Annotated in this window: 47 protein-coding genes and 1 pseudogene (1 of these 48 running past the window's edge); 18 read left to right on the top strand and 30 right to left on the bottom strand. The window is 57.6% G+C overall.

From position 1 onward, the window contains the following. The 4 genes in view from traA to HJB89_RS21240 are tightly spaced (at most 16 nt apart) and all read left to right on the top strand, a layout consistent with a single transcriptional unit that may run on beyond the window. Nucleotides 1-1,121, top strand: the end of a protein-coding gene (traA, locus tag HJB89_RS21255) for a Ti-type conjugative transfer relaxase TraA (protein ID WP_018516732.1). Its footprint begins 2,206 nt before the window's first position; only the last 1,121 of its 3,327 coding nucleotides appear in the window; the start codon falls outside the window, past its left edge; it ends in the stop codon at nucleotides 1,119-1,121. After that, nucleotides 1,118-1,681, top strand: a complete 564-nt coding sequence (traF, locus tag HJB89_RS21250) for a conjugative transfer signal peptidase TraF (protein ID WP_018516731.1) — start codon at nucleotides 1,118-1,120, stop codon at nucleotides 1,679-1,681. Before traA ends, traF begins: the two co-directional genes overlap by 4 nt. Next, on the top strand, nucleotides 1,671-2,837 hold the full coding sequence (locus HJB89_RS21245; protein WP_018516730.1) for a conjugal transfer protein TraB: 1,167 nt from the start codon (nucleotides 1,671-1,673) through the stop codon (nucleotides 2,835-2,837). Before traF ends, HJB89_RS21245 begins: the two co-directional genes overlap by 11 nt. A 16-nt stretch (nucleotides 2,838-2,853) precedes the next feature. Then, nucleotides 2,854-3,471, top strand: coding sequence for a TraH family protein (locus HJB89_RS21240; RefSeq protein WP_018516729.1), 618 nt, complete (start codon nucleotides 2,854-2,856; stop codon nucleotides 3,469-3,471). 234 nt (nucleotides 3,472-3,705) lie between these two features. Here the strand turns inward: HJB89_RS21240 and HJB89_RS21235 are convergent, their stop codons facing one another. The 4 genes and pseudogenes from HJB89_RS21235 to HJB89_RS21220 all read right to left on the bottom strand — a co-directional run bounded on the left by HJB89_RS21235 (nucleotide 3,706) and on the right by HJB89_RS21220 (nucleotide 5,980). Further along, nucleotides 3,706-4,575: a nucleotidyl transferase AbiEii/AbiGii toxin family protein gene (locus tag HJB89_RS21235; protein ID WP_018516728.1), complete on the bottom strand. Its 870-nt coding sequence runs from the start codon at nucleotides 4,573-4,575 to the stop codon at nucleotides 3,706-3,708. Then, nucleotides 4,568-5,185: a type IV toxin-antitoxin system AbiEi family antitoxin domain-containing protein gene (locus tag HJB89_RS21230; protein WP_026242323.1), complete on the bottom strand. Its 618-nt coding sequence runs from the start codon at nucleotides 5,183-5,185 to the stop codon at nucleotides 4,568-4,570. The genes HJB89_RS21235 and HJB89_RS21230 overlap by 8 nt, the downstream gene beginning before the upstream one ends. A 258-nt stretch (nucleotides 5,186-5,443) precedes the next feature. Beyond that, a pseudogene (locus tag HJB89_RS21225) lies at nucleotides 5,444-5,728 on the bottom strand (DUF433 domain-containing protein); the annotation flags it as partial. Between the two features lie 39 nt (nucleotides 5,729-5,767). Beyond that, nucleotides 5,768-5,980 carry a helix-turn-helix domain-containing protein gene (locus HJB89_RS21220; RefSeq protein WP_018482035.1) on the bottom strand — a complete coding sequence of 71 codons (213 nt, stop codon included), beginning with the start codon at nucleotides 5,978-5,980 and terminating at the stop codon, nucleotides 5,768-5,770. Between the two features lie 205 nt (nucleotides 5,981-6,185). Between HJB89_RS21220 and HJB89_RS21215 the strand changes: the two genes are divergently transcribed. Continuing rightward, nucleotides 6,186-6,509, top strand: coding sequence for a transcriptional repressor TraM (locus HJB89_RS21215; protein ID WP_018482034.1), 324 nt, complete (start codon nucleotides 6,186-6,188; stop codon nucleotides 6,507-6,509). A gap of 3 nt (nucleotides 6,510-6,512) precedes the next feature. Here the strand turns inward: HJB89_RS21215 and HJB89_RS21210 are convergent, their stop codons facing one another. From HJB89_RS21210 to HJB89_RS21150, 13 genes are all read right to left on the bottom strand, one after another. Further along, nucleotides 6,513-7,217 carry an autoinducer binding domain-containing protein gene (locus HJB89_RS21210; RefSeq protein ID WP_221150506.1) on the bottom strand — a complete coding sequence of 235 codons (705 nt, stop codon included), beginning with the start codon at nucleotides 7,215-7,217 and terminating at the stop codon, nucleotides 6,513-6,515. Nucleotides 7,218-7,528: 311 nt separating this feature from the next. Next, complete coding sequence (trbI, locus tag HJB89_RS21205) at nucleotides 7,529-8,827, bottom strand: IncP-type conjugal transfer protein TrbI (RefSeq protein WP_018516723.1); 1,299 nt, start codon at nucleotides 8,825-8,827, stop codon at nucleotides 7,529-7,531. Nucleotides 8,828-8,838: 11 nt separating this feature from the next. Further along, nucleotides 8,839-9,279: a conjugal transfer protein TrbH gene (trbH, locus tag HJB89_RS21200; RefSeq protein WP_018516722.1), complete on the bottom strand. Its 441-nt coding sequence runs from the start codon at nucleotides 9,277-9,279 to the stop codon at nucleotides 8,839-8,841. A 3-nt stretch (nucleotides 9,280-9,282) separates the two neighbouring features. Then, nucleotides 9,283-10,092 (bottom strand): P-type conjugative transfer protein TrbG, encoded by an 810-nt coding sequence (gene trbG / locus HJB89_RS21195; RefSeq protein WP_026242322.1) that lies wholly within the window; start codon nucleotides 10,090-10,092, stop codon nucleotides 9,283-9,285. 17 nt (nucleotides 10,093-10,109) lie between these two features. Beyond that, on the bottom strand, nucleotides 10,110-10,772 hold the full coding sequence (locus tag HJB89_RS21190; RefSeq protein ID WP_018516720.1) for a conjugal transfer protein TrbF: 663 nt from the start codon (nucleotides 10,770-10,772) through the stop codon (nucleotides 10,110-10,112). Nucleotides 10,773-10,792: 20 nt separating this feature from the next. Then, entirely contained in the window at nucleotides 10,793-11,971 is a 1,179-nt protein-coding gene (gene trbL / locus HJB89_RS21185; RefSeq protein ID WP_018516719.1) for a P-type conjugative transfer protein TrbL, read from the bottom strand. Nucleotides 11,972-11,984: 13 nt separating this feature from the next. Next, on the bottom strand, nucleotides 11,985-12,161 hold the full coding sequence (trbK, locus tag HJB89_RS21180; RefSeq protein ID WP_018516718.1) for an entry exclusion protein TrbK: 177 nt from the start codon (nucleotides 12,159-12,161) through the stop codon (nucleotides 11,985-11,987). Then, nucleotides 12,155-12,952, bottom strand: coding sequence for a P-type conjugative transfer protein TrbJ (trbJ, locus tag HJB89_RS21175; protein WP_026242321.1), 798 nt, complete (start codon nucleotides 12,950-12,952; stop codon nucleotides 12,155-12,157). Before trbJ ends, trbK begins: the two co-directional genes overlap by 7 nt. Next, nucleotides 12,930-15,380, bottom strand: coding sequence for a conjugal transfer protein TrbE (locus HJB89_RS21170; protein ID WP_018516716.1), 2,451 nt, complete (start codon nucleotides 15,378-15,380; stop codon nucleotides 12,930-12,932). The genes trbJ and HJB89_RS21170 overlap by 23 nt, the downstream gene beginning before the upstream one ends. Nucleotides 15,381-15,390: 10 nt before the next feature. Then, nucleotides 15,391-15,690 carry a conjugal transfer protein TrbD gene (locus HJB89_RS21165; protein ID WP_018516715.1) on the bottom strand — a complete coding sequence of 100 codons (300 nt, stop codon included), beginning with the start codon at nucleotides 15,688-15,690 and terminating at the stop codon, nucleotides 15,391-15,393. Further along, a complete protein-coding gene (locus HJB89_RS21160; RefSeq protein WP_018516714.1) occupies nucleotides 15,683-16,066 on the bottom strand; it encodes a TrbC/VirB2 family protein in 384 nt (127 codons plus the stop codon). Before HJB89_RS21160 ends, HJB89_RS21165 begins: the two co-directional genes overlap by 8 nt. Then, the gene (trbB, locus tag HJB89_RS21155) at nucleotides 16,056-17,033 is read right to left on the bottom strand and encodes a P-type conjugative transfer ATPase TrbB (RefSeq protein ID WP_018516713.1); all 978 of its coding nucleotides are present in this window, start codon (nucleotides 17,031-17,033) and stop codon (nucleotides 16,056-16,058) included. Before trbB ends, HJB89_RS21160 begins: the two co-directional genes overlap by 11 nt. Then, the gene (locus tag HJB89_RS21150; protein ID WP_018516712.1) at nucleotides 17,030-17,668 is read right to left on the bottom strand and encodes an acyl-homoserine-lactone synthase; all 639 of its coding nucleotides are present in this window, start codon (nucleotides 17,666-17,668) and stop codon (nucleotides 17,030-17,032) included. Before HJB89_RS21150 ends, trbB begins: the two co-directional genes overlap by 4 nt. Before the next feature lie 376 nt (nucleotides 17,669-18,044). On the opposite strand from HJB89_RS21150, the gene repA reads away from it, so the two are divergent. From repA to HJB89_RS21125, 5 genes are all read left to right on the top strand, one after another. Continuing rightward, nucleotides 18,045-19,268, top strand: a complete 1,224-nt coding sequence (gene repA, locus HJB89_RS21145; protein ID WP_032990281.1) for a plasmid partitioning protein RepA — start codon at nucleotides 18,045-18,047, stop codon at nucleotides 19,266-19,268. Next, nucleotides 19,265-20,302: a plasmid partitioning protein RepB gene (gene repB / locus HJB89_RS21140; protein WP_018516710.1), complete on the top strand. Its 1,038-nt coding sequence runs from the start codon at nucleotides 19,265-19,267 to the stop codon at nucleotides 20,300-20,302. The genes repA and repB overlap by 4 nt, the downstream gene beginning before the upstream one ends. A 190-nt stretch (nucleotides 20,303-20,492) precedes the next feature. After that, nucleotides 20,493-21,707 (top strand): plasmid replication protein RepC, encoded by a 1,215-nt coding sequence (gene repC, locus HJB89_RS21135; RefSeq protein WP_018516709.1) that lies wholly within the window; start codon nucleotides 20,493-20,495, stop codon nucleotides 21,705-21,707. A 230-nt stretch (nucleotides 21,708-21,937) separates the two neighbouring features. Continuing rightward, complete coding sequence (locus HJB89_RS21130) at nucleotides 21,938-22,672, top strand: NYN domain-containing protein (protein WP_018516708.1); 735 nt, start codon at nucleotides 21,938-21,940, stop codon at nucleotides 22,670-22,672. 154 nt (nucleotides 22,673-22,826) lie between these two features. After that, complete coding sequence (locus tag HJB89_RS21125; RefSeq protein ID WP_018516707.1) at nucleotides 22,827-23,033, top strand: cold-shock protein; 207 nt, start codon at nucleotides 22,827-22,829, stop codon at nucleotides 23,031-23,033. Nucleotides 23,034-23,725: 692 nt separating this feature from the next. Here HJB89_RS21125 and HJB89_RS21120 read toward each other — a convergent pair. Then, nucleotides 23,726-24,874, bottom strand: coding sequence for a site-specific integrase (locus tag HJB89_RS21120; protein ID WP_018516706.1), 1,149 nt, complete (start codon nucleotides 24,872-24,874; stop codon nucleotides 23,726-23,728). Nucleotides 24,875-25,062: 188 nt separating this feature from the next. Here HJB89_RS21120 and HJB89_RS21115 point away from each other — a divergent pair, with 188 nt between their 5' ends. Both HJB89_RS21115 and HJB89_RS21110 read left to right on the top strand, forming a co-directional pair. Continuing rightward, complete coding sequence (locus HJB89_RS21115) at nucleotides 25,063-26,214, top strand: RHE_PE00001 family protein (protein ID WP_131704936.1); 1,152 nt, start codon at nucleotides 25,063-25,065, stop codon at nucleotides 26,212-26,214. Between the two features lie 231 nt (nucleotides 26,215-26,445). Then, entirely contained in the window at nucleotides 26,446-28,923 is a 2,478-nt protein-coding gene (locus HJB89_RS21110) for a DEAD/DEAH box helicase (RefSeq protein ID WP_032990280.1), read from the top strand. 231 nt (nucleotides 28,924-29,154) lie between these two features. Here HJB89_RS21110 and HJB89_RS21105 read toward each other — a convergent pair whose 3' ends face one another. The 10 genes from HJB89_RS21105 to HJB89_RS21060 all read right to left on the bottom strand — a co-directional run bounded on the left by HJB89_RS21105 (nucleotide 29,155) and on the right by HJB89_RS21060 (nucleotide 47,199). Beyond that, on the bottom strand, nucleotides 29,155-30,642 hold the full coding sequence (locus HJB89_RS21105) for an RES family NAD+ phosphorylase (protein ID WP_104891197.1): 1,488 nt from the start codon (nucleotides 30,640-30,642) through the stop codon (nucleotides 29,155-29,157). A 74-nt stretch (nucleotides 30,643-30,716) separates the two neighbouring features. Next, nucleotides 30,717-33,461 carry a UvrD-helicase domain-containing protein gene (locus HJB89_RS21100; protein WP_018516696.1) on the bottom strand — a complete coding sequence of 915 codons (2,745 nt, stop codon included), beginning with the start codon at nucleotides 33,459-33,461 and terminating at the stop codon, nucleotides 30,717-30,719. Nucleotides 33,462-33,464: 3 nt separating this feature from the next. After that, nucleotides 33,465-34,865: a hypothetical protein gene (locus HJB89_RS33310; protein WP_026242316.1), complete on the bottom strand. Its 1,401-nt coding sequence runs from the start codon at nucleotides 34,863-34,865 to the stop codon at nucleotides 33,465-33,467. A gap of 103 nt (nucleotides 34,866-34,968) precedes the next feature. Beyond that, nucleotides 34,969-36,729: a phospholipase D-like domain-containing protein gene (locus HJB89_RS21090; protein ID WP_018516694.1), complete on the bottom strand. Its 1,761-nt coding sequence runs from the start codon at nucleotides 36,727-36,729 to the stop codon at nucleotides 34,969-34,971. Then, nucleotides 36,726-40,154, bottom strand: a complete 3,429-nt coding sequence (locus tag HJB89_RS21085) for a DEAD/DEAH box helicase (RefSeq protein ID WP_409201829.1) — start codon at nucleotides 40,152-40,154, stop codon at nucleotides 36,726-36,728. Before HJB89_RS21085 ends, HJB89_RS21090 begins: the two co-directional genes overlap by 4 nt. Before the next feature lie 195 nt (nucleotides 40,155-40,349). Further along, on the bottom strand, nucleotides 40,350-41,405 hold the full coding sequence (locus tag HJB89_RS21080; protein WP_080646132.1) for a reverse transcriptase family protein: 1,056 nt from the start codon (nucleotides 41,403-41,405) through the stop codon (nucleotides 40,350-40,352). Nucleotides 41,406-41,613: 208 nt separating this feature from the next. After that, nucleotides 41,614-41,970 carry a hypothetical protein gene (locus tag HJB89_RS21075; protein ID WP_018516690.1) on the bottom strand — a complete coding sequence of 119 codons (357 nt, stop codon included), beginning with the start codon at nucleotides 41,968-41,970 and terminating at the stop codon, nucleotides 41,614-41,616. Nucleotide 41,971: 1 nt separating this feature from the next. Continuing rightward, nucleotides 41,972-42,832: a phosphoribosyltransferase gene (locus tag HJB89_RS21070; protein WP_131704935.1), complete on the bottom strand. Its 861-nt coding sequence runs from the start codon at nucleotides 42,830-42,832 to the stop codon at nucleotides 41,972-41,974. Between the two features lie 297 nt (nucleotides 42,833-43,129). Then, a complete protein-coding gene (locus HJB89_RS21065) occupies nucleotides 43,130-45,127 on the bottom strand; it encodes a UvrD-helicase domain-containing protein (protein ID WP_131704934.1) in 1,998 nt (665 codons plus the stop codon). A 2-nt stretch (nucleotides 45,128-45,129) separates the two neighbouring features. Beyond that, a complete protein-coding gene (locus HJB89_RS21060; RefSeq protein ID WP_018516687.1) occupies nucleotides 45,130-47,199 on the bottom strand; it encodes an ATP-dependent endonuclease in 2,070 nt (689 codons plus the stop codon). 542 nt (nucleotides 47,200-47,741) lie between these two features. On the opposite strand from HJB89_RS21060, the gene HJB89_RS33625 reads away from it, so the two are divergent. From HJB89_RS33625 to HJB89_RS21035, 5 genes are all read left to right on the top strand, one after another. Further along, nucleotides 47,742-50,012 (top strand): AAA family ATPase, encoded by a 2,271-nt coding sequence (locus HJB89_RS33625; protein WP_158672596.1) that lies wholly within the window; start codon nucleotides 47,742-47,744, stop codon nucleotides 50,010-50,012. Further along, the gene (locus HJB89_RS21050) at nucleotides 50,009-50,992 is read left to right on the top strand and encodes a hypothetical protein (RefSeq protein ID WP_018516685.1); all 984 of its coding nucleotides are present in this window, start codon (nucleotides 50,009-50,011) and stop codon (nucleotides 50,990-50,992) included. Before HJB89_RS33625 ends, HJB89_RS21050 begins: the two co-directional genes overlap by 4 nt. Nucleotides 50,993-51,095: 103 nt before the next feature. Further along, nucleotides 51,096-52,286 (top strand): hypothetical protein, encoded by a 1,191-nt coding sequence (locus tag HJB89_RS21045; protein ID WP_018516684.1) that lies wholly within the window; start codon nucleotides 51,096-51,098, stop codon nucleotides 52,284-52,286. A gap of 111 nt (nucleotides 52,287-52,397) precedes the next feature. Then, nucleotides 52,398-53,885: a papain-like cysteine protease family protein gene (locus HJB89_RS21040; protein WP_080646131.1), complete on the top strand. Its 1,488-nt coding sequence runs from the start codon at nucleotides 52,398-52,400 to the stop codon at nucleotides 53,883-53,885. Nucleotides 53,886-53,899: 14 nt separating this feature from the next. Further along, a complete protein-coding gene (locus HJB89_RS21035; RefSeq protein ID WP_131704933.1) occupies nucleotides 53,900-54,490 on the top strand; it encodes a hypothetical protein in 591 nt (196 codons plus the stop codon). Between the two features lie 196 nt (nucleotides 54,491-54,686). Here HJB89_RS21035 and dinB read toward each other — a convergent pair whose 3' ends face one another. Next, entirely contained in the window at nucleotides 54,687-55,787 is a 1,101-nt protein-coding gene (dinB, locus tag HJB89_RS21030) for a DNA polymerase IV (RefSeq protein ID WP_018516683.1), read from the bottom strand. A gap of 212 nt (nucleotides 55,788-55,999) precedes the next feature. On the opposite strand from dinB, the gene xth reads away from it, so the two are divergent. Continuing rightward, nucleotides 56,000-56,770 (top strand): exodeoxyribonuclease III, encoded by a 771-nt coding sequence (xth, locus tag HJB89_RS21025; RefSeq protein ID WP_018516682.1) that lies wholly within the window; start codon nucleotides 56,000-56,002, stop codon nucleotides 56,768-56,770. Here the strand turns inward: xth and HJB89_RS21020 are convergent. Then, complete coding sequence (locus HJB89_RS21020) at nucleotides 56,767-57,555, bottom strand: SOS response-associated peptidase family protein (protein ID WP_050566325.1); 789 nt, start codon at nucleotides 57,553-57,555, stop codon at nucleotides 56,767-56,769. The genes xth and HJB89_RS21020 overlap by 4 nt on opposite strands. Nucleotides 57,556-57,671 lie beyond the last annotated feature (116 nt).

The following is a 57,671-nucleotide window of genomic DNA, read 5'->3' as shown; positions in this document are numbered from 1 at the left end:
AGGATCTCGCCGTCTATTTCGGCAGTCGCTCCTTCGCGAAATCCGGCGGCCTCATACCGATCCTGTCGCGCCGGAACGCCAAGGAAACCAGCCTCGATTACGAGAAGGCGTCGTTCTACGGCCAAGCCTTGCGCTTTGCCGAGGCGCGTGGCCTGCACCTCATGAATGTCGCCCGCACGATCGCTCGCGATCGGCTCGAATGGACCGTCCGGCAGAAACAAAAGCTCGCCGATCTCGGCGCACGTCTTGCCGCCATCGGCGCGGCGCTAGGACTGGTTCGCGGCAGCAACAAACACTCCATCCCGGACACAATCAAGGAGGCCAAGCCCATGGTATCAGGCATCACCACCTTCCCGAAATCGCTCGACCAGGCTGTCGAAGACAAGCTCGCCGCCGATCCCGGGCTCAAGAAGCAATGGGAGGACTTCTCGACCCGCTTCCAGCTTGTCTACGCGAAGCCGGAAGCTGCCTTCAAGGCGATCAATGTCGATACCATGTTGAAGGACCAGTCGGTCGCGCAGTCCACCCTGGCAAGGATTGCCGGCGAGCCGGAGAGCTTTGGCGCGCTCAAGGGCAAGACCGGTCTTCGCGCGAGCCGTGGCGACAAGCAGGACCGGGAAAAAGCGCTCGCCAATGTACCGGCGCTCGCCCGAAATCTTGAACGCTACCTTCGTGAGCGGGCCGAGGCCGAATTCAAACACGAGACGGAGGAGCGCGCGGTCCGGCTCAAGGTTTCGGTAGACATCCCGGCGCTCTCCCCATCTGCCAAGCGAACGCTCGAACGCGTGCGCGATGCGATCGATCGCAACGATCTTCCGGCTGGCCTCGAATACGCGCTCGCCGACAAAATGGTGAAGGCCGAACTCGAAGGTTTTGCCAAGGCGGTTTCCGAACGTTTCGGGGAACGGACCTTCCTGCCTCTGGCTGGGAAAGACACTGATGGCAAGACCTTCGAGACTATCACATCGGGCATGACGGCCGGCCAGAAGGCGGAGGTCCAGTCTGCGTGGAATTCCATGCGCACGGTCCAGCAACTTAGCTCTCACGAGCGTACGACCGAAGCGCTGAAGCAGGCCGAGACGCTGCGGCAAACCAAGAGCCAAGGGCTCTCGCTGAAATGACCGAGGCTGCAACCCGCCGGTCGATGACCACGCAGCAACGACGAGCCATTGTGGTTCTGTCGATGGCGGCGGTGGCCGCCATCCTGCTGGCGGTGACTGCCGTCGCCGGCGGCTACCGCATCAATCTGACACCGAGCGAGCCACTCGGCCTGTGGCGCATCATCCCGCTTCATCGACCGGCAGCAGTCGACGACCTCCTGTTCATCTGCCCGCCGGAAACGGCGGCGATGCGGGCAGCGAGGGCACGAGGCTATCTCCGTTCTGGTTCCTGCCCGGGCGGGGTCGCACCGTTGATCAAGACAGTGATCGCCGTTGCAGGACAGCATATCGAAATCGGCGTCAGCGTGAGCGTGGATGGGTGGGGAGTTTCCTCTTCCAGTCTCGCACTACGAGATGGAAAAGGCCGGCCGTTGACGCCCTTTCCGAGCGGCATCGTACCGCCAGGATATGTCTTCCTGCATTCCGCATTCCCCGGCTCCTATGACTCCCGATATTTTGGCCCGGTACCGATCTCCGGCATTCTCGGGCTGGCGCAGGAGGTGTTCACCTATGTGCCGTGATTACCTTCGGCCGGCGCTGCTGATATTCGTTTCGATCGCAATCGGCGTGGTGGGCTGGAGCGGCCATGTTTTGCTTCTACCCGTCGCGCTGGGGTTTCCGCTTCTGTGGTCGATCTCGCGAACGAGATTAGTGGCGGCACTTGTCTCCGCCGGATATTTCCTGGCCGCATCACGTGGTTTGCCGCAAGGCGTGGCCGCCTTCTATTCGTCGGACATCTGGCGGGGCCTTCTGCTCTGGCTGTGTGCGTCTTTGAGCTTCGTTGCCGTGCATACGGTCCTCTGGACGAAGAACAGCGGAGTTCGTCCGTTTCGCTATCTTCTGGCGGCCATCATCATGTCGATCCCGCCTTTCGGTGTCACGGGCTGGGCTCATCCAGTTACGGCTGCGGGTGCTCTGTTCCCGGGATTGGGATGGTGGGGCCTTGGCTTCATGACAGCTGGCATTGCGGGCCTCGTAACCCGCATTTGGCCAGCTGTCGCCATTACCTTCGCAGGCCTTTGGCTGTGGTCCGCCGCATCGTGGACCGAGCCGGGTCTACCCAATGGCTGGCGCGGTGTCGACCTCGAATTGGGCGCTTCGCTCGGTCGGGACGCCGGTCTTCACCGCCAGCGTGACCTGATCGCAACGGTGCGGAATGCGGCCAGCGATGGCGCACGCTTTGTGGTGCTGCCGGAAACTGCGCTCGGCTTTTGGACGCCGACCGTGGAGCGGCTTTGGAAAAGCGCGTCCGACGATACCGATGCGACGGTCATCGCCGGCGCAACGGTGCTCGATGCCACCGGCTACGACAATGTCCTCGTCGCGATCGACAGGAAGGGCGGAAGTAGCATCCTCTATCGCGAACGGATGCCGGTTCCCGGCTCGATGTGGCAGCCGTGGCGTTTCTTGTTCGGGGAGAGTGGCGGTGCCAGGGCGGATTTTTTTGCGAACCCGGTCGTTCCGATCGGTGCCAGCCGGGCAGCGCCGCTGATCTGCTACGAGCAACTGATCGTTTGGCCGATCCTCCAGTCCATGCTCCACGATCCGGATTTTGTCGTCGCCGTGGGAAACGGGTGGTGGACCGAAGGGACGTCGATCGTCGCCATTCAGCGCGCCGCTGCCACCGCATGGGCAAAGCTCTTCGCCAAACCGCTTGTTATTGCCTTCAACACCTGACTGTCTAGGAGACACCATGCTCGACGCCGTCCTGATAAAAGAATGCGCGGACCCTTCCCTCACGCCCGCGATCGTGGAGCAATTTGTGATGGCAGCGGGCTCGGGTGATCCCCTCGCTGTTACCGTCAAATCAGGCGGCCGGTTGATCCTTGTGCCGAAGGCGACATCGGCCGAGGAGGCGATGGCGATCGTCCGCCAATACGCTGGTCAGGCCGTCGTCCGCGTCGGCCTGACGCAGTTTCCCGCTGGCGTTGGCGTAACGGAGCCGGCGGATCTGGAACCTGACCTTGTCGATGCCTGCCAAAACCTCCGCAAAGGCACGGCGATGTTCGCCAAGGTCCTCAGGATCGTTGCGAAATGGTATGGCAACCCCACGAGCAAAGATGTCTTCCCGCAGATTTTTGATGACGCAGTCTACGCATGGAAAACCGGCGAGTTCGAGGGCGTGAGTGTGTTTCAGGCGGAGGATCCTGGAATACCCATCGAAGCGCCGCAGCAAAGCGATGAGACGCGTCCCGCCGAGTCAGTGGATGGCGAGGAAGCGACGCCGAAAGACGTACAGCCAGAGACGATGCAGGATGTTAGGCATGCGGGGATACGGATCGATCTTTCCCGCATCGGTGGTCAGCAATAGCGTTGAGTTCACCTCGCATTGGCGAGGCATGTTCCGGCCAACCCAAAGTTTAGGCGACTCCAAAGCATGAAATTACTGTGCTTCCAGATGCCTGGTCCGTGGTTGTAATGGCAGCGAGCCAGTAAGAAACCGCATACTGACGGGTTCCAGCTATGGAGTTGCCCGATAAAAAACCCGACAGGATCTGATTTCTGTTCGCTGAGCCATGAACTCGCGTGGTTGCGACCAAACCGCTCATTCGTCCAGCCTCGCAGCCGCAACCGCGTGCGGCATCAGGAATGTGGCAATCTCCGCGATGACGTCTGTCAGATCGCCAGGATTGTGTGCAACGCCTTCAACGAAAGCTCGCCATTGCCGCTGCTTTTGCTGGTCCTTGGCAAAGGCGTCCGTTAGGGCGTCGGGGAGGTCAATGGGGATCGATGTCTCGCGGCGATCAAAGGTAGCGGCTATTGCGCGCGCCAGCCGATCATCGCCGAAGTCGAAAGACCTGCTGAGGATCCAGATGTCGTAGAAATCCTTCATGCGGCTGTTTACTCGCCCCAGCATCACCATTGCCTGGAACTTCTCGGCAATGACCGTTTCTCGCGCATAGGCCCGAAGCCGCGGCATCGGAAAATCGAGCATGGAAGGATAATCCAAAACCTCCACCCCAGGCTCAAGCGCATCGCCAAAACCGATGTCGATCGTCAGGTTAATCCGGGCTCCGCTGATCGAAGCGATCACCCGCAGCCTGAGCCCACCATAATCCAATGCCTCGCGAATACGATCCACATGCAGCGTATCAGCGTCGAACGTAACGCCATCGTCGGCCTCTTGCGCCAGAATTCCCCGAAATGTCTCAAGCATCGGGTCCGGACTCGGATCACCGAAACCCAAAAGATCGAGGTCGCGCGTGCCTCGGTGCGGATTGTCGAACCAACTCATCATCAACATCGCCCCTTTTAGAACGAAGCGACCGGCGTGGGGCGACTGGCTAAGCCGGAACAATAACCGTTCAAGAGCAAAACGCGTCAGGACCAGATCGAAGCTTTGCCCGCTTGCCTTGGCGAGTTGCAACAGGCGGGCGCGCACCGAGGCGCCGACGTTTCTGATTTCTTTAGCCATTGGCGGTCAGCGCCTCGAGATACGGCCGGATCACCGATCCGACGCCACCGCGTTCGGCCTGGTTGGCGATTTCGCCAGGAGTAGCCCTTCGTTGCCGCAGCGCCTCCTGCAGCCCTTCTATCGCTACCGAAAGGCCGATCTTGTTGCGATAGCGAAAGCAATCGGCAATTGTCTTGGCAATTCCAAAGACCCTCACGGGAACGCCTTCAATGACATGGGGTTCGACGCTTTCGTTGAGAAGGCCGTCTGTGAAACGCACGATGCGCATAGCGGGGCCGTCCAGTTTCGGAGCCCAGTCCTTACGGCCTATGGCAAGCCAGATTTGTCCTGGGAGCTGATCTGTCAGGCCGTGGAACGCCAGTGCCGAAACGAGGCAGATAACGCCTTTGGGTGCGCGTTTGGCAACCTCCGCCAGGCTGTGGTTGACGTCGAGCTGCGCATCAGGAAGTTGATAAAGACCGCGGGCAAGCCGGAGCACTTCACCATCTCGTTCCATTCGGCTCATGGTGGCAGCCGTCACACCTGCGTTCCGCAGTTCCACCAAACGTGCTATTCCGCGCTCAGTTAGCACGGTGCGGGCAATTTGGCGTTGCGTGACGGGAATGGGCATTGATATAAAAGCTCGGAGAATTGGATCTATTATCCTAGGATTTGTATCACATCCCTGAGGTCGAGAAAGCCCTCGCTTTGTGAATTCTTCACCACGAATAATTGCCTCGATTGGATGAGAGCTGACAAATCCAGTGGTCGCCAAGAGTAAAGATGTAGCCTTGCCGACGGACCTAGCCAATTGACGTGAAAGCATTCGTGGCCATGATCTTGAGCCACGGCCACGAGGGATAGTGCAGGCATTCATCGACCTGGCGCTTTACGAAGCCTTCCCTGAAGGTCTTCCAGTATCGGCCTTGTCGAGAGGCAAGCGGTTTATCGACTGCACCTACAGTCCCTGCTCCGATAACTTTCGTGGCCGCCCACTGGTAGGATGAGCCGCTACCCAGATTTCTGCGAGATCTACCATGCGCGCCGTGAGAGCTGGATAGCCTTCAACGATCTCTATGGCGTCGGCGCCTTGCTTCTTCATAGCGGCAACCATTCGCACCGGAACCCGCGTCCCCTTGAAGACCGGCTCGCCGCCAATCACTGCATCTTCAGAAGGAGAGTACGATGGGCAAGCTCAGTCGAGACTTGCCGGTTATCGTGATTTCGTCACGAGCTCGGCCGGGTCAACGCTCAGGGCTTCTGCGATCTGACCAAGGACGGTGACCGTCGCAGACATCTCGGCGCGCTCGATAGCTCCAATATGGCGCACGCTCAGGCCTGTACGATGCGCCAATTCCTCCTGCGTCAGTTGCTTACCATGACGTATCCGACGCAGATTAATCGCCATGACCTCCTTGAGATCCATGACGTGAGAGGAACCGTAATCGGAACTATCGTTCCAGGAACTATAGTTCCGATTCGTACTGCCATGTGTTATTACTCGTCCGGCCGATCATCCACATCGAGAGCACATAAGGCATACGATCACTGGCCGTGCATCCAACGCCTAAACGGTATAGTGCTCACGAGGTCTTTGAGCGGTGAAAGAAAGACGCTAGGGAAGAAATGGGATGAACGACGCAGACTCGTCCGAGATAAACAATGAAAAACAAGAAAGACCATCTCGCTACAGTTCGATGCAAGAGTCACAACTAGAGGTGCTGGCGGTTGCCGCAATCCGTGAGCACCGCCATCTTATTGCCGCCGACGAAGCTGTCTACGAGGAATGGACTCGCGCGAGCGGCGATCCGTCCGTTTCCGGTGCCGTACTAAAAAGTCTGCAGGATGAGTACGTCGCGCGTCAGAACAAATCTGAGGCCCAGCAGGAGGTGCTGTCGGAAATCATCGATGCGCTTGGTTACATCCCTGAAGTTGCCCCAGATGGCGAAGAATGACGCTCATACCAGACCGTGGTCTTTGGCGATCGCGACAAGTTGCGGAACGGTCGCTGCGTCGAGCTTTTCGCGCGCCTTATCAAGGTAGTGCTGCACTGTCCTCGGGTTGATCCCGGTCAGCATTGCGGTTTCCGGAGCGCTTTTGCCCTTTGCCGCCCACATGAGGCACATTGCTTCTCTTGGTGAAAGCAACCGTTTCGGAGCGACAATCGTCTTCGCAGCTATGATTTTCAGGCGGTAATGGATCGCCAGAACCGCGCGAATCGCTTTTTGCGCATCCTGCAGCTTTTTAACGGCAGCCGTCTGCGCTGAGGATGCAAATGTCAGCATCATCGTCGACCCGAAACTTCCTTCGACGGGAATCGTCACCCCACTCCGAACGCCGTAATCGATCGCCTGGTCCCGAAAACGCCTGAGTTCGGATGTTCCACGAGCGGGCCAATCGTCGGCCGTCCAGGAAAACATTTCCATGCGACGCTTGGCTTCCGTAACGACCGGGTCGATGCGGGAGTACTGGCTTTCGAGATAAACGCCCTGCCATTCCTCCGGATAGGAGTTGAATGTGCGGATTTCCAACCCCTCGGTCTGCAGATAAGCAAAACGGTCGAAGCCACATGCGTGCGCAAATGTCTTCAAAGCACTTTTGATCATACGTTCATCATGCGCGGCTTCTGTCATATCGATGAGAGAGCGAAGGTCACCGTCCACTAACTTTTCTCCTTTTGCGACGGTGCAAGCCTCCCACTCGTCGCGCCGTTCTGACGCCGCGAGGTACCGGTTGCCACCGTTCGGCTAGCCGGAGCCACATGGGACATTGGACGATACGGCAGTTGCTTCTACGCGAAGCAGATCCACGTTCGTTGCCTCGCTTAGGTCTATTCACCTCTGCCGAGTATTCAACTCTTTCTGATCTAAAGACGATGATTTTTGTAGAGAATTTTAGTCACACCTGCGTCGCCACGCGGAATGACCTTGCGACGTTCAGTGATGTCGCGAAAATCTGAGGATCCTTTACCTGGTTAGCGGCCGCTATAGACAGATGGAAAAACAATATCCTGATCGACCAGGACGTTGAACTTGTAGCCCGGCCGGATGCGAATTGTCGGCTGAACGTTCAGATTCTTCGAGATCGTCTCTTCCGCTACCCGTCCGAATGACTCGGCAAAATTCCGCCGAGCTGCATCCGAGGCGGTGTCCTGCGTCGCGAGCGTCGAACTCTCAGGCATCGACATATCGATCCCGGTCCCGATGATTGCCGTTAGCGCCGCCGAACCGAACGTCCTCGAGAGATGGCGGTCGGTCATGTCCTGTAAGCCGCCATATCCTTCGGCGTCCGTGCCGGCCATGCCACCGATCTGCAGTGTAGACCCATTCGGAAAAATGAGGTCGGTCCAGACGACAAGAACGCGCGCCTGGCCGAAGGACACCTTGGAATCGTAACGGCCGAACAGCTTTGCGCCTTGCGGGATGAGAAGGCGATAGCCGGTCGCACTGTCGTAGACATTCTGGCTGATCTGAGCTGTAATGCGCCCTGGCAGGTCGGAATTCAGGCCGGTGATCAATGTCGCTGGGATGACCGAACCGCGCTTCAATTCATTGGGTGACATCTGCGGCACCACCTGGTTTGGCAGGTAGCCGAGATCCTTGATGTCCTGATTGAAGAAATCCTCCTTCGACGTCTGCCCGTTCTGATCGACGTTCTCTCCCGGCGGGCCGGATTTCATGGCCGCGGCGTAAAGGTCGGAGGCGCTGTTCGCCACGGCATTTGTCGGCTGGTGGCCGGTGTCATTGGTCGAGCTTGCAGCCTTCTCGACATCGGAAATGTCGACCTTGAGCGGCGAATCGAGCGCCGTGGAACGAGCTTGGAGACGCGCCATCCGCTGCCGCTGCGCCTCGCGCATATATTGTTCATCCTGCTCTCGCTTCAGGCGAGCCTTCCATTCCTCTTCGGATTCGAGCCTTTGTCGGCGATCTTGTCGCTCCACTGGATGGCGATCCACGACCGGATCCTGCTCTTCCTTTTTCTCGACCACGACGGGTGTCGGTTGAAACACCTCCTGCTTTTCTGGGTCACCGATAATGCCGTCCGTGACACCCCGCTTAAGCTGGTCGCCGAAACTGGTCGCAGGGCTGTTGGAAGCGCTCTCGATGTCGCCACGATGGAAGGAAAGCCCGCGCAGCGACAGACCAATCACAACGACGCCGACGAACAGCACGATGACGGTGATGGCGACGATGATCGGCAGGCGGTTGAGCCGCCTCATGCCCTGCTGATCGTCGGCCTGGCTAGAGGTGCCAAGCTGGAGCGACTGGACCATGTTAATCTCCGTCAGTTGCGCTGCATGATCGAAAGGGAACTGGCCGGCACAGCACCCGCCGCCGTCGGCGTGTAAGCGCGGCCGAGAGCGATGGATGACGTCGAAAGCCGCGCCAAAACCTGCCCGTCAAAGCCCTCGATCGAATAGGAAAGCTCGATCGGCTTGACGTCTTTGGCGATCTTGCCGTCCGTGACGACCGTGTAGCCCCATCCCTTCAGGGCGGCTTCGAGGGCGGTCGCGAAGTCCGACGTGTCCTTCTTCATTTTGATCGTCGTCGTAGCACCCTCCGGGCCGATCTGTTCAGCCAGACGGCTTGCCATGTCGCCGGCGATGGCGCTTGCAGCCGGTCCGGTGACGGCCACCGGCGTCGAGCTGGTGGTCAGTGCGTCGTCGGCCGTTTGGCAGCCGGAGAGGAGCGCGGCCGCGATGAAGAATGCGAATAGCTTCCGCATGGTTCAGCCTCCCCGCCGGATGGTGATCTTCTGCTGCCGCCAACCGACGCCGGAAACGAGGATCGCCTTGTCGATCGCATAGTCGACGGTCATCATGTCGTTCTTCATCCGGTAATTGACGATGCGATTTTGACCGCCGGAAACGACGAAGAGCACAGGTGCATCCTGACCGGAGATCGACTTCGGGAACTGGATGTAGGTCTTCACCCCGTCAGAATAGACCCGCTTCGGTTTCCAGGGCGCGCTCCCGCTCACCGAGTAGGAGAAGTTCAGCTCCGGCGCTGTGCCCGGAATGCCGCCCGTTTCGAGACGGGCGTTTATGTCGGCGAGCTTGGTGGACACGTCTTCCGGATATTCGAAGCCAATGCGCGCCATGTACTGGCTGGGATGGGATTTGAGCTGGATGTGATAGGTTCGACGTGACGTGGTGACGACCATCGAGGTGAGAAGCCCTGGCTCAGATGGTTTGACGATTAGATGGATGGCCTGTCCGCCTGTCGCACCCGAGGTGGCCGGCTCTACCTTCCAGCGCACGGTGTCGCCGACGAGGACGTCGCGAACGATCTCGCCACCCTGAAGTTCGATGTCGCAGACCTGTAAAGGCGAGCAGACGACGGAAGGTTGAGTTTCGCCGAACAAGAAGATCACCTTTCCGTCCGGTCCCGTCGTGACCAGTCCCGGCGTGCCGCGCCACTTCCTGGAAAGATTTGTTCCTTTCACCTCGTTGCTCGTCATGCTTTGCGCCTGCGCGCCCGCGGCAAGCAAGAGTCCGGCTATGCAGCCGGCGGCTGCGATCAATCCCGTTTTTTTCATTGAAAGTATCCCTGCCCTTAAAGCTGTGCCGTCCAGTCGAAATCCCGGACATAGAGGCCGATCGGATTGAGGCGGATCGTCGCCTCATCCTGTGGCGCGGTGAGCGTCACAGTCGCGATGCCGCGGAAACGACGCATGCCGGTTTCCTTGCCCTTTCGGTCCCGCTCGTATTCCGTCCAGTCGATCTGATAGGTCTGGTTCGAAAGCGCGACGATGTTGTTGACCTCGATGGCAATGGTCGAAGACTTCGCCTTCTCGAACGGGGAGTTGCCCCGGAACCAGGTGTTGACCTTCTCGGTCGATGGGTCGGACGTGCGCAGAAGGGCGTAGGTACGGTCGATATATTGCTTCTGCACCACCGCATCCGGCGTGATCGAGCGAAAGCTTGTAATGAAGTTGCCGAGTGTGGCGCGCACCACGCGGACATCGGCATACTCGATCTGCTCGGGGAAGCCTGCCGTGACTGCCGTCCCGAGCTTGTCGACCTCGACGATGTAAGGCACGAGCCTCACCTGCGTGCTCAAATACATCGCGTAGCTGAAGCCGATGACGGCCATGACCAGACCGAGGACTCCCACGATGCGCCATGCGGCTGCGGCCTTCACATAGGAGCCATAGCGTTCGCTCCATTCCTGGCGGGCGGCAAGATACGGGTTTTCCGGGGCGCGGTTCGCTGCCATTTATTCTTCCCTTGTCTCGATTACGGTTTGTCGTTGCGTTCGGGAGGAGGCTTCGGTGCGCTATGACCGCCGCGATGCTCATCGAGCTTGGCATTGGCAAGTCCGAGAATGGACCCGGCATAAGCGCCCGGAGAGCCGATTGCCTTTTCCTTCGCGGCGGATCCGGCTGCTTGCGCGCCGGAACTGAAGCTCGCACCCATGCCGCGAAGAGCAGCACCTGCGACCGAGGAGCCTGCGGCGCGGGCCGCCTGCGCAGCCGCGAAGCCCGCACCGGCAGCGCCGGCGGCGAGGAAACCAGCACCGGCGGCGAAGGACGCCGCTTGCCCGCCGTGCCGGATTGCCTCCATGCCACCGGAGACCGATGCGCCCTGGACGACGCCCTGGATGATGTTCGGGACGTACATGGCGATGATGAAAACAACGACGGCAATTCCAGCGACGGCAAGAGCGGTTTGAAACTGGTCGCCGATATCGGGCTGGTTGGCGAGGCCGATCAACACTTCCGAACCAATGCGAGAGATCATCACAAGGGCCATGAGCTTCATCCCGACGGAGAAGGCGTAGACCAGGTAGCGGACTGCAAAATCCTTGGTGAACGACGATCCACCAAGGCCGAGCATGATCATGCCGGCCAGCAGCCCGATATACATTTCGACCATGACCGACACGAAAATCGCTGCGACCAGAGAAAATGCGATGACTGTCACGACCATCGCGAACGCTGCCGAGATTGCGAGAGCATTGTCTTCGAAGAGGCCGAACTGTACCTTTTCCGACATTTTCGTTGCAACTGCGAGCCCGGCGTTGAACACGTCAGCTGGTGATGCCGTCCCTCCTCCGGCGCCGATTTGGAAGAGACTGTCTGCGACCGCCTTGGCGAAGGTGGGTCCCTGCGCTAGCACAAACGCGAAGAAGCCCACAAACATGATCCGCCGCACCAGTTCGGCGAACCAGCTATCCAGCGAGGCTGACTGGATGGCCAGCCAGACGGCCGCTATGCCGATCTCGATCGTTGCGAGGATCCAGAACAGAGATCTCGCAGCGTCCATGACGGTGCTTTCCCACCCCTTCGCGGCGGTAGTGATCTGGCTCTGGAGGGAGGTCAAAACTGACCCTTCTTGCGCAAGCGCCGGCTGGGTCGCCATCACCGCGAACGCGGCAACGAGCATGGCGACCCGTAGCTGATGAAGTCTCGTCATGGTTGGCATGCGATCACCATTCGACCTTCATCTTTTCGCCGCCCGATGTGGGATACTCCTTCGATGAACCAAAAAACTTCTCCCGGCGCTCCCATGCGGCCTGTTTTTCCGAGATGAGCAACCATAGGCCGGTGCTGCCGACAGCGAGACTCGTCGCGATCGCGACTAGGATCAGTTTCGTTTTCACCACTCCACCTTCATCTTTTCGCCGCCTGAGGTGGAAGGAGCCGTCGCACTGAAGAATTTTTCCCGCCGCGCCTGCGCCAGATCCTTGTCGGTCTGTTCCGTCTGAAGCCAGGTTCCCATCATCGTCATCTGTTGGGAGACGAGACCGCGAAGCTTCTGCATTTGCGCGACTTGCTGAGCGGCGATCTCGTGGCCGACCTGCAAAGCCTTCATCTGCCCGTCAGCCGTTTCGGACATCGACCGCAGCGAGGACATCGTATCCTCCTCGCTGTCGAACTGGTCGGCCGTGAGGCTCGCCGCCTTCAGCGAGCTGGCGATCGTGTCACGGTTGGTGTTTGACCAGGACTGATAGGTCGAGGAGAACGTCGTGTTGTCCGGCAAGTTCGTCTTGAGATCGGCATAGCTTTGAAAGCGTTGCTGAAGAACGTCGTCCGCATTTCCCATCGAAAAAGCGATGCCCTGTCCCTGGTCGATGATACTGCGTAGCTGGTTGAGATCGCTTTCGACCTGCCCCCAGACATGGTCAGGAAGCTGCGCGGTGTTTTGCAGCATGTTCTCGTAGATCTTCAGTTGGTTCTGGATCTGCTCTGCAAGTTGGCTGATCTGGGTCAGCTGATTGTCGACCTGGATGCCGGAGCTTTTCATGAGGTCCACGAGCTGCGCATTGTTGGCGAGCTGCGTCCATTCCGTGGCAGCGCCGGTGGCTGTACCGGCTTGCACTGAGCCTGCGCCTCCAATCGTAAGAGCGGCGGCCGCCAAGCCGGCGAACCATCTATTTGAGCAGCGATGCGGCATCGTGAACTCCTCTCGTTTCAAGCCAGTGGATCGGCCAGTCGTGGCCATGTTCGGATTTCAGTGTGCGGATGCGTTTGAGGTCCTCTTTGCCCGACGCGCCGACAAAGCTCAGCGCGACTGGCCCAAGCGACATGTTGAAGAGCCGCCGGCCTTCCGGCGTGGCGACGTAGTATTCGCGCTTCGGCATGGCGGTAGCGACGATCTCGATCTGCCGCTCGTTGAAGCCGATGCGCTCGTAGAATTCGCGCGTTCCCGACTCCCGGGCGGCGCCATTCGGAAGGCAAATCTTGGTGGGGCAGGATTCCTTCAGCACGTCGATAATCCCGGACCGCTCGGCATCGGAGATCGATTGGGTGGCAAGAACGACAGCGCAGTTCGCCTTGCGCAGCACCTTCAGCCACTCGCGAATTTTGTCGCGGAACACAGGGTGGCCGAGCATCAGCCACGCCTCGTCAAGCACGATCAGACTTGGCGACCCGTCCAGGCGCTTTTCGATCCGGCGGAACAGGTAGGTCAACACTGGCACGAGGTTACGCTCGCCCATATTCATCAGTTGCTCGATCTCGAAGGTCTGGAAGGCGCCAAGCGTGAGGCCATCCTCTTCCGCATCAAGGAACTGACCCATGGGGCCATCGACGGTGTAGTGGTGCAACGCGTCCTTGATCTCGCGCAACTGCACGCCGCTGACGAAATCCGAGAGCGAGCGACCGGATGCGCTCGCCATCAGTCCTACCTGCCGAGAGATGGCGTTACGATGATCTGGGGTGATGGTGACGCCCTGCAGGCCGACGAGCATCTCGATCCATTCCGTCGCCCAAGCCCGGTCGGCATCACTTTTGAGTTCGGACAACGGGCAAAAGGCCAACGCCCTCCCCTCTTCCACATTGTCGCCGCCGATCTCATAATGATCGCCGCCAGCAGCGAGCGTCAGGGGTTGAAGTGAACTGCCTTTGTCAAAGGCGAAGATCTGCGCATGTTCGTACCGGCGAAACTGCGCGGCGATCAGGGCCAGAAGCGTCGACTTGCCCGAACCCGTTGGACCGAAGATCAGTGTGTGGCCGACATCATCGACGTGCAGGTTCAGACGAAACGATGTCGATCCGCTCGCAACCTGCATCAAGGGCGGGGAATTCGCTGCGTAAAAGGGGCATGGCGCGACCGGGTTTCCCGACCAGACCGAGTTCAGCGGAATCAAGTCGGCGAGATTGCTGGTGTTAATCAGCGGCTCACGGATGTTGCAATACCAGTTGCCCGGCAAGCTGCCGAGATAGGCGTCGGTGGCGTTGAGCGTTTCGATCCGCGCACCGAAACCTTCCGCCTGGATCAACCGCCGGATCGCTTCGGCCTTTTCCTGGAGTGCTTCGCGATCGCTGTCGAACAGCACGACGACCGGTGTGTAATAGCCATAGGCAACCAGCTGTGACGAGGCCTGCGCGATGGCATCCTCCGTCTCGACCACCATGGTCATCGCGTCCTGGTCGACGGATCGACTTTGTGTCTGGAATATCTGGTCGAAGAACGGCCGGACCTTCTGCTGCCATTTCTTGCGTGTGCGTTCGAGCTTCTGTCGAGCCTCCTCGGCATCGAGAAAGATGAAACGTGACGACCACCGATAGGTCAGCGGCATCAAATCAAGGCTGTTCAGAATCCCCGGCCAGCTTTCGGCCGGCAGACCGTCGATCGCGACGACGCCGAGGAAACGGTTTTCGACCTTTGGCGTCAGTCCGTGCTCAAGCTCCGCCGTGGCAATCCAGTCGAGATACATCGGAATATCGGGAAGCCGGATTGGATGGCTTTCCCCAGTGGTGCAGAATCGGGCGAACTGGAGCAACTCGTCATACCGGGCAATTCGCTCCCCTCCCCTCTCAAGTGTTTCGCGGGTTTCCATTCGCCGGATCGAAAGTGTGTTGGCAAAATACTGCTCAAGCTCACGCACCGCGTTCCTGAACACGAAAAGCACCGTGTCCGCGTAGGACTTCTTCCGGCTCTCCTCATCCGCATAGATGTATTTGCTGAGTGCAGTCTTCTTGGACTCAAGTGGCCGGTAGGTCAGGATCAGCGCATGCTTGCTCTCGAAATGCCCCTGCTCGCGCGCGAAATGCGCCCGACGCTCGGCATCGATTGCGCGGGTCACGGGGTCGGGGAAATGGCATCGATCTTCTGATGGATAGTCGACTGTCGGAATACGGATGGCCTCGACCTGGATCATCCAGCCGCTTCCGAGCCGTGACAGAACGGCATTGATCTGCCGCGACAACTCGTTGCGCTCAAGGTCGGTCGCACTTTCGGAGTCCGTGCCAGCGAAGTACCAGCCGGCCATCAGGCTTCCGTCCTTCAAGAGGAGGACACCATTGTCGACAAGGCCGGCATAGGGAACGAGATCGGCGAAGGACGGGCCGGTTACCCGGAAGCGTTTGAGAGCTACCATGGCCGCCGCCTCAATACCGCCGCCACGGCGAAGTGGTTGCCTTGTAGTAGGGCTTGTAAGAAATGTGCCTGATATAGACCTGTCGCATGAGCGGATCCGACTTCGCCATCATCCTGAGCGCCCCGACGATGACGATCCAGACGGCGACGCCGAAGAGCGCCGAATAGACCGTGAGAACCACGAAGATGAGAATGACGGCCGCAAGACCGGTGATCAGCACCAATTCGCGGTCCGCGCCCATTAGAAGGTTCGGGCGCGAGAGGGCACGATGGATGCGATTGCGTCGCAAGCCGGACAGGGACTCAGCCATCATCTCCCTCCCCTCCCCCGTTCGAACCAGTTGACGTGACCTGCTCGTCGGTCAGCCCGATCGAAGCGCCGGTCGCACCGAACAGGCCGACGATGTTGGTGGCGCCGAGCAGGATGCCGGCGACGAGAACGACGTACACAAGGCGCCGTGCGAAATCGTTGAGCTCGCCGCCGAAGATGAGCATGCCGCCGGCAATGGCCACGGCTGCAAGCGCGATCGCACCCGCGACCGGGCCGGTGATCGACTCCTGAATCTGCTGCAGTGGCCCTTCCCATGGGAGGCTGCCGCCGGAACTGGCGAGCGCCGGCGCGACAGAGGCAAGAACGATTGGCGCCGCCACGAGCGCGGCGGCGATGAGGGTATGCTTACGCGACATGGCGCGCCTCCTGTTCTTCGGTGAGCTGATCGGATTCGATCTCGTACTGTCCGTTGATGAACCGCTCGACTTGGATAATGTCGCGAACAATTCGCCCGCGCGGCGTCCGCTCAATCGAAATGACCAGGTCGACGGCCTCTCCAATCACCTCGTGCATCGGCTGCTGGCTTGCCTCGGCCGTCAGCTGTTCAAGCCGACGCAGCGCCGACATGGCGGTGTTCGAGTGTATGGTCGCCACGCCGCCCGGGTGACCGGTGTTCCAGGCCTTGAGTAACGTCAGGGCCGCGCCATCGCGGACTTCGCCAACGACGATCCTGTCGGGGCGCAAGCGCATTGTGCTCTTCAAGAGCCGGGCCATGTCGATCGTATCGCTGGTATGGAGGAGAACGGCGTTTTCGGCCGCGCATTGGATTTCCGCGGTATCCTCAAGGATGACGATGCGATCCTCTGGCGCAGACTTGACGATCTCGTGGATCACTGCGTTCGCAAGCGTCGTTTTGCCCGAGCCCGTTCCCCCGGAAATGATGATGTTCAGCCTCGCGGAAATAGCACTGCGGATCGTGGCGGCCTGGTATTCTTTCATCACGCCGGTTCGAACATAGTCTTCGAGCGGAATGAGGCGTGATGCCCGGCGTCGAATCGTGAAGGCAGGCTTGGCGACGACGGGGGGCAATAGACCCTCGAAGCGGTGGCCACCGATTGGCAGCTCGCCGGAGATGATTGGCTGTTCCGTGTCGACCTCTGACTGAAGCGCGTGCGCCACTGTACCGATCACCATCTCCGCTGCAGCGGATGACATCTGGCCGGCGGGCGTAACGCCGTGACCGAGCCGTTCGATGAACAACTTTCCGTCCGGATTAAGCATGATCTCGACGACGTTCGCGTCGTCCAGGGCGACACAAAGCTGGTCGCCGAGCGCCTCCTGAAGTTTGCGGACGAGCCGAGGGTGAGAGCGAAGCTGGTTCACGGATTTCTCCTTACGCTGCCTGGCTGACAGGGGGCGAGTTCAGAACGGTACTTGGAGGGGCGAAGCCTGAGGAACATGTCTGCGTCGGCGGCCAGCGTGCCCGCTACGGCCGTCGTCACGCCGATCTTCTTGGGTTCGCCTAAACGATGCAGCTGCCACCCCACGCGGGCGAGGATGCGCTCAAACCGAAGATCGGTCACCGTAACAATCTCAGTGTACCCATTTGCCATGCACCATTCGATGATGCCAGCGAACATGGTCAGCGTCGCTTCATGGACCGAGCCGGCTCCCCTCCCCTCCGCGAGAGCCGTGTCGACACAGAAGCGAGAACTCTCGATCATCGCGGCATGCCCCTTGAGTTGGCCGTCGGGGAGCAGCGACGGGAAAACGTCGGCCACCATTGTCGGTCCGAGCGCAGGAAGAAGCCTTGCGCACCCCGCCAATTCGCCGGTCTCTGCGATGGCGAGAATATAGGTCGGCCGAAGCGCGTCGAAACGATCGGACTCGCACCCCGCCGTTACATCGACTTCCCAACCCAGGCGATCGGAAAAGACCCGAGCACGAAGCTGATAGTGGATGTGTAGGAGATGCGCCTCTTGGATCGTCCGGGGTGTTGAGAGCGCGAGAGCCCGCATGATCTTTCTCCGTCGTTGTTGGTCGGCGGGAAATCAGCACAGTTTGGAATCGGAGGGCAGTTGTAGGATCCAACATGCACGTAGCGAGGTGAGTCGCGGCTCATAAGGGGTGTGGCGCTACAGAGCCGCCTAATCCACTTGCTGCTACACTGTTTGGATTTGTAGGATTCACAGGAGAACATTCCGGGATCAGGGAGCCGGGCATTTGAGGCTAACTCCCGGAGCGGAAAAGCAAAAATCCGAACAGCCTTATGCAGATTGTCCCCGGTCGTTAACCTTTTGTTAACCCTAAACCTCTGGACCAGTTCGGAGAATCGTGTTCTATTTTTAGCGGGCAATGGCCGGTAAACCGGCGAAAAGCCGCCAAGAGGGACAGATGGCGATAGCAAACCGAGTAGAAGCAAGTGTTGGCTCGAAGGAAGATGCCGGCAGCAAAATCATGCGCCATGCCGGGCTTCTGTCCGGGCAATTGCAGCAGCTCAGAACTCGTATGTATCCGCCAAAATCGGAAAAGACCCTGCGTCCCTTTCTGACCAACGAAGTGTCGAAGCTGACGTCTATACCCGATTCCACCCTGAAGCTCATGTCCACCGAAGGACGTGGGCCGATTCCCAGTAGGCTGGAAAATAACCATCGCGTCTACACGCTGGACCAGATCAATGAACTGCGTGAATTGTTCGCGATGCAGAAACCTGCAGACGCATTGCGATTCCTTCCTCGTCGTCGTGCCGGGGAGCACCTCCAGGTTCTTGCGATAGCCAACTTCAAGGGCGGCAGCGCGAAGACGACAACCTGTGTCCACCTTGCCCACTATCTCGCCCTTCATGGGTATCGCGTCCTCGCACTCGACCTGGACCCGCAGGCATCCTTGTCCGCTTTGTTCGGTGCTCAGCCAGAAGTTGATGTCGGGTCGAATGAAACGATCTATGCCGCTTTGCGTTACGATGACGCCGAGCGTCGTCCCATCCGCCATATAATTCGCAGGACATATTTCGATGGCATCGACCTCATTCCTGGCAATCTTGAAGTCATGGAGTATGAGCACGAAACGCCACGGATCTTGGCGAACAAGGGCAACTCCGGCGCAATCTTCTTTGAGCGGCTGAAACTCGCCCTTTCGGAAGTCGAGGCGGACTACGACATTGTGATTCTCGACACTCCGCCGTCGCTCGGCTTTCTGACGTTGAGCGCGATATACGCCGCGACCAGCATGATCATTACTGTCCACCCGGCCATGCTGGACGTCGCGTCAATGAGCCAGTTCCTTCTCATGATGGGTGATCTGATTAGTGTTCTGAACGAGAGCGGCGCTCAGTTGGACCAGGACTTCATCCGGTATCTGGTTACACGACACGACCCCAATGACGCGCCACAGTCGCAAGTCGTTGCGATGCTTCGGCACCTGTTCGGCTCCGATGTATTATTGCCCACCGCCATTGAAAGCACCGCTGTTGAAGCAGCCGGCTTGGCGAAACGCTCGGTATACGAGCTCGAATTGGGACAGATCGGACGCGATACTCACAAGCGTGCCCGCGAGGCGGTAGATGCTGTGAACGAGGCGATTGTTCGCCTCGTTAATGAGAGCTGGGGGCGGACATGAGCAAATCCTCTCGAAAGTCGATTGTCGCCAGTTTCGGGTTGCTTTCTGCGGAGCTGGAAAGCGATCAGGCTGCGGATCAACAGCAGCCGTCGCAGGCCCCTGCCCCGGTTCCCGGAAATCGTGTCGGAGCAGGTGTGATCGGTGCTGCACACCGAGCAATCGACGACATTCGAACAGAGCGAGATCGCTTGAAGGCTATCGTGGAGTCGGGTGGTGGTGCGGTTCGCGAATTGGATCCGTCGCTCATCGACCCTTCCCCTTATCCGGACAGGCTGCCGGACGATGATGCATCGGGCTTCGAGGCGTTCAAGCGATCGATCGAGACTGAGGGGCAACAGGTTCCCGTCCAGGTCCGCAAACACCCCTCGTCCCCAGGACGCTATCAGATCGTTTACGGTCATCGACGCTGGCTCGCTGCCAGGCAGCTTGATAGGCCTGTTCGCGCCCTCGAAGTCGAGATTTCCGACCTCGACCTAGTTCTTGCACAAGGCATCGAAAACGCCGGTCGCCAAGACCTCACCTGGATCGAGCGCGCGCTGTTTGCCTCCCGAATGGATGATGCGGGGATCAAGCCTCGGCACATCTACGCCGCGCTTTCGATCGAGGACGCAGAATTGGCTCGGATGCGGAATGTCTACAGGATCGTTCCCGCGGATATCATCGAGGCGATTGGGCGAGCGCCGAAGATCGGGCGGCCACGTTGGCTCGACCTTGCCAAGACGGTTGCGGGCGACACGGGAGCGCTCGATGCACTGCGGGCGGTACTGGTTAGGAAGGGTGAGACGGCTGAGACCTCTGATCAAAGGTTTCAGCGTGCATTGAATGCCATCAAGCCAGTATCGACTGGTCGGAGAGAGCCAAGCCCGATTACAGACATGAGCGGAACGAAGCTTGGCGCCCTGTTGATATCCTCGAAAGAGGTTCGAATTTCGGCTGAGGGTTCACTCGGGGGCGACTTTTTGAAGTTTATTGAGGCGGAGCTCCCAGCGCTAACGGAGCGCTTTGTCCGCCTGCGAGAAGACGAGAAACCCTGACAGCTGTCAGGGTTTGGAGATAAAAAAAGGACGAACTGCAAAAGAAAAAGGCCCCCTAAACGTTGCCGTCGTGGAAGCCTCTCTCAATGTGTGACAACTAGAGAATCGCATTTCCCCGAATCCCAGTCAAGAGTCTTTGGCACCGTAATTTGGTGAGCAGGTTTCTTTTGCCTTTTTGAAGGTGAAGAAAATGCAGATTGGAAGTGTGACGACGCCCTTTGGGCGGCGGCCGGCGACGCTTGCCCTGGTGAAGCGGCAAATCGAGATGAGTAAGATTAAGCCGGGCAAGACAGCAGACAAATGGAAAGTCTTTCGGGACGCATCCGAAGCAAGGGAGCTGCTTGGCCTGCAGGATCGCAGCCTGGCCGTCCTTGACGCGCTCCTGAGCTTTCATCCAGACACCGAATTGCGCCAGGATGCGCAACTCATCGTTTTTCCGTCCAACACACAATTGACACTTCGGGCGCACGGTATCGCCGGCGCTACCCTTCGCAGACATCTGGCCCTTCTCGTTGAGGCAGGACTGATCGTGCGGAAGGACAGCGCGAATGGAAAGCGCTACGCCCGGAAGGACAAGGCGGGTGCGATCGATAGCGCATTCGGCTTTGATCTGTCACCGTTGCTCATGCGAACAGATGAGCTTGCCATGATGGCGCAACAGGTCGTTGCAGATCGTTTCGCCCTCCGTCGGGCGAAGGAGAATTTGACAATATGCCGGCGTGACGTTCGAAAGCTAATTTCTGCCGCGATCGAGGAAGGTGCGTCAGGCAACTGGGAAAACATCGAAGCGATGTACGTCGGTCTCGTAGGCAGGATTCCGCGCGCTCCGACGCTCAGTGATGTGAATTCAATCCTGGACGAGATGGAGCTCTTGCTGCAGGAGGCTGTCAACATCCTGGAAATGCAGCAAAAAGACGAAAATAATAGCACCAATGGTGACCAAAGTGAGCGTCACATACAGAATTCAAACACCGACTCCATCAATGAACTTGAACCTAGCTCTGAAAACGAGCAGGGCGCAAAGGCGGTGGACGATGATCGGCCGAAGCGGGAGCCAGTCCGGAATTTTCCACTTGGCATGGTGATGCGGGCTTGCCCCGAGATCGCGATATATGGCCCGGGCGGTGCGATCGGAAGTTGGCGCGAGATGATGGGTGCAGCGGTGGTCGTCCGGTCGATGCTGGGCGTCAGCCCGTCAGCCTATCAGGAGGCCTGCGAGGTGATGGGGCCGGAAAGTGCGGCCACGGCGATCGCCTGCATCCTTGAGCGGGCAGGGCACATCAACTCGCCTGGCGGATATCTGCGAGACCTGACACGGAAGGCGGCACGGGGCGAATTTTCACTTGGCCCGGCGCTTATGGCGCTGCTTCGGGTCGATGGCGATAGCAATCGCAGGACGGGATAGTTGGTTGCCTATGCTTGTGGTCGGCTGGTCAAAACCCTGACAGCTGTCAGGGTTTTGCGATCGGCGGATGCTGAGCGGGGAAGGGTAGATCAACTCGGCCGGCGGATGCTGACATCATCCGGCAAGGCAGGTTTTCGCTCGGTCCGATGGGCAAATTAAATGAAGTTGCTTGCCTGGTCCGAGCCGTGCTCTGCTGGCCTTCGAGACCGTTTTAAAAGTGAGGAAGAGCAATGCCGTCTGAAACTCGATCTCCGCGCCTCGCTGTTCTGATTGATGCGGACAATACATCCGCTAAAATCGCCGACGGGCTGTTCGAAGAGGTAGCCAAAATCGGGGAGGCGAGCGTGCGTCGCATCTACGGTGATTTTTCCGGCACCCGCTCTAAGGGTTGGGCGGACGTGCTCGCAAAGCACGCGATTATCCCGCAGCAGCAATTTGCGTATACAACGGGAAAGAATGCTTCCGATATCACTTTGGTCATCGATGCAATGGATTTGCTGCACAGCGGGAGGTTCGACGGCTTCTGCCTAGTGTCCTCGGACAGCGATTTCACGCGGCTTGCCGCCCGGATCCGCGAGCAGGGTGTCGATGTATTCGGCTTCGGCGAGCAGAAGACACCGGAAAGTTTTCGCCAGGCCTGCCGGCGGTTCGTCTATACCGAAAATCTGCTTCCTGGCGCGATCAAGGACGAGCAGAATATTGCTTCCACCGACAAGCCGCTGCAGCCGGCAACATCGGCCGTGCCGCTGATTAAGAAGGTACTGTCCCAGGAGGATAGCGATGACGGCTGGGTCAACCTGGGCACCGTCGGCAAGCAGTTGTTGAACCTGGCGCCGGATTTCGACCCGCGTACATTCGGCTTCCGAAAACTCAGCGATCTTATCCGCAAGACGAACCAGTTCGAGATTCGCCAGGCCGAGGGCGGTCCGATCAGCATCCGGGTGAAACAACGAGGTAACAAGTAGCACCATGTCGCGGCGATAGAGCGAGGGAGTACCGGGAAACCTCGACGGTGAGTACGGGCTTCCCCGCGCGGCAAGAAGCGTCTATCAGTGCTGCCGCAAAGAATACTGTCAGCCGAGCACGCTTCGGCAATGCGATTGATCAAAGGAAGATATCATGGCGACCGGTACGGTAAAGTGGTTCAACGCAACGAAGGGCTTCGGGTTCATCCAGCCGGACGACGGCAGCGCCGATGTGTTCGTCCATATTTCCGCAGTGGAGCGGGCCGGCATGCGCGGCCTCAACGACGGCCAGAAAATTACCTATGAGCTGGCAAAGGATCGCAAGTCCGGCAAGATGTCTGCGGACAACCTACAGGCCTGAGTCTAACTGCAGGTGAATGGTCGGATAGGCCGGGTTCGCCCGGACTATCCTTTTTTGCAGGCCGAGATATGTGCGCGGTGCAAGCGCGGGACTTCAATGTTCTGCATTGCAGTATTACCCTCAGAGTGTTCAAGCGGTTCACCTCCTCCCGAACCGCTTGGGTCCGACGGACAGCAGGCTGTCGGTCACTATCGGACGCCTGCGCCCCTCACCCCGTGCTGAGGCTTTCCGTTGCGCAAGCAGGACGACCGCCACATCCCTCATTACGATTTTTGCCATCTTTATCGATCAAGGACTCACGAGATCGCCCCAATTGTCTTGACGGATCTGTTCTTAGAGCCGGCCGGCCGGCCCCAAGGACGCCATCGACGCATTTAATTTCGATGCGGCTGAGAGGATGCAGACCAGAAGCTTAGAGACATCAGCAGCATCCCCGTTTCGCGAGTACTAGGTTCCCTCGTGATGCTCGATCTGCGCCCGCTGAGGGACAATTAACGTGACCGACACCAAGCGGGTGAAGGTACAGGGGCTGCACGTATTTGCTTCTAGTCGAACTCGAGGAGACCGCTGATCCGGCGTCGCGGTTTCTGGAGTTTTGCGAGGGAGGAGCTCCGCGGGCGGCTGATTGATGGCAACGCCCCCGTCTTACTCTACATCGGCGAGCCTCAGCGTCCTCTGTGGGCCGACTGTTTTCACAGCATCCGTGCAGCACGCCCGCTCCGCCTTGTAACGTTGTTGTAGTAGCCTGCAGCCTGCTGAACGGATCGATGTCGCGATTGCTCCATCGCTTCCAGAAGAGGGATGTTCCGAATGGCGGCCTCTGTCAGATAGCCTGACCGCAGCCCATGAGCGGAAAACTCCTCCGGCTCCAACCCAGCCATCTCCGCCCGCTGCTTGAGAATGGCATTGACAGACTGCGGATCGATCGCCCGCCGCGACACAGTCCCCCAGCGCCCGATCCCCCGAAACACGCTGCCGCTCTCGATCTTGGCTGCCGCCATCCAGGCATTGAGCGCCACCACCGGCCGGCCGGTCAGATAGACGACATCGTCTTGCTCACCGGAGCTGGTCTTGGTGCGACCGAGATGGATGGCGAGAGAGGGGAGGGGGGCGCCATTCTCGACTGGGATCGGCGCCTCGACGGTCAGTTGCTCGCGGCGCAGTCCGGCGATCTCGCTGCGCCGGCGGCCGCCGGACGCAAACGCGACCATGAGGATCGCCCGGTCGCGCAGATCGCGCAGGCTGTCGGTCGCGCAAGTCGCCAGCAGTTTTGCCAGCACGTCGCCGGTGACCGCCTTGGCGCTCTTGCGACCCCGCGTCCGCGGGACGGCGCGCACAGCGAGGCGGATGGCGGACTTCAGGGCAGGGGAGGCGAAAGCACCATCCAGGCCTCGCCACTTGGTCAGTGTCGACCAGTTCGCCAGCCGCCGGCGCACCGTTGCCGGCGCGTGTGGACCGACGGATTTGAGAAACCCTTGGCTCCTGAGGCTTTCGTCGACGTCGGCCGGCATACCGTGATCGGGTGCGGAAGCACGCTTTTCCGGATCCCAGAGGTGATGAGCGACGAATTTCAGCAGCAGCGCCTCGGGCGCCGGCCAGGGCAGCGACTTTTTGGTCGCGGCCAATCCCCAGGCTTCCAGATAGGCGAGATCCGAGGTCAGCGCCCGCAGCGTGTTGTCGCCCATGCCTTGGTTGACGAGATGGCGCAGCGTTTCGACGTCGTGGTCGGTGAGCAGTTCGGCGAGTTCGTCGCGGCGCTCCATCGGCAGCACGGCGGCGATGGTGTCGAGCTCTTCGGCGCGGCGCTCCACCGCGGTCAGTGATGTCTTGGCTTTGGCCACGGGCGCTCCAAAAGGACGGTTCTGGCGGCCTAGAAGGCCGTGATTTGCCCCGATTCTTTCTGATTTGCGGCTCCAGATCAACAACCATCGATAAACGCTTGTTATCGATGGTTAGACATCGTTCTAGCAAATGCAGCCAGTAATGAACTCTAACTACGATATAGCATTCGTTTAGCAAATCATTTACCATGATTTCAATGTCTTACGAATTGTCGAAATTGCCCATCACAAGCCTACTGCGGCCGATTTCGAACGCCGGATCGTCGCTGGCGCGGCTCGACGAGCGCATCGCCCGTTCGCCGGTCGGGCAGGGGTGGATCGAACGGACTCACTTTGCCGACGCCTGCGCCTCGCTGTGGATCGACGGCGAACTGGTGCATCTCGAGGACCTGGTCCTGCATGACGCCGGCGCCGACATCCGCGCCCCCACCCATGAACTGACCATCGCCCGCGAGGTGCTGCGCACCCGCCGACGGATCGCGTCGCAGCCACCCGGCTGGGCGCTCAGCCCCGACGGTCTGCGCAGCCTCCGCGGGCACGACTTCGTCGCCGGCGCGCCTGCGGCATCACATGGCGCCGACGGCACCGTTGCCGATGCCGGCGAGCTGGATGGCAGCACGAACGGAGGAGGGGAGGGGGAGGGCGACGACGATGGCGCCAACCCGCTCGACGCCGAGTTCGCTGCGATCGATGCCGTGCTGGCCCGATCGGACGCGGCAATCAAACAGGCAAAGACGCCGCACCGCGTCGGTTCCCGCGAAAAGGATCCGTTCGTCTATGATCTCGATTGGGACGAGGACGAACGGCTGGGCGAATGGCGAACCGTCCTGCGCGAACTCGACAGGTTTCCACCCGTGCTGCAGGCGGTTGTCGCCCTCGATGCCTGGAACGGTTTGGACGTGCTGCAGCATGCGCCCTGGCTCGGCCGATCGCTGGCAGCGTCATTGCTGCGTCAAGCCGGAGTGACGACCGGAGCCCATCTGGCCGCCGTCAATCTGGGTCTCAAATCCATACCCGTCGATCGCCGCCGGAACCGCGATCGCGAAACCCGGCTGCTGTCGCTTCTCGCCGGCATCACCGCCGCGGCAGAGCTTGGCCTCAAGGAACACGATCGGCTGACCCTGGCCCGGCGGTCGATGGAGCGGCGGCTGATCGGCCGGCGCACATCGTCAAAACTGCCGGAACTGATCGAACTGGTGATGTCGCGGCCATTGGTGTCGGCCGACATAATCGTCAAGGCGGTCGGCGTGACGCCGCAGGCGGCGGTGCGGATTGTTGGCGAGCTTGGGCTAAGGGAGATGACGGGGAGGGGGAGGTTTCGGGCATGGGGTGTGATTTGATCCCTGCCGAGCTTTAACTAAGTTAGCAATTTGTCGTTGTGTGTCGTTCGTTTTTTATTATGATTCGATAGCAACGGCATGGGGATGCCGATAGCTCGTGCGAGGGGGACAGAAAAATTACGCGACCGTATGCACGAGCGACTCTTTTTCTATCGAGTCAGCAACGTCAGGGTGCCATATGCGCCGCTGTTGGTAGCTTCGCACAACGCTCGAAGCGGGGACAATGAGTTTATGGCACTTGATCTCAACAAGTTGAAGGCAAAGAACTCATCAAAGAAGCAAACAGATCCGCGCCGGATCTTTACTACTCTTAAGCGAGATCCAAAATTTAAACGGCCGTCGGACGAACAGGGTGATGTACTTGATGGATGGCTTGCGGCCAAAGATCAGGCAAGCGTTACGCTCAAAATGAACACGGGCTCAGGCAAGACCATCGTTGGACTTCTATGCCTTCAAAGCAGTCTCAACGAGGGGAAGGGGCCAGCAGTCTATGTGGTCCCGGATAATTTTCTAATCCGGCAGGTCGTTTCGGAAGCGGAAGCGCTAGGTGTAGCCGTAACGGAGGATCATACGGATGCCGCCTTTCTTGCAGGTGACACGATTTTAGTTATCAATATTTGGAAGCTGGTCAACGGAAGATCGGCATTTGGCGTCGGCCAAGGGGGCGCGAAGATTCGCATCGGCTCGATAGTAATTGACGATGCGCACGCGTGCCTCTCGACTGTAGCGGACCAGTTCAAAATTAGACTGTCGTCAAGCCATGACGCCTACCGACCTATGCTGGACCTGTTCGAAGAAGACCTCGAACAACAGTCGAACTCGTTATTACTTGACGTCAAGGCTGAAGATCCGACGGCGGTGATGTTGGTGCCGTTTTGGGCTTGGAAGGACAAGATCAAAAAAGTCAACGCCATATTGCATCCTCATAGGTACGATGACCATTTGAAATGGCCTTGGCCGCTAGTTCGCGATGTTCTCCCATTATGCCAAGCTGCGTTTGGGGGAGGGCAGTTGGAAATTGCGCCTCGCTACTTGCCGATTGATAATATTCCAGCATTTACGGAGGCGACGCGGCGCATATACATGACCGCGACATTGGCGGACGACGGGATTCTCGTTAGCCATTTCCAAGCGGAGCCGGCCGACGTGATGAACCCGATCCGGCCGAAGGGAGGTGGCGACATTGGGGATCGAATGATTCTGGCGCCGCAAGAGATAAATCCAGCTATCACCGTGGACGATATCAAAGACCTCGCAGCTAAGAAGGCCAAATCCGTCAACATAAGCATAATCGTGCCATCTAAGGAGCGTTCAAAGTACTGGTCGGACATCGCTGATCAAACGCTCACAGCTGACAATATTGAACAAGGCACTGAGCGACTACGTACTGGCCATGTTGGAGTCACAGTTTTTGTAAATAAATACGACGGAATAGACCTTCCTGCCGAGGCTTGCGAGATTCTTATCATCGACGGCCTTCCAGAGGTGGAAGGCCTCATCGCACGCGCCGAACACGTGATCTTAAATGAAACCCGTCGGCAACTGATCCGGCAGATCCAGCGAATCGAGCAGGGAATGGGCCGTGGCGTTAGGTCGAGCGAAGACCATTGCGTCGTTCTATTGATCGGCTCAAGGTTGACGCAGCGCATTCACAACCCTGAAGCACGCACACTATTTTCACCGGCGACCCGAGCGCAACTGAAGTTAGGTCGGGACATAACCGAGCAAATCCGCGATGAGCCTCTTTCAGAACTCGAAACGGTTATGAACCTATGCTTGGATGAGGACGAGGGCTGGATCGACGCTAGCAAGGATGCGATTGTCAATGCCGACGATGACCAGCCGGGACACGTTGACCAAGCAACGATCCATTTGAGAGAAGCTTTTGACGCCGCCCGACTTGGCCGGTTCGACCAAGCGCAAGCTCTTGCTCAGCAGGCGGTTGCATCAGCTCCTGATAAACGGCTAAAGGGCTATATCAAACAGCAGCTCGCCGAATATGTTCATCACACAAATCCAGCGGAAGCCCAGCAACTTCAACTCTCAGCTGTAGAATTGAACCGATCGCTGGTGCGTCCGGTACATGGTATCACCTACAACAAGCTCGAAGTTCCTAAAGAGAGCCAAGCTGCGGCGGCGGTGGCTTTCATGAAGCGATTCCTTGAGAAAAATGAGCTCATCCTTTGGGTTAACGCACTGATAGAGGCGTTGGAGTGGGGCGAAGCCAACACTAAGCGCTTCGAACGAGCAATGCGAGACTTGGGAAGCTTGCTAGGGTTCGGCTCCCAGATGCCAGAAGACGACTTCGGCAAGGGGCCGGACAATTTGTGGTCATCGGGAAACTTAAGCTACTTCGTAATTGAGTGTAAAAGTGGTGCAACAAGCGCGAAGGCGATCAGCAAACACGATTGCAATCAGCTAACCGGCTCGATGATCTGGTTCGAGAAGCAATACGACAAGTCTTGTTCTGCAACGCCTATTATGGTCCATCAAAAGACAAGGCCGGAAAATGCGGCCACACTGCATCCAAACGCACGGATTATTACGGAAGAGAAGCTTGATAAGCTGATCGAAAAAGTGCGCGCTTATTCTGTAGCCGTTGGTGAAGATCTAGGGTTCACAAAAGCCAAGACAGTCGCAAAACAGCTTGAGCACTTTGGATTGGGAGGAGAGAGTTTCGTCGGGCAGTTCACCAAAAGGGGGCAATAGCCTTCGTTTGCGGAAACAACACCTAAGGTCACTTAGCGAACTTGTGGGAACAAATCTTGTTCTGGGCCCAATGTAGGCAGTCTTCGCGGCCCGCAGGGGTCGGTTCAGGTAAATCCTGGCAAACAGTCGCGCTGGTGATGAGGATACTGAGGAGGTTCTGACGGCTTGGGAGGCACGCGAGACCGCCGATCGCGCCGGCGCGGACAATGGTGCTGTCGACGACAAACCCGCCTAAAAGTCGAAATCGGAGGGCGGCCTTTTCGCCTTGGTCCCCTGCCAATCCCGTCTTTCGATGCGATGCCGGTGCACCTCGTATTCGTCGTTCGTGAATGCGACGCCAGAGACATGATGGGCCGTCATCGATTGCGTCCGGGCTCGGAGCGTTACCTCGCGCGGGTCGCTTTCGGGTCGCTGGCTCGACAAAAATATTGTGTCGAAGTCGCCAAACCCTCCCGCATGCTTCTCCGGCTTGGCCTCAGGTTGCGGTTCGGGCACGCGTTCAAATACAGAATAGTCGCTGTGGTCGCCGTCTTCATCAGTCATGTATTGTCGGCTTGACAGCTCCGTCCCCTCGGGCAGCGGTAGAGCGTCAACACGCGCAGCATGGTGGAAGAGCACAACGTTGCGGTGGGTGCCGGGGCATTGCACCGAGGGAAACAGAATGCCATCCAGTGCCGGTTCCGGCTGGCGCGCGAGATAGTCGGCGATCATCTGAGTGATCAGGTATTCAGTAATCTCGTCATCCGGCATCACGGGACGGGTGATGCGGTCGCTGAGACGTTGCATAAATTTTGCAAGGCCAAGCCTGTCGACATGGTCGGGATCGAATATGCTGCCCTCGACATAGACCGAATGCAGCGCGGAGACGTCGAGCAGACGAACCGGGCGCGTCAGTTCGAATTCCCCGATCAGGGCGCGGCTGCCGACCGGCGGCCGCACTTCGGCCAGAGCGACGCCCTTGTCGGACGCGCCATAAAACATCGAAATGCCATGCGCATTCATCCGTCCCGCCCGGGCGAATTTAGCCGGCGGAGGACCCAGATGAAGGTCTGGTCTTTGTAAGGCCTGGTCCAGATCGTCGCTCTTGTGGAAGACGCGCGCGCGAAAGAATGATTTATGCTCGGCCTCCGGGCCGGCGATGACCACCACCGGATGTCCCTTTCGGGTCTTGCTACCGTCGAGATTGGAAAACAGGCGCGACAGGAAGGCTTCTGCGCCGTGATTGAAGAAGCGGGAGTGCGATTTCAGCGAGTATTCGATGTCCCGCCATTCACGCGCATACTCGTGATCCCGGGCATCCTTCCACTCATAGTGGCTTTCGGAATCGAATTCGCATTCCTCGCCGATCTGGGCTGCATCAAAATCCGAATGGCGCTCCTCCAGGATTTCCAGGATATCCTTGGCAGCGTCGTCAGGGATCGATGCGGCCTCGGCGATGACCTCGACCACGACTTCGCCGTGACGTTCGAATTCGTAATCGCTTTCCTTGTCGCGTTGCAGCATCGATTCATACGAATTCGGCTGATCCGACGTGCGGTAGTAATGCCGGTCGAAGGCACCTTCGATCTCGTCGGCGACCTGCTCAAGCGTGAAGCAAGGCTCCTCTTCGTTCTGGCAATAGGTGCATGTCGCGACCACGCCGGCGGTCGTAACGAGATCGGAGAGATAAGCCTCTCCGATACAGTCGTGGCAGATTCTGCGGTCGTCATCGTCCTGCAAGTCAAAATCCCCCATTCATCCGGTTGTTGAACCCGGCCAGCGGAATGTCGCCATTCCGGCTCCAGGGCTGACTCTCATCTGCTCGCAATTGGCGCGGTGTGGTCGCAATCCGGATACTGGGTGCATCCGATAAAACGACTACCCTTTCGGCTCGCTTTCTCCACCAGCTGTCCGACACGACAGGTTGGGCAGGATGCTAACGCCTCGCCGTTTATCGTTTCAAGGCGAAAATCGGCGCCGGCAATCTCCGCCAGTTCGCCGACATAGCGCGATGGCTGGCGACCGTTCATCAACAGGAAGACGCCGCGGCTGGCGCGTGTCAGTGCCACGTAGAACAAGCGTCGTTCCTCGGCGTAGCTGTAGGTTTCCGGCTGCGGCATGACGAGGTTGAGGAGTTCGTCATCTTCGATCCGGCTTGGAACCCCGTATTCTCCCTCGCTGACATCGAGCAGGATCGTATAGTCTGCCTCGAGCCCTTTCGCCCGATGGAAGGACAGGCCTGAGACGTCGATATGCTCGAACCGGGGCAGGCCGCCGGCAAACGGATCGAGCAGATTATAGCGCCACAGGACCATGACCTTCAGTTTTTGATGGCTGTTGGCGCGCCATTGGTTCTTAATGCCGCCCAGGAACTGGTCGAGGCGCGTCAGGAGACGATGGCAGGCCTCGCCGAAATCGGGCTTGCCCTGCTCACCCCTGATCGGGATCGCCCTGATCGAGCGGGCGACGGCCGGCCGTGTCGAGCGTACCGTCTTCTTCAACTGTGCAGGGTTTTTCTGGATGAAGTTCGCGGCCGCATCGGCGATGACCTGATTGCAGCGATAGGTCAGTTCAAGCCGGCCCTGCCAGCTTGCGCCGAAATTGGCTTCGAACTGCGTGAAAATCGAAATGTCGGAGCCGGCAAAACGATAGATTGATTGCCAATCGTCGCCAACGGCAAAGACCTTCGAAAACGCCTTCTGGTGCCGCAATGCCTTGATGAGATTGGCGCGCGGATCCGAAATGTCCTGGAATTCATCGACGAGAATGAGCGAATAGGGAGATTTGAACCGAGCCTCTTCGACCAGCATGGTTGCATTGGCAATCATGGCGTCGAAATCGATGCGGGCGTCGTCTTCAAGTTTCTTCGAATAGGCAGATGTGATCTTCCAGATCGCCTGTGCGAATGATCTTGCGCGCTTCTTGTCATGGAGCGCATTCGCGCGCTCCAACAGCATGTCCAGCGTCAGATGGCCTGCACGGATATGCTTGATGCACACGCCAATCAGCTTGTGAAAGTGCTTGATGACGACGGGCTCCACGGCCTTGAGAACGTCCTTTAGGCTACGCTGTCGAACAGGAATCTCGCGCTGCAACAGTTCGGCTGCGAGTTGCAGCAGAAGCGAGCCGTCGTTCGCCTGAGCCGATGTCGTCGTAAAGACATCGAGCTCGGCACGCCGGTAGGCTGCCATCTTGTTATCGGCATGTTCGACATAGTTGGCAAAGGGCGACGAGCCGTCGGCATCGATCGCGAAATGCTCATGGATCGTGTTGCTAGCCGGATAATAGAAGTCCGGATGCACATGTCTTACACTTCCGTCCTCCTCCTCTATGGCGATCTGGCGCTCGTACTCGAAGTCGATCGAATGCAGCCATAACCAGTTCGCGATCGTCTGTTCCTGCAGCGAGTTGACAAAGGTTCCGCCAAGCGTACCGATCGTGGCGTTGGCGCCGCGCCGGCGGGCCGAGATGTATCGATCGTAGTCGGCTTCGCTGTCGAAGATGGACGCTGGAATATCGGCCTTCGGATAGAGCACGAGAAGATCGATCCAGGTTTTGGCAAAGTCCTGATCCGAGCTTAGCAGCGCTTCGATGATCGCCTCGATCATCCGCGCCTCTCCAGCGGGATGGTCGACCCAGTTTGCCAGCTGCGGCGGCTTGCCCTCGACCTCTTCGATGATCCCGCGGCCAAGCGCATGGAAGGTTGTCACTCTGCAGGCGAGATCATCCGGATCAACGCCCAGCTGGCGCGCAATTCGCTCCCGCAATTCTTCCGCCGCGGTCCTGTTGAAGGCGAGCACGAGGATTTCGTCGGGCTGATACAATTGCTTGTCTAGCACATAGGCGACCTTGCCGACCATCGTCGCCGACTTTCCGGAGCCTGCTGAGGCCACCAGCAGATTGCTGTCCTCGAGGCGAATGCAGGCTTCTCTTTGTTGTCCGGACAACGATCGGCCGTCGAGATCATCGAAGAAGGGCCCATATCGGGTGAGCTCAGCTGCCACAAACTCATCATTGTAGTGATGACGCCGGCTCGGATCCGTAAGGAAGGACAGCGCGCGCGGAAGCGTTTCCTCCATACGCGCGGTTAGGCCATCGGGGTCGAACAGGGGGTGAGCGAGTGCTGCCGCCGCGGAGCCAGAAACACTCGCAATGACACGGGCGACATCCGCCTGCGCCAAATATTGCCGCTTGCCCTCGATCAGAGGCTTGAGCTTTGCTTCGACTTTGGTCAACGCATCCTGGTCGGACTCGATCAGTTCGAGGAGGTAACGATTGATGAAGCGATGGAGATCGGTGGAGAGCCGTCGTGCCGCGTCTTCACCAAGACAGGACAGGCTTTCGATATGGCTGCGTGTGCGGATTTCGACCGTGTGCCAGAGCAGTGCCTTCTTGACACCGATTGCGATGATGTCCAGGCATCGGAGATCGACCCACCTGTCGGTCTGCAGATCGACAGTCGCCGATACGGTCTTGGGAAGCCGCAGTTTCCACCGGCCGGCGGGAAGCAGTCGGGCAAGAAGGCCGGGTCGATAGGTGTTATAACGATCGAAAATCACGAACTACCCGTTTCCCTGGTTCTCACCCGGCAGCCACATGCAGCTCGCCCACCGGTCTTTGTGCCGATTTGAAAAATCCCTCATAGCGGGACCGTTCGCGCGCGGCGACTGGCAGGCGATGGCGCAGGTGGAGACGATATCTCGGTAAAGCGCGAGGTCGACGCGGCGGATTCCGTCGAAGTTCAACAGGAGTGCGTCCAGCTGGTCCGCGATCTTGTCCCCCCGCGCCACCATGAGGATGGATGGCGGCCGACTATGGGGATTGATCAGCACATATCGCCAGCTCGGGTCGGCCTGTGCTTTAGATGGAACGAGCTCGAACGGCCAGGCATCGCCGCCGCCAGTCATATCCGTATAAATATCCTCAATTGCGCTTGCTTTATTGGCCACGAGAACACGAGGACCTCTCGCGGCATAAAAGCTGAAATGTTCATCCAACTCGACACCAAGCAAGTCGAGCAGGCTATAACGCCTTGATCGGTTGAGGCTCGCTTTCTCGTCTAGAAACCACTGAAGCGCTTTCAGTGTCACGCCGATTGAATGGGCGATCTCCTTGGGCGGGTTTGGCCAACAGGCGATGAGGTTGCGGGCGATTTCCGGCGCATTGTCATAGCCGCTGTCGCTGTCATCCTCTTCGGCGTCCGTCTCGTCGCGCGGTTCTTGCCCGGTGAGCAGCCATGTTCTGCGCTCGATCCCGCTGTGGCTGAAGTAGCGTTCCCGATCAGGGGGAAGCGAGGTTTCCCAAGAGCTGAGCCACGGGCCCGTCCTCCAGCCGACATTCGTGGCGAAGGACGGATTGGGGTCGCGGCTTGACAAGGCAAGCCAGGCCTCGATGCGCTCTTCGAGTTCGCGGTCGCCGAGTTCGCGCCGCCGGTCTCTCGCTCGCCAGATATGGTGGGCCAAAGCATCGGCCGAAAATGCCGCGATTGCCGGATCGGCAGGCATGCTCTGCGATGTGGTACTGCTCGAGAGCCACCGGCATTTCTCCTGCGTCGTGCGAAGCGAAGCAGGAAGAGACTTCTCACGCGGGCCTGCGATCTCAAGCGCGACCCCTATCTTTGCGAGATCTGTTTCGAGCGCAGGGTCTGATTGAGCGAGATGCCGGCTGACAATGAGAACATCCGGCTGGCCTCGCAGACCCTCACCCTGCGACCAGGCCGAGAACAAGATCTGTCGAAGCGGCTGCGGGCTGTCATCCGATGAGAATGTCATCCAGCGGATCGGCAGCCCGGGAATGGTCAGCCCATACAGCAATATCGGTCTCAGACCATACTGGCTGGCATCGTTGGTTCTGATAGGATCGCGAACGGAAACGAGGCCGTATTGCGGGTGTTGAAAGAGGAATTTTGCCGTTGCTACGTAAAAATGGTGTCGTCGTTGCATTGTTTTATCCGCGCTCGGCATAGGTAAATTTAAGCGATCAAGTGCTTTGAGACCAAAGCGGTTCTCGCCATTCTGGCGCGAAAATTAAAAGTGGATCACGCGTTCAGCGCCCCAAGCAACTGGGCTAAGCATCCTTCGCTGCCCGCGTATTCTCTGCCTCGAATTTTTTCAACAGCAGCGTGGCGAGACCATTGCCCTCGAGATGGAGGCCGATCTCATCCATCGGATTGTCCAGAGTGGCGGATTGGGATCCCCAATTCAGGCTGCTGACGACGATGTGATCGTCGTCCCATGCCAAGAACTTCGCGTGCAGCTGAGGTTCAGGCACGCCGAAAATCCCGACTTTTCCCTTTAGCCGTTCTCGGTGATCATTGACATGGCCGCGCTTCACCGGACCACCACGCCTAGAATAGTATATCGACACTTCGTCCAGCCGTTGGCTCGCGACTTCAGCGGGGTCAAAGAGGGCGGGGACCATATTTGCCCCGATGCGATTGGTGCAGCAGATGAACCGCGTCTCTGCGCCATGCGCAGCGACCCGCAACAGACGATTATGGTCCGCCGCGTGTAGGATCCGCATCGTAGCCCCGATGGAGCCCGGCGCCGCGTCTGCGGCAGACAGGCGGCCGCGGTTGCGCCTGAGTTCAGCTGCCATGAACTGAAGCGCCTCGGTAGACTGGCCCGCGCTGGATATCTTGGCAATGATCGATTGCAGCACATCCATTGCCGCGCCGGCTGCCTTCGCTTCGGTGAGCTCAACTGACACTTCGACGGCGCTAAAGGGCGATGACAGCCAGTTGCACGATCCCATCGAGACGACGGCGCCATCTTGCCCGTCATCGGCGACCAAGAATTTAGCATGGCTTTCAACCGTATCGCGATGAGCTAGGACATAGCCGCGCGTGCGCCTGATACCGGAAAGCCGTTCGTTCAGTTCGTGCATGGCTGCGGCGTGTTTGGTGGTGTCGATCGACGTACCGAAGAACAGGTGGCATTTAACGCCGCGACGACACGCGTCCTCGAGAGCCTGCCACATCCTCTCTCGGTTTTCCTTGCATCGATCGTCATTCTGGAACGCAACAAAGGTCGAGAGAATGAAGACATGCGATCTTGCCGCATTGACGATTTGCTCGAAGCGCTCCAGCTGCTGGCGTGCTCCAACAATGATTTGGTCGGCGTGGATGTCCGTGAAGATCGCAGGTTGCTCGTCAGCGGCCGGCGGAGCGGTGACTGGCAATTTACCGGTCTTGACGGTTGATTTGAGCGCTTCGATCAGCTTTTCGCTCGCGCCGGGCGGGATCGCACCCTCTCGAACGTCATTGAGGTCGATCACCAGGAATTTGCGCTCGAGATAGGAGCTATTAGCCTGTATCCCGCGGAGCCATTCGCCTGGCCGTAGCATGCCTGACATGAATTGGGTGACGCGATGCATCATCGAGTAGTCGGTCTCCAAGGGCTCACCGAGCGGGAAGGCAACGACCTTGCCGGATCTTGGAAGTTTTGTGACCGGGATTGTATCGACGTCGCGATTGCGAAAGACCGACTCCCCGACCTTTTCATAGACCACGCTGATGCCGATCTCACGGTCGGCGGATCGTTCGGGGAGTGCGCGGCTTCCCCGGATGAACTCGCGACCGACTAAATTAGTGGTTAGCATCGGCCGAGGCGACATGCGAACCTCAATCAAGCCGAACTGCATCAAGCGTGCCACGGTCGATGCTGCGACCTGACGGGGGATGTGAAGCGCTGATGCCAGGTCGTCGATCGTCCCAGGCGTTGCATCCAATGTTAGCAACACCATTTCTTCGATCGGGCTCCAGCCCCAGACGCGCTGAACGAGGCCGGGAGCCTTGTAATGCCAGGCAGGAATATAGATCTTGCTCACCGCGTCAGCCTCCCGTTCTCGTCGACAGAGACGACGGTGACGCCCGTACCCACATGCGGGAAGTCCATCTTCTCCAGCTGAGATATCTGGTCCAGCATCCGTGTCAGGAACCGAAACTCTTCCTTCACGCCATCAGGATCGATGCCGTTGACGGCGTTCCTGATGAACCGTCTGCTTGTCGCAAGGATGAGCTTTTGCTTTGCGCGGCTAATAAGAACGTTCATGCGCTGAGGGTTCTTGATGAACCCGAGCGCGCGGGTGCCGACGTGGATACTGTTGCGAACAAGGCTTGCCAGAACAACGTCTGCCTCGCCGCCTTGGAAACTGTCGCTGGTATAGACGAACTTGCCATTGCCCCGGGGGCTGGCAAAGCCGCACAGCGTGTCAGTCTCAACATCGATAAGCGGGCTGAGCTTGCGCTCGAGATGGTCTACCTGAGCCAGATAGGGTGACAGGACAACCAGGGTCGGGCGTCGTCCATCTTTGCCCGGGATCGGTTTGAGATCCTTCATGGCGGCGATGAGCGCGCTGGCCTCGACCTCGTTCTTGTAGGATTTTTTCACCTTCTGCTCAAAAGCCTTGCGTCGTGCCACGCTCAACGACGGCAGGTCGAGAAGAACGATTGGTGAAGCCGGCAGTCCGTTGGCCACGCCGACCGTCTCTTCGCGCGCTCTCACGCGATCCGAGGAAACGAGTTTCTTCTGGTAGAATGTATTCGAAACCAAATCACAGATCGCCGGGTGCATACGGCTTTGTTCAAGAAGCGTAGTCGAAATCGAGCTTGGCCGCCGTGTTGCCACCTCCCGCTCATCCTCGCGCTCGGCGATGGTGCGGAATGGTTCCTCAAGGCGAGCCGCCGCCGCCAACACGTCGCCCAGCAGAAAAGAATCGGACTTCAGCACGCCAAGAGCCTCGTCGACCTCCGGCGGCAAGTCCGAAATGGCCAAGAGCCTTTCCTGTGCATTGACCAACAGCTCTGCCGCAGTGACGGGATCGTAAAACCGCTGTCGTTCGACCGTGTCGAATGGCGACAACTGCTTATGGTCTCCAATCATCACGCGTCGGTTGCCAAGAAGCAGGGCGCCGATCAGTTCGGCGCCGTTGGCACGGGCGGCCTCCTCGATGAACACCCAGTCGAACTGCTCGCCGTCGGCGATCATCTCCTCGATCGTGTTCGACGAGGCTGTCGCCAGGGTCACATCGGATGAGCGCAACATCAGATTGTCGGTGTCGCGCAAGACACGCTCTGCCAAAGACCGTTCGGCGTTGTCGACGGGCCTCAGCGTCTGCGCGATCTGGCGACTTTGGTTCTGTGTGATCGCCGACCGGTCGCCTGCTGATTGTGAGGCCGTTTGAAGCAGGTTGACCGAGCTCTGCCGCAAGGTGCTGTCTTCCACGCTGACCTGCGATTTCTCCACCCGCACGATGATCGATGCATATCCCGCAAGGCTTTTGCGAAGCTCATCCTCCATATGCGCAAGGGTCTCGTGGTTTTGCGCGGAAACGAGGATCCTCGCATCCGGTGTCCCTGCCATGATGCTCCTCACGAGATTGGAGATCAGGTACGTCTTGCCAACACCCGGTGGGCCGACGATGACATTGATCGATCGTCCGGCCACGATACTTTGCCAGGCCGCAAGCTTGGAAGGATCCATGTCGACAACCGGCGAACCGGGCACCGCGATTTCGCGCAAGACATCATCCAGGGCAACCTGCGCCGGATCGTCAAGGGCTCTGAGAAGCTCCAGATTTTGACGCGCCGCGACGATATTTAGCAGGCGGCGGCGAATGGCCCGTTCCGTACCTGTGTCACGTTTGGGACGCAGGAAGAGCCGCTCGCCCTGTGTGGGCAGGTAATTGGCCGTAAATGTCAAGGTCAACTCGCCTTCGGCCAGCGTGCTTTCCTCGAAACTGAGTTCAGGGCTTCGCTCGCGATTGAAAACCAGATCCTCGCTCGCCGAGAGGGTCCAATTGGGCTTGCCGTCATCATAGCGCATCTCTTTCTGCAGTGCGACGAGCGCCTTCTCCAGACCAAGTCGTTCGCGACGCTCGTCGCGCTCGGGATCCGGACGGAGAAGCACGCTCACGAGATCCTTCTCGTCCGTATCGATCGAGGTAATGACCTGAACAGGATAGACGCGGAATTGCTCCCGCAGCAAGGTGAAGGCTTCCAGAAGGAGCAGTGCGTACCAAGTGGGCACGTCGTCCGGGAGCAGCGCGTGTTCCGGGTCGTTGAACAGATCCCTCCAGCGCTTTGCACTATGTCCGAGCTTGCGCACCCGCTCGTCCGCACCCCCGCGGTATCGCGACAACTGCAGGCGATGGGGGATCTCGACGGCGCCGTCCAGCCAATCGCTTGCCTGCCTTTTGTGAGCGTTTTCGATCGTGGCGGTAAAATCGCTCTGCAGTTTGAGATCGTAGATTGCAACATCGGTTATGAGCCTGATCTTGTCCTGTCCGGCCGATTTTGCTCGGATAGCAGGATTGAGCAGATCATCTTCGACGAACCTGAAAACCTCATCCATCTCGCTTGCCTGGATCGCGCCGGATGTCAGCGAGGGGAAGTCTCTCTGGGCAACTCCATGGGCAGGGTAGAGGACAAGCTCTCCTTCCGCGCTCGTGCCAGCACGGCCGATCTCGGTGATGACCTCGTCCAGCTCTCTAACCACAACGCTCCCATCAAAAAGCTGAAACCGTGGAGGGTCACCAATCCGATCCAGCATTTTGCGCTCGATTGCCAGGAGAGCCGGTCCTTCGGCATCGTCGAGGCCGAGGATCGATCTGGCGGTGCGGGCAAGGTCTATCCAGTCCTGCCTGAAAGAGATCGCAGTCGAGGGATCAAACAGGTGGTCGTTGGCGCCGAGCGCGCCGTCCGAGATATGGATGCAGGCTTCGAAACCACCCAGCCGGTAACCCTCGACATCGTCGCTTGAAGCGAAGATCGTCTGCTCGGAAACGGATCCATGGACGATGCCGGCCTCGTGGATGAGCCGCAAACCCTCCGCGATCCGCCTGATGTTTCGCCAGAATACAGCTCGCCCCGCGCTTGTCAGGAAGCGGCTTTTGCGAGCCCGCGTCCGATGCGACGAGCCCGCGACCGGGCTGCCGGGATCGAGCATAACGATTGCAATTTCATCTGTATCTTCCGCGACGTTGATAACCTGGACCAGGACTTCTCGTGCCAGCTTCGACGTCATAACGCGACGGATCCGTCTCTGAGCTCGGGCGATGATACCTTTCAAATCTTCGTCGAGTGGTGTTTTCGTCTTCGCAAACAGGCGTAAAAGATGGCGTTCACCGTCCTCCATGCCCGTTGCTGGGCGCAGGTGCGAGTTCCATCGGTCCGCTCGACCGCGAAAGGAATCTTCCGAGAACTGAAACCTGCTGTCGAGTGGCAATCTGCTTACGTTTTTGCTGCGGGCCATCACTGCTATCTCTGCTGGTAAAAGTGACAGAATCATCGCAAAAATAGTAGGTTCTTCGTCGGTCTATTTTCAAGCGGACAAGTATGTCGACGCGCGATATTCGCATGAATCGCATCGGCTTAGGTTGGCCACGCATGCTACGACGCGTTTTGATGGACAGCGTTACATTGCCGAAGACTGACTTCAGTCAGCTGTCTATTGGAATTCGCCTGCCAATCCTGAAACGACCATATATTGCTTTAGGGCAAATTCTGCTCGCAACGACTGATCGCTGTTCTTGGTAACGTGCTTCCAAAATGCAATTCTTCCTAATAGCCTCTCAAGGTAAATTGGATCGAAGTTCTCGATAGCGGCCATGTGTGCAAGCAATCCCTTCGTTGTCACATGGTATACGTCTTTCCTAACCGAACGCACAAAGTCCTTTGGCGGCATGAGTTTCCCTGATGAAATGGAAATGCCCGCTATAATTTTCCGATCTTTGGGGCCGAACAGTCGGCTTTTAACCGGGTGTATCTTTAGTTCCGTGTCGGCAAGTATCTGGATGATTTTCCCTCTGACATGAGGGGCTATCCGTTCACCTGATATCGCTATGTCGTCCGCGTAACGCGTGTATGTTAGCCCTTCTTCGGCGCAATGATCAGCAATTCGAACGTCGAATGCTTTTGCTGCTAAATTACTAATTGCCGGACTCGTTGGTGCTCCTTGGGGCAGACCATCATTTTTAGTGCAAATTCGGGTGAGCGCGCTTGCGACTGAACCGGAATAGCCGAGTTCAGCGAACAAGCTGCGTACCTTCCCAGAGGAGATCGACGGAAAGAAGTTCAATATATCGATCTTGAGCAGTTCATTGCAGCCCAAATGCTGTCGAGCATTGGTGACGATCGAACGATTTTTCAGGAAGCCGTGAGCTGCATCGTGAACATTAACAAGCTCAACAATATTTGCTAAAATCCATCGCTGAAGTTTCATCAATATTGGTCGTGGTACGCTGATTTCGCGACGTCCTCCTGTTCGCTTAGGTATCGCGAAGGTCCTGTAGTAATTGTGCGGTGAATGGCAGATCGTCGCTAAAGTGACTTTATCCACACCTAGAAGCGCAGCCAGATGTGAAAACTCAAAAATAGGAGGGAGGTTTCGAGCGGATAATGCGGCTGCATGCGCGAGGTATCCGCGCACCAATTGTAATCCATGTTCTCCTTTTACGCGTTCGTGGTAGAAAGATTGCCATTCGTCGTAATTGAAATCGGTCATTTTAGATTTCGGGTTAAGGTGGAGCGCAACGATACCAGAGTGAATATAGTATATATTCTTCGTTACTGCTTTATGCAGTAAACATAGATCCAAAGGATCTATGCTTCTTGCGCGAAGTGCGTGAAGAAAATTTAACGCGCTCCTAAGCTTGCAGGGGCGAATCTACCCCCAAGAACTATCGCTGCGCCCCGTTTATTTCTCTATGCAATCACTTCATTTCCCGCAAGAGGTTAGTGAAATGGTCACGATCAATTAAGCTAAGCTTGGGAAGGTATGGTTTTTTCGGATCAAGCGGTTCGTCAAAATACCACTCACTTGGTTGTGTCCACTCGCGCTTTGACGTGAAGAAAATCTTCTTCCTGTTTGTGAGTACCCATAGCTGGCCCTCGCTCGTGAGAGACACCCTCATACCTTCGCGCTGAATTATATTTCGCCCTGCGAAATCAGAGCAGCTTTGGAAGATAACCGCCGGGCTCAGGCGAAACTTGAGGTGCAGGTCGTACAGATCGAACCCGCCGGGCGTCTGGAAGGCTGATTTTAGTATTAACCTGTCGACGGTTTGCATTTCACACTCTCGGCGTTAATGGGCGTCTTCGCGAACCATCCGCCAACCTCTTCCACCAAAATATGGGAAAGTTATTATTTGGAGGGTTTCCATTTTCGAAGAAATAGGCCGCTTGCGATTTTTTATAGCCCAGAGAATACTTGCTCAACTTCATGTAGCCGTCTTTTTTCAAGAGACGATCCTCCAAGCCGAGCATAAGGCCTTCAAGCGATAGAATATTCTCAGGTGGATAATGATCGTGAATGGACTTCTTGAGCCAAATAGTAGAGAAAAATTCTTTAGCTAGACTGAGATCTTTTTCTCTCGAAACTTCCATAGCCGCCACAGTGGCAACATATAGCGTCGCAGTTTTGTTCTGCTCCTTAAGCTTGTCAGACAGCCAAACTAGCGCGCCACGCAGAGTTTGTCCGGTGCCAACGAATTCATCGACTATTACGATATTACCTCCCTCAGCGACTTCTGATGCTGCTTCGCCCAGTGCCTTGTAAAACTGGTTTGTTTCCCAATCGGCCAAATCGCCTAGTATGGGCTTTAGAAACCAAGCTATTGCTGCGGAACTGTCAGCGTGTCGCCCCCTGTCCATCGCGACCACCACACTATCTTGCGGGCTGCATTTCCAATCATTGGTTATCTTTGCTGCTATCTGCTCCAATGAGCGCGTCAAATCCCGGCCGCTTATATACGTATATCGCTCAACGATATCGAGCACTAGATCCCGCTCGTCAGGATGGGAGCAGAATGACAACAGCTCGTTGAAACGCTCGTTTTTTGACGCCAGCCAAGGCTGTTTTTCGACGAGACGCAGCGCTCGTTGGAACGAGTCATAATCCAAAACAGCTTCCAGACGTTCGCGATTCGTCACAATGATGCATCCGGTGCAAGTCGACTGAGCTTAAATCACACAGCAGTCATTCCGTGGCAAGGCTGTCACCTGTAGATCCCTTCGATGCCACCTGCACCATCAAAACCTTGGATCAAACACCTAGCAACGTTTGTTGCTCATTAGTGGCGTATTTCCGATGCCGAAGCGGGCGTTGTGGCGTTCTCAATTCTTTTTCGTCGGAGCCGCTAGAAAAATAACATAAGAAATCAAATGATTAGATTTCAAGGCGCTGTGTTTTCCGTCCAAATCCGTTCAAGTCGCTCAATCAGACGGGCGTTAGTTCGGTGCATCAGTGGCACATATTTCAATGTTCCAACCACGGATGCGCAACTGATCGATCTCTGCGGCGGTGAAGGTGTCTTGACGCATGGCCAGGCACAGAAAATGCGAGGCCCTCGTCATGCCGACATAATGCAACTTCAGTCGATCCCGAACGGACGCCTGTTGGGCTTGATTGTCGCTGCCGGCCATTGGGCGCTTGCCCAGGAGCCAAGACTTTAGATTCCTGAGGTTATGGGTTCTGTTAAAACTCTCGAGCACCAGTGTCGCGGTGTGCGTCTCCCCCTTCACCCCGTGGATTGAACCCATTCTGATCGCGATTTTCGGATCGGCAATTGGATACCTGAAGATATTTCCAGATTTGCGCGATGCGTCGGATTGGCCGTCGGGAACCACCGTTCCTTCCCACTCGAAAAACGCCGCGGTTTCATTCTCGTCGATCTCCGCCTGTAACATGTGCGCGACCACGCTCTTTGTCCCTGGCACAAGGAGATCCCGCCAAAAAGCCTCGGATGGACTTCCCCGGCATTGGATTAGCTGGTCAAGCAGTTCATGATAGATCTCGGCAATCGTCTCGTCCTCTATCCGGTCGCGAAAATAGCGGTTGGCACTCTTGCGCAACACCATCGGTACGTCGGCCCCCACTGTTCGCAGGCACTGGAGAATGGCTTCTGCGTAACCTGACACGACGGGGTGAGCATTCCGCGTGTGCGTCAATTCACCTCTGGCCCGCGTGAGAAATTGCCCCAGTGTCTTTGGTTTCGGCTGGCGCCCAGAAAGGTCAGGATTATAGGAGGGATAGTAGTGCCCTAAAAATCGGGGGAGATTGGCCGACTCGCCGGACCGATGGACGGCGCAGATTGCCGTGAAATCGCCTTTGCGCCGAGCGTCGTCTGAAAAGCCATCTATCAGGAGCCCTGCGTATTTCGGCAGAACGTCAACCGCTGTGGTATCGTCAAACAATATCAACGTGCTCTGAAGCGACGCGTGTTCGACACGTGCCGTCGAAGGACCAAGGCCGACCAGAGGCTGCGGGCGTACACCGAAACCGGCAGTGACATCCGCGATCTTTTGTCCAAACCGGAAACTGTTGGGTAGATCAACTCTGTTTGGCCCAGGAAAGGGGTCCGTTGTTGCCCCGGTGCCACCGGCGCGATTGTAGATGGCTTGGTTTGAGTCCCCAAATCGCTGCCGGATCGCCGCGGAGGATGGTCCTGCGAGAAACAGCCGATGAAGGAACGCTGATTGAATTTCGCTGTTGTCCTGCACTTCGTCGATAAAGACGATTGGGAAGCGGTCGCGAAGTGTCGAAGCAACGTCCGGGTGGCGATCGAGCAACTCGTGCGCCCAAACAAACATATCATCATAGCAGTAGAAGCCCGCCTCTGTCGCTCTTCGACAAGAGGAGACCACTTTACTATACACTTTGTGGCTCGGCGGCACCACGCCACCAGAGAAATCAGGTTTGGTATAGGTGACGGTGAAAATCGCGTTCCGATCGAGTCGCTTTAGCTGCCCCTGCGCACTGACGTGCAGCCGGTTCCAACGATTGTTGAGCGCAATCCAATCATCAATCACCTTGATTTGCCGGCCGTTGGACCGGAGCCAGGGAAGGGCGAGGAACTCGTTGACGAATGAATGAATCGTCCCGACGAAGTGCGGATAGCTGAGCAGATTTCGCGCCACGCTGGATGACCCAAATTTATCGCCGATTTCGTCGCGGGCGGCATTCGTGTGGGACAGAACACATATGCCTTGCTTCGTGGCGGACCACCGGTTGGCCAGGATTGCCAGTTTCGCTACCAGCAAGGTGGTCTTTCCGCTGCCCGGACAAGCTTCTATATCCAGGGACTCCAGGGATGTCAGCGCTGAAAGGCGTGGGTCGCTGCCGTCCGAGCCGCTGAACGCGTCGGGCGGCATTCGCATGGTTTGACACGCCCAGGCAACCTCCTTGACGGATATCGGTATCTGCCATGGCGAGATCATGTCGTTCATTATCACGGCCTGTCCGTTGAAGGCGCACTGTCTGGAACCGGGAACGGATCGTCTGCGACTGCGGCCACGGTAGCCATTTCGGCCTCGACGACCGGCTCTGTGACGTGCTCGATCGCGCGCCGGATGTAATCCGGAAGGGCCTGCCAAAGCTCTTTCGGTCCGCCTTTCGGCAGAGTGAACCAGTTCGACAAAATTTCAGAAAGATATTGCGCCACGATCGTCTTGGAGATGCTGTTTGAGCCGGTAAGTGGCGCGTAGATCGTCGTACAGAGCGCGTCCTTCGGCATCTGCTTCGCGAGCAATACGTCGAATGACGTTGACGCCTCGGCTGCGATGACCTTTAGCGTCACTTTCCCCTCGCAGATGCGATCGTCGGCTTCGGCAAGAGCGATCGCTACGTAGACGGCCTTCGCAAGGCCTGAGTGGGCGAGATCATATTCCAACGTCCACTTGTCGGCGACAAACGTCTCGACTGCGGGACCATGGGCCTTCTGGCGGATATCATCGCGCCTTTTTTTGTAGGTGGTTTCTGTGTAGTCACCCTCCACCCGCCAACGTCTCGGTGACGAACCGATATCAGGTACGGCCTCACCGTCCTTGATTTTGCCGAGGATCAGGGCTGCGCAGTCCGGCATGACGTCCATGTCGGTCACGCAGGCGACACGTATGCCATGTTCGCCATCGACTTGCGGCTGTTCGCGCAAAAAGATCCGGCCATATCGGCTTAAACCGACGCCGCCGACGTTGACGACCGAGACGCCATATTCGCCGAAATCGCGGCCAACGAGCGTTGCGATGACGGGCAGGAGGATGTTCTCGGCATCCCCCTCAACGATCATCACGCCACGCGCGAAGAAAAGGTTGGATTTGGTCACGTCAAGAAAGCGCTGCAGGAACCGATAGTCGGACTTGGTGAGCTTGGTCTCACCCTGCGCCATGGAAAAAGCCCGGCCGTTCCGAATGAGGACCAGGTTGTCCAGCTTGATGTCGGAAGCGAGATTGGGGCTGTGCGTGGTCACAATGATCTGAATGCGTTGTCCGTCAGGTCTGACCACCTCCGCCTGCGCTTGCAAAAACGCCATGAGCCGGAGCTGGCGCTGAGGGTGCAGGTGCGCTTCAGGCTCTTCGATCAACAGGAGCGGAAAACCGCCCGCCTCAGTGCCGAGCAGCAGCAACTCGCAGGCCATAAACAGGATATTGTTTGAGCCAAGACCGCGGGTGTGGGCATCTTCCGCAAGCTCGTCGTGGGCCAGGCTGACTTCGAGCTTTTCGAGAAGCTGGCGGAGACGGACCGCATCTTCCCTATGGCCATTTATGCGAACCCGTGCGGCCAAGGGGTCGGTCGAAAAAGACAGGGGTTTGAGATAATCATCGTTCAGCTTCTGACGGGTCGTCTTGATGCCTTGGGAGGTCTCGATCAGATGATTGGCATAGTCGCCCAAGCCAAGGACACTGAGCGAATTGGGATCCAGCGTCGCAAGGGTTTCGACATCAAAGCGCTTGCCGTGATCCTTGATCTCTTTCGTGTGTTGAAGAATCTGCGCGAGCCGCGACCCTCGTCCGGCCGCCATCGCTCTTTCGGCGTCGCGCAACGGCCTCAGATAGGTGACCTGGAGTTGAAAACGCGCTCCCGCGTCGAGCAACGGTCCGTCAGCGTTAGCGCCGGTTCGCCACTCGACAGGGGTAAAGCGGCGCCCCACACCGTCGCTCTCAACGCGCTTCGCAACCCAGGTCACGATCAGGTCAGGTTTGCTGCCCGCTGCTGATCCGTAGGTGAGGTACTCGGCAAAGGCATGCCGGTCGGTCGAGGTGAGCTCGGAGAACACCAGCCGGATGCGTATTTCTGTGGATCGCGCGGTTTGCGGTGGGTGATGGAAGTCTGTCGCATCGATCCTGAGCGTGTCCTGATCACGTGTCCCCAGCACTAGCCGCAGCGCGTCGACGAACGCCGTCTTACCGGCGTCGTTTTCTCCGACGATCGCAGTCAGTCCCTGTCGAAGAGCAAGCGAGAACCCCGAAATCCCTTCCCCGAATGTGCGGAAGTTTTCGATCTTAACAGCCGAAATATACAAGAATATTTTCCTCCCTGGACCACATTATGACGTCAATGCCAAGGTGACAACTAATGATTGCGAGACAAGCTTTGGTATGATGATGAAGTAACCATAGGACAATACCCTTAGCTTCATCGTCCGTGATCGGCATCCTTGTGTGCGGCCCACAGATTTGCGCACAGGGCGCGACCATATCTCTCTTGCGCAAGAAGATGTCACTGAAACATCAGCGCTTCGCACTGCGCGCCGGTAGCGTAGGTTGACGACCGCTAAAACCACATCATTCCGCGTGGTGAGTAGCAGGGTCGGCGGTTCGATTCCGCTCAAGAGCTCCATTGACAAACGGCGGGTCCGTGGTTCGACTCCGGACATCGGCTTTGCAAAATACATCTCTTGACCGGTTGGTCGTATAAGTTGAAATTGCCAGGATTGACAACGATCGAGCCCGCAGCTCGGCGCCTCATAAAAGGCTCAGCGAGTGTCGTGGTGATAGAGGGACGTGCCGCAGTGCCCTGTGGTTGCGAGCAGGACAAGAAATGATCTTCATCGCGAGATCGCGAGTGGAAAATCCACTCGATCCGGAGACGCCACTTGGGCGACGTGCACAAGACGAGATCCAAAGGATTTCCGTCGACATGCAGGGCGGCGCGTTCCAACAGAAGCGGCCTAAATTCACCGCCTATCGCGCGTCGCCGGTGACGAAAGCGCTGACAGATCTTTTCCACGGAAAATGTGCCTATTGTGAATCGAAGATCAGCGCGGTCGGCCCGATAGACGTCGATCAGTTCCATCCCAAGGCTTCCGTTGTGGAAGCACCTGGGCATCCAGGCTATTGGTGGCTCGCCAACTCCTGGGAAAATCTTCTTGCCGCCTGCGCGGATTGCAATCGCCAGCGACAGTTTGCAGGAACTGATGGAGAGCGCGCGATCAGTGGCAAGGGCGAGCGTTTTCCCCTGCTCGACGAAACGGCGCGGGCCTTCTCCCCGGAGGATGACCTGGAGCTAGAGAAGCCGTTGCTGCTCGATCCGACAAACGATCAACCGGAAGAGCATCTGGTCTATTCCAAGGATGGACTAGTCAGCAGCGACTCGGAGCGCGGCAATGCAACGATCGCCATTCTCGGACTCAACCGACCAGGCCTGATCGAGCAAAGGAAATACACGCTCGGGCTTTACCGAGACGGTGAGGACCATCTCATAACGCTGGCGTCCAGGCAAACTGGCAGGGACGCTGACCTTTCGATCGTGCTGGAACGCTGGCAGGCGCTCATTCAGATGGGCAAGGAGGAGTCTCCTTACGCCGGCATGATACGCCAGGAATTGAGGCGCACCGCTGCCCGGCTTTCTCGGGAATTTCCCCACCTAGACTTCGATATGGACATGTTGGGCGTTACATCGCGGCTAACCCAGGATCGCCTTAGGCGAGCCCAGTCGGCGACGACAGAATATGTCGAAAAAATGTCAGACTATTCACTCGACAGCGCTGCCGGGGTTGAAAAGTTCAAGTCGCAACGCCGGTTTGTCGAGCGGGTCACGATCGAAAATATCAAGGCGATCAGAAGGCTCGAGATCAATTTCGAGGCTTTGAGCCATGGCCCGTCCCCCTGGCTCATGCTGCTCGGCGAGAACGGCACGGGCAAGAGCACCGTCCTGCAGGCGATTGCGCTTGCGCTCTCCGACAGCGAGCAGCTTCTGTCGTTGTTGAAAGCCAAGCGCATCGACCCAGCCACCCTCGTGCGTTACCGCTGCAGGTCCGGCCGGATAACCGTGAAGCTCAGCGGCTTTGCCAAGCCTCACGATATAGTCGTCTATCGGGATCATCTCGAATTGCGCAGCCCGCACGGTGGTATCACGGTGTTGCATGCCGATGCCGCGGCGGCCGATATTCGCGCGGATGCGCAAGCATTGGTTCTGGGATATGGAGCAACGCGACTTTTGCCACGGGTGATGGCTGAGGCGAAGGTCGGCGCGCGATTTTCCCGCGTCGATAATTTGTTTGATCCCTTCGTGGCGTTGATCGACGCCGAAGCCTGGCTTTTGGATCTAGGCCCGACATCCTTCCACACGACGGCACTCGTGCTGAAGGATCTTTTGGATCTGGAGGAGGAGGTGGAATTCGTCAAGGAGGGAACAACATCCATTTCCATCAAAGGCAGGGATGCGAAGACGAGGCTTCGAAACCTGAGTGACGGCTATCAGACGATCGTTGCCATGACCGTCGACATCCTCGACGTACTTTCGCGCCTCTGGCCTAAGCTGACCGAGGCCGAGGGTATCGTGTTGATCGACGAGATCGACGCGCACCTACACCCGAGATGGCAGATGCGCATCGTCGGCAGCCTACGCAACGCCATGCCGGGAGTGCAGTTTATCACCACGACCCATCAGCCGCTCTGCCTGCGTGGGTTGGTCCGCGGTGAGGTTGTGGTGATGCAGCGCGACGCCAACGGGCTGGTCGAGCCGCTTCTTGACCTGCCATCTCCTGCGGATTTCCGGGTCGACCAACTGCTGACGTCGGATTTTTTCGGCCTGCGTTCGACCGTCGATCCTGAAACTGAGAGGCTGTTTGACACCTATTACGCATTGCTTGCACTCGATGAACGCACGCCCGACCAGGAGAGCCAGATGCAGGTCTTACAGTCGGAGTTAAATGGAAGGCGGCAGCTCGGCGACACGCAACGCGAGAGCCTCTATTACGAAGCCATCGATACTCTGCTGGCAAAGCAGACGACGGCTGTGCGGCTTCCTCCCGAAGCATTGCGCGAGGAGGTTGTAGAGCAGATCGGAGCGCTCTGGTCGCAGTTGATCTCGAATGCTGGGGCCGACGCATGATCCACGTCACACGGGCTGCGGGGCAACCGCAGATCCCCGTCTATACCGCAAGGACCTGCATTGCCTCCGACGGGCAGACGAAGCTTACCCGTTATGAACGCGAGCGCGAACTGGCGATCGCGTTTTTCACTGACCCGCGCAACTACAGCGCCAATAAGAAACTCTGCAAGACCAATTTCGCCTTTGCAGCTTACAAGAACCCGGAGCTCATCGCGCGCCTGGCAGCCGACTTCAACCTGAAATGCGCCTATTGCGAAAGCGATTTTCGCGCAGTTACCCCCAGCGACATTGAGCACTACCGTCCGAAGGCCGCTATCACGACAAAGACGACAAAGTTACGGCCGGGCTATTTCTGGCTGGCGGGGGACTATGCCAATCTTCTGATCTCGTGTCCTGACTGCAACCGGCCGCGCGGCCATACAGTGCCCGGTCAGACCGAGAACACCGTTCTCGGCAAAGGCAGCCAGTTTCCGTTGGCCGATGAGACCCTGAGGGCTAGGGCGCATGACGGCGGCATCGCAGTAGAAGACGGCGTGCGGTTGTTGCTCGATCCCTGTCACGACAATCCGGAGGAGCATCTTGAATTCGACGCCACCGGCAATGTACGACCACGCAAGCGTCACGGGGTCTCGAGTGCAATCGGGGCGACGTCGATCGACGTCTATGCGCTACGGCGAAAGGGTTTGGTCGAGAAGCGTTTCATGGTCCTCACAGACCTTGCGGCGGTTTTTGACGAGCTCAATCAACATGTCGCAATGCGCAATTTGCTTCAAGCCGAAGCGAGCTCGCAGGAGTTACTTGCTCGAAATCTGAAGCTGATCGGCGGATGTATGGCGAAACTATTCGCCATGTTTAGCAAAAAATCGGAATATCTCGCAGCAAAACGAGATTGGATCCGCAATGGGGATGCAATGGGACAGTTCGCAGCGCTTCGTGCTTTCAAGATCGAGCCGCTGGAACTGCTGACGCTCGCTGCGTGACATGAAGTCGAGAGCTTGCGCGATTAGTCACGATCTGCCTTGCGATGTCGAGCACAATGTAAGATAGAATATCCGACAATCCACGTGGTAATCGGGGCAGGAAATGGCAGGAGATCTCGACGCTCTCAACTTTCCCTATATTCGAATTCGAGATCCCGAGTGGCTGAAAAAGACGCTGCTTGTCTTTCCCCACGTCGTTCGCATTTCACCTTCCCAAGATGCGCCACACGACGATCCGGCTATTCGGGCCTTTTGCGACGCCCAAGGCCGCCGCGGACCGCTCCTGCGTGATCTCGACCTTGATGACGCAAACATCTGGGACGATCAATATCGACTTCAACAGCGCATCAGCGCGAAGCTTGACGAACCCCACTCGACATTGAAGAAGCTTTTCGACCGCGCCGCGACTGAAGGAGATGAAAAGCTTGTCCGAGAATCGGCGTCGCTCTGGAATGACCGGCTGGCGAGCCGCACCTTTCAAATGCACGGCCAGAAGATTCTCCCGGATCTTTTGGCCTTCCTCCAAGAGCACGGTCTTGCGTGGGAGCCCAACTATTCGGACGGACGGGGCTATTTCGAGATGCACCCCCTGCTCGGGCAAGCAGTCATGGCGGCGCTTGCATTTGCAGCTGCCGAGAGCCAGGGACTTCAACTCGTCACCGAGTTTCCGGCGATCTATGGTCGCACCGTTGACTGCGAAAAGGATGACATCATCGAGGCGTGTCTTGCGGGTGTCGCGCCTGAGCCTGCGAGGGGCCATACGACGCAAGACGGCGCCCATCAGGTCGCGAGAGTCATTGTTTATCAGCGAGCCGATACGCGTGCCTTGACACCAGACCGCCTCGCGGCGCTCAGCCAGGAATGGGAGGCGATCGCCGATTTCAAAGCGGCGCTGGAGAGCATGGCAAAGGACATCCCGTCGAATATCTCAGATCCGAAAGCCCTTCAAGCGCACCTCGGTGAACGCGCAGACCGCGCTATGCGCGAGTGGAAGAGTGGAAAGGCCAACCTCAGCGCCTACGTCAGAGCGCTTTTTGGCGAGGGAAGTGTCGACGAATTGAAGGATGGCTTAGCCAAAGTCGCAGAGAGTGTTTTCGCAGAACCCGTTGCGGGGGCACTTGCGGGAGGGCTGACCACTCAAAGCCTCTATGGCGCTGGCGCCGGCTTGGCCATCGGGCTTTGTGTTCAGTCGGTCAAGGGCGCGGTCGGCGTGCGAAAACGCGGTCGTGAGCATCGCCTGAGGTACCTGACGCTGATGGAGAATGCTGGCGTAAGCTATCAGATTTCTCGATAATCCGCGGCGGCGGATCGATCGTTAAGGTGCGTCAACGGCACTTCAGACAATCACGTCGTTGCTCTTCCGTTACTCGTATGGGTAACTGCACCTTCAGGTGGAGGCGAATGAATGAAGACTTGGCCAGCCGGCTTGACGCGAGCACCGCTTACGTCGCTATTCAGCGATATCGACGTAAGCCTCAAACTCGAAGCCATATTGGATGAGGGCGCGGTCGGGCAACAGAACTCCGCAGATCTTCCGTTCCACGCCCAGACCCAAAATCAGAGCAACTGGTGCTGGTCTGCAGTCGCGACATCAATCGGATTGTTTTACGGGACTGGAAACTGGACACAGTGTGGAGTTGCTACAGAGCAAGTAAACAGCATAATCAACCCTGGCAACATTGCCGAATGCTGTCTTGCTCCTATTACTTGCAATGTTTACGGCTATGTCTATTTTTCGCTCAAGCAGGTGAGATCTTTAGACTACTGGTCTCCCACAAGGCCGACGCCTGTTGAGCTTTACGAGCGTCTTTTCCATCGGAAGGAGCCGGTATGCTTACGGATTAGATGGAATGGAGGCGGCAACGCCGCGCATTTTACGACGATAAAGGCATGCACAGATCCATCCGACAATGGACCTTTTATCGTGTCAACTTCCGACACTCTTGAAGGTTTTTCTGGCACCACGCTGCCCTACGACGAATTCCCGAGAAACTATCACGGTGGCGGTGAATGGACTGATACGTTTTTTACAAGCGGTCGCTTTGGATCGGCTATTACGTTCGGCTCGTCGGAATTCACAACGATTGACATGAATGACAATGGATACTGCGTGAGCTTAGGATCTCGTGGTGGGAGCCTATTTTGTGCAGTTGGTAAAGTAGATTTCTCCGCAAGATCCATCAAATGGATTGAAGCAGCCATGGGAAATGCAAGCCAACAACATGCAAGCATTGGAATTGATAATTCCGGTAATTGTTTGGCTGTATATTCAAGCAGTGATCGGTTGTACTTACGATCAGGACAACTAGACGCGAATACAGCGCAAATTTCTTGGGCGCCGGAGAGGAGTTATGCTGCGGGGGCGTGCAATTCAATTGCAATGTTGAATTATGGCGTTTGTTTAGAGGCCCATGTAAACCAAGAAAAACTATATACTAGCCTTGGTTGGCTACTAGGTGATGGTGGCGTTGAATTTAGCGAGCCCCAACCCTTCGGTAACGGTGAAAAGGTATCGATTTCCGCAGCGGGCGAGATTTGCGTTGAATTGCATTCCGGTGTCGGGAGCGACGCAGGAAGACTCTACTGTACTCCGGGTAAGATTGACGTCTTTAACTCAAAAATCAAATGGGGAATAAGTGAAGATTTGGGAATTGGGGAACTCGGAGATATATCTCTGAATTCCATTGGGCAATGCTTCATGTCTTTCCTTGATAAGGGATCGATTTTTTCGCGCAGCGGGCAGCTGAACGCTGAAGCAGCCAAAATAGAGTGGTTTCCAAGGGTTGAACTCGCGAAGGGTGAAAGTTCAGGAACATCGCTTGACAGTCTCGGACGGTGTATTCAGACACACATTGATGGAACTTTCCTGTATTACATCGTTGGTAGACAATAATTGGAGGCGGGGTAATGATTATTTTTCCGGATCCGCCACGATTTAGCGAACAACATATTGGCCGGCGCTTAGCTCAGATAGCAAGCAGCTCCCTTTCTGGCGTCAGCGGACAATTAGCCGGAGTTGATGTAGCAAGGCTTTCATTCACTGCACCACACCAAATTTGGTCCAGCAATCTGAACGCTATTCTCGCCAATCGGCTTTTGGCGAATGCGCTACTCATCTCTTGGAGATATCTTTTATGCGATGGAGAATTGGGAGTTGGAGAGTTTGAAGTAATTCCCAATTCTCAGGATCCCTCAATGCCATTTGTCGCCCTACACGCGGGGTCGGCATCGAAACTCACTATTGAAGCTATCAGTTTCGCCGAATCGCTTCCTGAAATTACAAGTGAGACGTACGAAGCCAGATTTTTGATCGTCCCAGCAGTCGGTTTCACGGCACTCTGGCTGCACGCAGCTAATACCGACATTATAATACCAGTGACGGGGGGTGGAGATGATCTGTCCTCGGAACGAGTTTTCACCGAGATTGAAGTGACGCGTGCGCTCATTCCAAGGGCAATTGCTGCCAACTCTATTGTCGGAGTAGGGCCAAGACCCTGATGATGTCTTCGGTAGGAAACGGATGATTGGATACGCGCCGACAGCAATTCGGCTGCCACGATAAATTCCGTAGGAGTACGATTTTCGGAAAGCTGCACAGCGATATGATCCCTTTGAAGTGAACTGCATCGGAATATGATTTTTCGTCGAACGTCCTCCTGCGGGAGACCTTTCCGTTTTCGGCGCCTTGTTCGCGCTACAGGTTGAGATCGAGTTGCGGCTGCCCCTCGGTCGGGGCGCTGGCCTGATTGTTGGTCAGCGATGATAGCGTCACGCCCAACAGACGCACGGGCCGTTTGAAGGGATACACGGTTGCCAGAAGTCCGGATGCCGCAGCGAAAACATCCGCCATGTTGGCAAACGGCACCGTGCCAGTTCGACTGCGCGTCGCCTGGGTGAAGTCCGAGTATTTGATCTTTACGGTCACCGTCTTGCCGCCGATGCCCTGTGCCTCGCAATAGCGCCAGACCTTCTCCGCAAGCGGCTTCAGCTCCGCCGTCGCGCGTTCGAGACCGTCGATATCCTTCGCAAATGTGTCTTCCGCGCCTACCGATTTGCGGATGCGGTCGGGTCTGACCTGGCGCTCGTCAATGCCACGGGCGATGCCATAGAAATACGGACCTGACTTGCCGAAGTGCTCCTGCAGGAAGGTGAGCGTCTTCGATTTCAGATCGAGCCCGGTTTCGATCCCGTATTTGCGCATGCGCTCGGCGGTCGCCGGCCCGACGCCGTGGAATTTCTTGACTGGCAGGGTTTCGACAAAGCCTGGCCCATTCTTCGGGGTGATGACGGCCTGGCCGTTGGGTTTGTTCAGGTCACTGGCCATTTTGGCGAGAAACTTGTTGTAGGAAATGCCGGCGGAGGCGTTGAGCCCGCTGACCTGCTTGATCTTCGCGCGGATCTCCAGGGCAATCTCGGTGGCAATTTCCATGCCTTTCAGATTCTCGGTGACATCGAGGTAGGCCTCGTCCAGCGACAGCGGCTCGATCAGCGGCGTGTACTCGGCGAAGATTTCACGGATTTGCTGGGAAACCGCCTTATAGACGTCGAAGCGCGGCGGCACGAAAATCAGGTCTGGACATTTCCGTTTTGCGGTGACCGACGGCATGGCCGAATGGACACCAAAGGCCCGCGCCTCATAGCTTGCGGCAGCCACCACACCGCGTGCCGCCGATCCGCCGACGGCGAGCGGCTTGCCGCGGAGTTCCGGATTGTCGCGCTGTTCGACCGACGCGTAAAATGCATCCATGTCGACGTGGACGATTTTCCGGATTGGGATGTTGCTCATGTCGTTCATGGCGGCTTTTACAAGAAGGGCTGCAGGTTCGGTGTCTCCGGTTGAAGGTTTTACACCGAAACAAAGAGAGAACATAGCAGTCTTCGCCGCGATATCAACAATCGGAGTTACCGGGTCCTGAATGCGGTGAAACTACTGGCCTGCCGAGGCGTTCTGTTCCTGTGACAATATCAGCAGGAGAACAGTCCCATGATCGCAAGCGCGGACCGTCGGTGAAACTCGCCACCTACAATGTCAACGGCATCAACGGCCGTCTCGACGTGCTGCTGCGCTGGCTCGCTGAGGCGGCGCCAGATGTCGTGTGCCTGCAGGAACTGAAAGCTCCGGACAACAAGTTTCCGCGTCGAGAACTCGAGCGCGCCGGCTACGGCGCGATCTGGCATGGCCAGAAATCCTGGAATGGAGTGGCGATTCTAGCGCGTGGACAGGATCCGCTCGGAACGCGGCGCGGCCTGCCCGGCGATCCGGATGACACGCATAGCCGATACATCGAGGCGGCCATCGACGGAATGATCATCGGTTGCCTCTATCTACCCAATGGCAATCCTGCTCCCGGGCCGAAGTTCGACTACAAGCTGCGCTGGTTCCAACGGCTGCACGACTATGCGGCGGAACTTCTCGAGTTGGACATCCCTGTCGCTCTCGTTGGCGACTTCAATGTCATGCCGACCGACCTCGACGTCTACAAACCTGAACGGTGGCGGGACGATGCGCTGTTCCGACCGGAGGTGAAAGCAGCTTACGCCGCGCTCGTTGAGCAGGGCTGGACGGACGCGGTGCGGCACCTTCATCCCGATGAGCGGATCTACACATTCTGGAAGTATTTTCGAAACGCCTTTGCCCGCGACGCGGGGCTGCGGATCGATCACTTCCTGCTAAGCCCCGCACTTGCCGACAATCTCAAGCGGGCCAAAGTCGACAAGTCGGTCAGAGGCTGGGATCACACAAGCGACCATGCGCCGGTGTGGATCGAGTTGCATTAGACCGGTCCAGGCTCAGAAAAGGCTCGGCTGGCGACCGGTTCTCCGGCCTTTGTTACGATCGTCGAGCCGTAAGGCTCCCGGGATGTTGCGATCAGCGCATCGTTGGGGAGAGGACGGGCAAGCGCCTTGGCCTCATCCCACGGCGCACGCATCCAGATATCGGTTTCTTCTTTGGTCAGAAGCAGGACCGGCATGGCTTTCCCGTGGATGGGCTTCACAAGGTCATTCGCATCCGTCGTCAGGAAACCATAGAGATCATCGGTCGTCAGGCCGTCCTTGACCTTCCGCACGCTCGTCCATTGCGGCACATGGACGCCCGCAAAGAACATCAGCGGCTTGCTTTCATCGCGCGCGAACCAGGCGTTTGGAGTCCTGCCGCCCTCTTCCTTGCTGGCTGGATCGAGTTCCGCGAAACTGGTCACAGGGACAAGGCAGCGATGCTCGATGCCGAACCAACGCTTCCAATGCGGAAAATTCAGAGTGCGAACATTCGTGGTGCCGCCATCCACCTGATCACGCAGCAAGGCCTCGAAGTCGACCTCCTTGCCCTTGGCTCGCAGTTTTTCGGACTTCTTCTCAGCTTCTTTCTTGAGAGCGAATAGCGGGGAGGGCAGACCCCAGCGCGCATGCACCAGCTGTTTTCTCCCATCGGCCGTATTGCGCACGATCGGTCCCATCTGATCCGGATTCATTTGGTACGCCGGCATGAGATTGATCATGCTCTCGGCGTCCTGAGCCCACTTGGCAACCCAGTCCTTGTCTTCCATGCGGTACAGATTGCAGATGTGGACGGCTCCTCCCTCGTCAGGGTTTGAGTATACGGACAACGCGATTGCTTGCAATCAGATGTCCGGCCTGTCGGTGCAGATAAATCTGCTGGCCAAGATGGTGTTCGCTACGC

Source organism: Rhizobium sp. NZLR8 (genome assembly GCF_019685025.1).
In the GTDB taxonomy this organism is placed as follows: domain Bacteria; phylum Pseudomonadota; class Alphaproteobacteria; order Rhizobiales; family Rhizobiaceae; genus Rhizobium.
The sequence above is the reverse complement of the archived record's forward strand: the minus strand, read 5'-3'. Positions and strand labels throughout refer to the sequence as shown.

Excerpts from the sequence above, each read along its gene's own strand:
- HJB89_RS21035 (WP_131704933.1), top strand. The coding sequence starts at position 53,900 with ATGATTATTTTTCCGGATCCGCCACGATTTAGCGAACAACATATTGGC.
- HJB89_RS21220 (WP_018482035.1), bottom strand. The coding sequence starts at position 5,980 with ATGGATCTCAAGGAGGTCATGGCGATTAATCTGCGTCGGATACGTCAT.
- HJB89_RS21130 (WP_018516708.1), top strand. The coding sequence starts at position 21,938 with ATGCCGTCTGAAACTCGATCTCCGCGCCTCGCTGTTCTGATTGATGCG.
- repC (WP_018516709.1), top strand. The coding sequence starts at position 20,493 with ATGCAGATTGGAAGTGTGACGACGCCCTTTGGGCGGCGGCCGGCGACG.
- repA (WP_032990281.1), top strand. The coding sequence starts at position 18,045 with ATGGCGATAGCAAACCGAGTAGAAGCAAGTGTTGGCTCGAAGGAAGAT.
- trbI (WP_018516723.1), bottom strand. The coding sequence starts at position 8,827 with ATGGTCCAGTCGCTCCAGCTTGGCACCTCTAGCCAGGCCGACGATCAG.
- trbJ (WP_026242321.1), bottom strand. The coding sequence starts at position 12,952 with ATGCCGCATCGCTGCTCAAATAGATGGTTCGCCGGCTTGGCGGCCGCC.
- HJB89_RS21085 (WP_409201829.1), bottom strand. The coding sequence starts at position 40,154 with ATGGCCCGCAGCAAAAACGTAAGCAGATTGCCACTCGACAGCAGGTTT.
- HJB89_RS21040 (WP_080646131.1), top strand. The coding sequence starts at position 52,398 with ATGAAGACTTGGCCAGCCGGCTTGACGCGAGCACCGCTTACGTCGCTA.
- HJB89_RS21065 (WP_131704934.1), bottom strand. The coding sequence starts at position 45,127 with ATGAACGACATGATCTCGCCATGGCAGATACCGATATCCGTCAAGGAG.
- HJB89_RS21080 (WP_080646132.1), bottom strand. The coding sequence starts at position 41,405 with ATGACCGATTTCAATTACGACGAATGGCAATCTTTCTACCACGAACGC.
- HJB89_RS21230 (WP_026242323.1), bottom strand. The coding sequence starts at position 5,185 with ATGCCCATTCCCGTCACGCAACGCCAAATTGCCCGCACCGTGCTAACT.
- trbG (WP_026242322.1), bottom strand. The coding sequence starts at position 10,092 with ATGAAAAAAACGGGATTGATCGCAGCCGCCGGCTGCATAGCCGGACTC.
- HJB89_RS21150 (WP_018516712.1), bottom strand. The coding sequence starts at position 17,668 with ATGCGGGCTCTCGCGCTCTCAACACCCCGGACGATCCAAGAGGCGCAT.
- HJB89_RS21235 (WP_018516728.1), bottom strand. The coding sequence starts at position 4,575 with ATGGCTAAAGAAATCAGAAACGTCGGCGCCTCGGTGCGCGCCCGCCTG.
- trbH (WP_018516722.1), bottom strand. The coding sequence starts at position 9,279 with ATGCGGAAGCTATTCGCATTCTTCATCGCGGCCGCGCTCCTCTCCGGC.
- HJB89_RS21075 (WP_018516690.1), bottom strand. The coding sequence starts at position 41,970 with ATGCAAACCGTCGACAGGTTAATACTAAAATCAGCCTTCCAGACGCCC.
- HJB89_RS21110 (WP_032990280.1), top strand. The coding sequence starts at position 26,446 with ATGGCACTTGATCTCAACAAGTTGAAGGCAAAGAACTCATCAAAGAAG.
- HJB89_RS21170 (WP_018516716.1), bottom strand. The coding sequence starts at position 15,380 with ATGGTAGCTCTCAAACGCTTCCGGGTAACCGGCCCGTCCTTCGCCGAT.
- trbL (WP_018516719.1), bottom strand. The coding sequence starts at position 11,971 with ATGACGAGACTTCATCAGCTACGGGTCGCCATGCTCGTTGCCGCGTTC.
- HJB89_RS21125 (WP_018516707.1), top strand. The coding sequence starts at position 22,827 with ATGGCGACCGGTACGGTAAAGTGGTTCAACGCAACGAAGGGCTTCGGG.
- HJB89_RS21190 (WP_018516720.1), bottom strand. The coding sequence starts at position 10,772 with ATGGCAGCGAACCGCGCCCCGGAAAACCCGTATCTTGCCGCCCGCCAG.
- dinB (WP_018516683.1), bottom strand. The coding sequence starts at position 55,787 with ATGAACGACATGAGCAACATCCCAATCCGGAAAATCGTCCACGTCGAC.
- HJB89_RS21050 (WP_018516685.1), top strand. The coding sequence starts at position 50,009 with ATGATCCACGTCACACGGGCTGCGGGGCAACCGCAGATCCCCGTCTAT.
- HJB89_RS21115 (WP_131704936.1), top strand. The coding sequence starts at position 25,063 with ATGATTTCAATGTCTTACGAATTGTCGAAATTGCCCATCACAAGCCTA.
- HJB89_RS21165 (WP_018516715.1), bottom strand. The coding sequence starts at position 15,690 with ATGGCTGAGTCCCTGTCCGGCTTGCGACGCAATCGCATCCATCGTGCC.
- HJB89_RS21240 (WP_018516729.1), top strand. The coding sequence starts at position 2,854 with ATGCTCGACGCCGTCCTGATAAAAGAATGCGCGGACCCTTCCCTCACG.
- HJB89_RS21215 (WP_018482034.1), top strand. The coding sequence starts at position 6,186 with ATGAACGACGCAGACTCGTCCGAGATAAACAATGAAAAACAAGAAAGA.
- HJB89_RS33310 (WP_026242316.1), bottom strand. The coding sequence starts at position 34,865 with ATGCCGAGCGCGGATAAAACAATGCAACGACGACACCATTTTTACGTA.
- repB (WP_018516710.1), top strand. The coding sequence starts at position 19,265 with ATGAGCAAATCCTCTCGAAAGTCGATTGTCGCCAGTTTCGGGTTGCTT.
- HJB89_RS21245 (WP_018516730.1), top strand. The coding sequence starts at position 1,671 with ATGTGCCGTGATTACCTTCGGCCGGCGCTGCTGATATTCGTTTCGATC.
- traF (WP_018516731.1), top strand. The coding sequence starts at position 1,118 with ATGACCGAGGCTGCAACCCGCCGGTCGATGACCACGCAGCAACGACGA.
- HJB89_RS21045 (WP_018516684.1), top strand. The coding sequence starts at position 51,096 with ATGGCAGGAGATCTCGACGCTCTCAACTTTCCCTATATTCGAATTCGA.
- HJB89_RS21160 (WP_018516714.1), bottom strand. The coding sequence starts at position 16,066 with ATGTCGCGTAAGCATACCCTCATCGCCGCCGCGCTCGTGGCGGCGCCA.